We start from the raw sequence: 41,415 nt of genomic DNA, 5'->3' as shown, positions 1-41,415 counted from the left end.
CTAATCTATCTAAAGCTTTCTTTTCTGTAAGAGCAGTCCTAAATCTGCTTAATACACTATGATCTGGTACGGAATTATCCATCGATATACCACAAAACCTGCTAAAAGTAATACGATCATTTACTTCCTCTTCGACTTGGTAATCGCTCAACCCATACCACTGCTCAAGCAATAGCATTTTAAACAAAAGAAGGGGACTATAAGCAGGCTTGCCTGATAAACGTAAACCTTTAGGATAATAAATACGCAGTTCTTTTTCTACTAATGACCAGTTAATCAGATTATTGATTTGATCAAAAAAGTATGCTTGCATTTACGACGACTAGCTGATATATCTGATAAACTTAACTGACCGCTCACTTTGATTGACATAATAATATCATAAAATTTTTATTACAAAACCTAAACAATAATTACAAGTTAAACTTTTAATAAAATTAACAATTACTTTTTTATACTAAAATCTAAAAACCTATTGCAACGGTCTCACATTATTAATCAATAGAAAATAATTAAATAAGCAAATATTTTCTGGTGCGGAATGTGAGTTACCCCACTTCGTTGGACAGCATTAAAGGATCATGTGGAAATGATTAAGCTTTTATTGGAAAAGAATAGGAATGCTCCTCAATGAAAAAATAAAATAATTAGTACATCGCTTGATTTAGCCAGAAAGCATAAACATGCAGCATGCATTTGTGTATTAGAAAAAGTGTTAGAAGAATAACAGACATCTGAAATTGAGTTTAAACATATACACGTCAGTTTTGGATTAGAAATTAAGAAAAGAGTATAAAAAGCTCCTTTGTGTTTTAAATTTGTGGGATTGAAAAATAATCATAAAAACCAAAGGAGCCGGATATGAATGTATCAAAATTAGTTGAAATATATTACGCTGTTGATGAATTTCTTATAAAATTTATGCCTTATATGGAATCACATTTGTTACCTACTTCAGATAGAAAACCTACTAGAACATGTTCACTGACTTTGAGCGAAATAATGACAATATTAATTGCTTTTCATGTAATTGGCTTTAGAAATTTTAAGTTGTATTATATTCATTTACAACAATTTCATTCTAATGACTTTTGCAAGTTAGTAAGCTATAGTAGATTTATATCCCTAGTTCAAAGAACAGTAGTTCCATTTTACTTTTTTTCTTTAAGTCTTTCTAAAACGAGAACAGGCTGTTATTTTATGGATTCAACCGCTATAAAGGTTTGTAATATAAAAAGAGCTTATGCTCATAAAGTATTTAAGACAATTGCTAGTAAAGGTAAAACTACTACTGGATGGTTTTACGGAATCAAATTAAACTTGATTGTCAATGATTTAGGAGAAATTATGAATTTTTCTCTTACTACAGGTAAGTCCAATGATAGATGGCCAGTAGAAAACTTATGTAAAAATTTGATCGGAAAAGTATTTGCTGATAAAGGCTACTTGAGTAAAGAATTATTTGAAAAACTTATGGGAAAAGGCATAGAACTGATTACTCAAATCAGAAAAAATATGAAAAATGCTTTCATGCCTATCTGGGATAGGCTAATGCTTCGAAAGAGATCTATCATTGAAACCATTATCGATCAGCTTAAAAATATTAGTCAGATAGAACACTCCAGGCATAGAAGTATACCTAATTTTATTGTCAATTTAATAGCTGGTATTACAGCTTATTCACTAAAAGAGAAAAAACCGGCTATAGCTAATATATATACAACTGGTTTACAATAAGTCTAATCCGAAACTCACGTTATACAGTTTTATATAGGGACAAGGAAAACCCTTTTTTCCCAAATCCTCAAAATGGGATAATAAAATAAATGGATATTTTAGATTCTTTATGATATTTTTTAAAGTTTTTACACAAAAATTTAACATATTGATCTTCTTATGAATTACTTAAGCAAGACAAATCATATAAAAATAAGACCATCAATAGTTATACACTTGATATAACTAAAACTATTAAGAAAAAAGTTATGCACTTTTTATTCATAGTCCCCCTCGCGTACCGGTCAAGTAGACTTGAAATCATAAAATATCTTTTTAACGAATTTATAATCGTAATTTTATAGGAAAATATTTTTAAATACGTTTATAATCATATCATATATTTATTTTTTAAGTCACAAAAGTCACAAGAGATACATAAAAAATAGTTTCTATGTTAAACTTTATAAATTGATTATCAACGTTAATTATGAATTAGCTAAACTTTTTGTATTAATAACTTTATTATAAAAAATATAGTAAAATGCATTTATACTTATTTATTGATTAAAGAAATAAAAGTTTGATAATCAGTATTTTAAAAATACTTTTTAATTCGAGAATCACGCTATCAATACAAAAGTATATAAGCCAAAGCTTAGGTAAAACAAACATAAAAAGTTGTTTATAATGGATTTATATTTTAATATAGTGTCTAAAATAGATCTATTTACTTGGTATCCAATTAATTATATACTAAATACGGAACATATGCCAATTGATAAAAATTGAGTTATTGACATTGATTTTAAAAACTTTTCAAGTTACCACCTAGAGTAAACGCACAGATCCGTCTTAAGACCAAATAGAAAGTGGATAAGTCGATCGTTTTAATAAAAAATTATACACAATCTTCCTTTTAAGATATGTTCTCCACATATCCACTAGATAGTAAAGACTTATATTCTTTTTTTAAATCAAATTATTTATAATGCTCCTGGGGTGGATGGGGATAAATATGAAAGTGTAAGGGGTAGGTGCTACTGTGCGCTGAATAGCAGTATAATGGTTTAATCGATTAAGACAATCTAGAAAATAGGGGTACCCATGGATAATTTTTTCTCAAGAGATATAACTTTACTTAGTCGGCCCTGAAATACCATATAATTATTTGTTAATCAGCAAATAAATGGTTAAATTTATATATGGTTAATAACCAGTTTTTAGGTTGTTTTGTATAAAAAGCTTGCAAAATAAGGATGAAATCTAAGAAAATAAATAATAGCCTTGAGCGTTTGTTTGAGCAACGCTTATCTAGTTTTCTCAACCCGAAACATCCATTATTCCAGTTATCTGATTCGATTCCTTTTCACTCCTTAGCATCAGATTTAGACCGCGGTTTTAGCTATGGACCTGGTCAACCTCCTTTGCCTATTCGTTTAATTATAGGTCTTCTCATTATCAGTCATATGTATAATATTTCTGATGAACAAGTAGTGGTTAGATGGGTAGAAAACCCTTATTGGCAATACTTTTGTGGATATGATTATTTTCAGTTTAAGATGCCTTGTAACCCCAGTTCATTGACCCGTTGGCGCCATAGATTAGGTCAAGAAGGTCTCAATTAAGATTTTATCTATGACTATAGACTTAGCGCTAAAAAAAAAGTAGTGACCCGAAAAGAACTTGAAAAAGTTATAGCTGATACTACTGTAATGGAGAAAAATATCCGTTACCCAACTGACTCTTCTTTGCTTAATAAATCCAGAGAAAAATTGGTCAGTATAGCCAAGAAAACAGGTATTAAACTGCGTCAAACTTATCAGCGTTTAGGTCTATCTATCAAACGTAAAGTTGATTGCTATGCTCATGCTAAACAGTATAAACGTTTATCTAAAGGCATTAAAACATTAAAAACCTATCTTGGTAGAGTAGTCAGAGATGTAGAACGTTCTATACAATCCTCTGATGATCTAATACGGAATCAATTTACCAATCTACTATCTATAAGTAAAAAACTTATAAACCAATACAAAAAAAAGTAAAGATAAAATTTATAGCATCCATGAACCATCCGTCTACTGTGTAAGTAAAGGTAAGTCTAAACATCCTTATGTAGTTTGGTTGCAAGGTACAATTTACAGTAACGCAATTAAAAAAGGTTTAATTGTTTCAACAGAAGCAATACATCCTAATGCTTACGATGGCCATACTTTGCAGAAGTAGTTTATTACAAGCCGAGCAATTATCTGGTAACCAAAGTAAAGTATGTCTTTTGTAGATAAAGCCGTACCGGGGTAATAATATACCTGTTAGTGAATGTAATATATTTATAAGTGGTTCTAAAAGGGGAATAACGCCTGCTACTAAAAAAAGCTATAAAAAGAAGATCTTCTATTGAACCGCATATTGGTCATATGAAATCCGATGGTAAATTATCTGTTAACTATTTGAAAGGTATTCTAGGAGATAAACTTAACGTTATTTTATGTGCTATTGCTCATAACCTACGACTGATTACAAGAAAGTTATTCTTAACACACTCACAATCACATAAATTAAAACCTATATAATTAAAATTCTTAATCCAAAACCAGTTATACCTATATCTTGGGTAGGAAAAATAGAGCGCCTGCTAAACCATAAATATTGTAAAAAAAGATCCATTCAATAAATTTATTCAAAAAAAATATTTCAGGGCCGACTACTTACAGGACTAGATAAAGCCCGTCTCCTTAAAGATGAACTGAATATACATACCTATGAAGATCTTTTAAAACACTATCCATTTCGATACGAAGATAGAAGCCGTCTTGTTACAATTATATCCTTAACGCCTACTACTTCCAGTGTACAACTGCAGGGATACGTTACCAAATTGGAAAAGATTGATAAAGGAAAAAAGAAACTGGTGGCACAGTTTAAAGACCAAACTGGACAACTACAATTGGTGTGGTTCCATAACTTTTCTTGGATTATAAAAAAAATTAGACCAAATGTATTGTACCGTATCTGGGGTAAACCTATTTTTCTACCACAAGGTCCCATACAAATAATGCATCCAGAAGTTTGTTTTATAGAGGCTTATCAAAAAAAAAAGATAACTTATTGCCTTTGTATCATGCTACAGAAAAAACTAAAGCGGCATCAGCTAGATACAAAGGGAATTGCGTGTTTGCAAAAAAAGCTGTTGGGCCAGCTCTGTACAACGATAGAAGAAACCTTACCGAACTATTTATTAAGACGCTATCAACTATTTTCTTTAAAAGAAGCCTTTCAAAATATTCATTTCCCTAATGACGAATCGGTGCTAAGACAGGCGCGAAGGCGGCTTAAGTTTGAGGAATTATTCTATATTCAATTAAAGTTGCTCAAGCAAAAACAGATTTATTCTACCAAACAAAATGGTAAAGTTTTTAATGACTTGTCACTGTTCAACGCGTTTTACCACCACCATTTACCCTTTCATTTGACCGATGGCCAAAAGCAGGCCATTAAGGAGATTTATCGCGACATACGTTCTGGAAAGCAGATGAACAGACTTTTACAGGGTGATGTGGGAAGCGGCAAAACGATAGTTGCTTTTTTGGCCATGTTAATGGTGGTGAGCAGCAAAGTACAGGTGGCGGTTATGGCGCCTACTGAGATCTTAGCTCATCAGCATTTTGAACGTTTTCGTGTTTTTGCGCAACATTTAAATTTGAATATTGCCTTACTGACAGGAAGTACCAAAAAAAAAGAAAGAGAACATACTTTATACCGGCTGAAGGTAGGTTTACTTCCTATTGTGGTAGGTACCCATGCGTTACTTAGTGATGCAGTTGTTTTTAATGAACTGGGCTTTTTTATAATAGATGAACAACACCGTTTTGGTGTCGCACAACGTGCTGGCCTTTTAATTAAAAATCAAGTTTATGCGCCGCATATACTGATTATGACAGCTACGCCTATTCCAAGGACTTTGGCCATGACCTTTTATGGTGATTTGGATCTTTCCACTATTTATGAATTGCCTTCAGGGAGGAAACCTATTAAGACGCAACACTACTATGAAAACTTTCGGTTAAAAGTTTTTCAACTTATAAAAGAGCAACTTCTATTAGGTAGACAGGTATATATTGTTTACCCTCTTGTAGAAGCTTCTGCTGTATTGGATTACCACAACCTGATGGATGGTTATACTTCTGTTTCTAAGGCTTTTCCAGGTACGCCTATTGGCATAATACATGGAAAGATGGACGGTTCTGCCAAAGAAATAGAAATGAAGCGTTTTGAAAAGAATGAAACACGTATTCTAGTAGCGACAACGGTTATAGAGGTCGGCATTAATGTACCCAATGCTACAGTAATCCTTATTGAAAGCGCAGAGCGATTTGGATTGTCCCAATTGCATCAGCTACGTGGCAGAGTAGGGCGTGGTAGTGGGCAATCTTATTGTATATTGATGACCGATTATCGTTTAAATAAAATAGGAAAAAAACGAATGGAAGTAATGGTTAAAACCAATAATGGATTTGAAATAGCTGAGTTGGACCTCAAACTCCGTGGCCCAGGAGATCTAATGGGGGTGCAACAAAGTGGCCTACTAAATTTAAAAATAGCCGATTTGTCTAAGGACGCTGGTATTTTAGAAGTAGCACGTGGGATTGCTAAAGATATTATTCAACAAGACCCAAATTTTCAGCAGCCTGATCATTTGGTAATTCATAAGGAATATACTAGATTACTGGCCTCAGGTGGAGATTGGAATAGAGTAGGATAAAAGTGCTTTTGTAAATAATAAAGGATTGAGCAAATACCATTCGTTCTAGCTTAATTTTTAATGAAAAGATCATGTTACTATACAAAAGCTTTGTAGAAAGGTTTAGCCATATTCAGTTGCTTCGTCAGATAAAAGGACTTTTATCATGGGATCAGCAAACCTATATGCCCGCTGGTTCGGTTGATATACGTGCCAAGCAACTTGCTTATGTTGCCAGCTTAGCGCATGGGGAGGCAACCAGTAGTAAATACCGAGATGCCTTGGCAGAAATGATTGATATAGAAACAGAAGAAATTAAGTTAGAAGGCTTATCTAAAATAGCAGTATCCAATCTCAAGCAGTGGTGTAAGGATTTTAAGCGGACCACTAAGCTGCCACAATCTTTTGTTCAGGCATACTATACTACAACTGCTACCGCAACAGAAGTATGGAAAAAGGCTAGGGCAACTTCTGATTTTTCCTTATTTCGTCCTTGGTTGCAGAAGGTGGTGGATCTTAATCGAGAAAAGGCCAATCTACTGGGCTATGTAGATAGTCCCTATGATGCATTAATTGATTTGTATGAACCTGGTGTAACCGCCTCTACTTTATCCACCCTTTTTGCGGACATATCTTCTTTTTTATCTGGTATCGTAAAAAATACCAATGGTAAAGATAGTCCTTATAAGGTATATTTTGACCATTCTTTTCCACAAGAAGCACAAATGCGATTCAACCATTTGCTCTTAAAGACCATGGGCATTAGTGGTGAAAATAGCAGATTAGATTGTTCTGCACATCCTTTTTGCTCCGGCATACATCCTTCTGATGTAAAGATAACTACAAACCTAGAGGGTGGGTTGTTGCAGAATATTTTTGCTGTTTTACACGAGGGTGGCCATGCACTTTATGAATTGGGCCTTTCTAAAGAAGACTGGGCTACACCTTATGGTCAAGCTATTTCGATGGGGGTGCATGAAAGTCAATCCAGGTGGTGGGAAGTGATGGTGGGTCAGTCTCTTCCTTTTTGGTCTTATATGTACCCTATCTTTCAAAAACATTTTCCCCATTTTAATGGGCTATCACTTGCCAATTTTTACCAGCACATCAACCATGTGCAAGCTTCTTTTATTCGTATTTATGCGGATGAAGTAACCTATCCGTTGCATATTATCCTTAGGTTTGAGTTAGAAAAAGCATTGATAGAGGGGACTATGGATGTGTCAGATGTACCAGAGATGTGGAATGTGAAGATGCAAACGCTTTTGGGCATTACACCTAAAAATGATGCGGAAGGATGTTTACAAGATATTCATTGGTCTTCAGGTCATTTTGGTTATTTTCCCACCTATGCATTGGGTAATATTTATGCGGTTCAATACTTTGCTGCGTTTGTTCAATCTTTTCCAGACTGGGATGTAAAAGTAGCGAAAGGATCAATTGCATTTATGAAAGATTGGTTACATAACCATATTCATCAGTTTGGTAGAATGTATAATGCTCCGGAAAGTATGCAACGTGTTACCGGTCATCCTATATCTACTCAACCCTACAAAGATTATATTAGGAGGAAATATCAAAATTTGTCTAAATAATCCTAATAATCCCATCAAAATTTTAATTGAGTTCCTATGCCAACTAATTTTTTGTATTAGCGGTGATAAAAAAGTAAGTTTTTAAAAAAATTATGGCTTCTAGTGGTAGAAATGAAGGAAAATAGTTATAAACCTATTAAAAGATTCACTTTATTTGGTCGATTGGAGAAAAAGTTGGGTTTAAAAGGTATCTCTTTAGATACCCCTTACTATGTATTTCGTCTGTTGTACCTTTTCTTTTTAGGGTTGCTTTATATTTGGAATGCGCATTACCATGAAAAAATTTTGCATAAAATCCATCAGCTCCAGCCTATGGTAGATGGGCTTCGTGTCAAACATATGCGGCTACAATCTAGTTATATGTTTGATAGCAAACAATCTGAAGTAGCTAGAAAGGTTGCACGATTGGCTATTTATGAAAGTAAAACCCCTCCTTATACCATTAAAGCCAATAAAAAAAGTGACGCATACTAAGGCAATTTTATTGCGTGCCAGAATAGTCTTTCTTTCTGTTGTATTTTTTTTCGGGGTCGTTATATGGAAGATAGTCCATTTACAGTTTATAGAAGCAGATAAGTGGCGCCATCTTGCCAAAGTGGCACAATTAGAATATAGACCTATTCTAGCCACCAGAGGTAATATTTATGCCGATGATGGCGCTTTATTGGCCACTTCTCTTCCCTTTTACAGAGTTGCTTTAGATCCTGTTCTGGCTTCAGATCTCTGTTTTAAAACAGGAATAGATCCACTTAGCCAAGCATTGTCTGATTTTTATAAAACCTATCCGTCTGATTATTATAAAAAGTTAATTATAGATGCCCGTGCCAGAAAACGGAGGTACCTACTCTTGGATCAAAGATGCATCACCTATGAAGAAAAGAAGATGATGAGCCGTTGGCCTATTTTTAATCAGGGTAGGTTTAAGGGAGGGGTCATTTTTGAAGCGCAATACGAACGGTACAATCCCTTTAAGGAATTGGCCAGGCGTACCATTGGCATGCACAGGGAAGCACATGGGTATGGTCTAGAATATTCCTTTAACCAAGCATTAAAAGGAGTAGATGGCAAAGCACTGTATCAAAAAGTAGTGGGTGGTAAGAAAGGGGTAGATGAAAAAACATTTTACCAGAAAGTGGTAGGTGGCAATTGGAAAAAAGTTCCGGAAGGTACCGTGATACCCCCTATACATGGATGTGATTTGGTCACTACGCTAGATATCAATTTACAAGATGTAGCCCAAAGCAGTTTGTTAACCGTTCTTGAGCAAACAGATGCGCAAAATGGTTGCGCAATTGTAATGGAGGTTGCTACTGGGGCTATTAAAGCAATGGCTAATTTGTCTCGTACAGAATCTGGAAAATATATAGAAGCCTATAACTATGCCATAGGCCATCAAGGTAGCGTAGAACCGGGTTCAATTTTTAAGTTGGCATCTATGTTGGCTTTGTTAGAGGAAACAAGATGGCCGCTTACCAAGCCAATAGATACTGGCCAAGGCATGATACGATTTTATAACAGATGGATGAAAGATGTTAAAAAAGGAGGATATGGATTGCTTACTTTGCAAGAGGTATTTGAAAAATCATCTAATGTGGGTATCTCTATGGCCATTCATGAAACGTTTGGTGCAGCCCCTCAAAAATTTATCCATTATATGGAGCAGTTGGGTATCCACCAACCATTGGGGATTGAACTAGTTGGAGAAGGGAAACCCTATATGGTTACCCCTAAAAGCAAAATGTGGAGTGGCGTAGCACTTCCATGGCTTTCTATTGGTTACAACTTACAGGTAACCCCACTTCAGATGTTGGTACTGTATAACGCAGTAGCCAATAATGGTAAAATGGTCAAACCTATGTTCGTGCAACATGTACAATCATCCCATGGCATCATCAAAAGTTTTCCAACTACAGTCTTAAAAGAAAAGATCTGTTCAGATGAAACGTTGCATAAACTAAAAGTTATGTTAGAAGGAACCGTAGAAAAGGGGCTTGCACAACGCATTAAGCATGGATTTTATAAAATAGCTGGTAAGACGGGTACTGCTCAAAAATTGGTGAATAGAAGGTACACGGACCACCACCTCACCTCATTTGCTGGTTATTTTCCAGCAGATCGTCCCTATTACAGTTGCATTATTGTAGTAGATGATCCGCAAGGTGCAACCTTCCGCTTTGGTTCAGAAGTACCTGCGCCTATATTTAAAGATATTGTGGATAGAATAGCTGGGAAAGATTTGCAGGCAAGAAAACCCATTAATGGGTCTGTAGGACCCTATCCAACCTTACTTTCTAATGTAGGTAATACCCATGAACTCCGTTTTTTATACCAATGTTTACACCTCCCTCTACCTAAACCTATAGATGATCTAGCCCCAAATTGGGGCACCATGCAGATCAGTCCTACAGGCGTAACCTTTCAACCATGCCACAACCCCTCTCCAAAAGAAGTACCCTATGTATTGCATATGAAGCTACGTGATGCACTTTTTTTGTTAGAAGAACATGGTCTTAAAGTTACAGTAGTGGGCAATATACATGGTGCAGTATCCAAACAATCTAAAGTAATCGATAACCATATTACTATTTTATTAAAGTAATGATGCACCATCTTCAACAGCTTTTAGTAGGCATTTCTGTAAAAAAAATGTGCGGTTCAACCGACCTATCTGTAGAAAGTATTTGTTTTGATAGCCGTAAAGCAGTACGCCGTTCTTGTTTTATTGCCATAAATGGCAGCCAATTGGATGGACATAGCTATATATCAATGGCCATAGCAGCAGGTAGTAGCGTTATTGTATGCGAATCGCTGCCTGAGTCCATTCACGAAAATGTAACCTATATAGTGGTCTATTCTACCGCTAAAGCACTGGGGATTATGGCTGCTAATTTTTACGGACAGCCCAGTAAAAAACTAAAACTAGTAACAGTGACTGGTACAAATGGTAAAACCACTATTGTACACTTACTATATCATATGGTCTGCAAAATGGGCTATAAAGCTGGTATGTTTTCTACCATATACAATAAGGTTTTAGACCAAACCTATCCCGCTAGCCATACCACACCAGATCCTTTGCAATTACAGTCATTCTTACATTTTATGGTCGCGTCGGGTTGCCAATATTGTTTTATGGAAGCCAGTTCACATGCCATAGTGCAAGAAAGGTTGGCAGGCCTCCATTTTACAGGTGCTATATTTACCAATATTACCCATGAACATTTGGACTATCACCTTAACTTTTCCCAATATATTCAGGCTAAAAAAAAACTATTTGACCATTTGCCTCCTACTGCTTTTGCCCTTATGAACCAGCAAGACAAACACAGTCGGATACTGCTTCAGAATTCTAAAGCTAAAAAATTTACTTTTTCACTTCAAGACGTTGCTGATTTTAGAGCAAAAATAGTGACCAATAGTTTGCATGGGTTAGAATTAGCCCTAGACCATCAGTTGATATGGTTTCAACTACTGGGTGCATTCAATGCCAGTAATCTCTTGGCTGCTTATGGTACCGCTCAGTTATTAGGGTTAAATGGGCAAGAAAGTTTGGTCGCACTTTCAGCCATTCCCCCTATTTTAGGAAGAATGAATCGGGTGCACCATGGAAAATCACAACAAGTTATCATAGACTATGCCCATACGCCAGATGCCCTTCAAAAAGTAATGGATACCTTGCATGCCATCCGTCCTGCTGGCAGCAGGCTTATTGCCATTATGGGGTGTGGAGGCAACCGTGACCAAGGAAAACGGGCGATGGTTGGAAAGATTTTATCTCAAAATAGTGATATCGCTATATTTACCAGTGATAATCCAAGAGAAGAAGATCCACAACAAATTATACATGCGATGCAACAAGGTGTATCTGAAACAGACCTGCCAAAGGTACTGCATATCATAGATAGAGCAATGGCCATTAAAACAGCTTGCTTAGTTGCGCACGCAAACGATCTAATTTTAATAGCAGGGAAGGGCCATCAATATTATGAAGAGATCAAAGGCGTAAAATATCCTTTTTTTGAAGCAAAAATAGTTCAGGAAGTTTTAGGCGCTGCAAAAGTAGTTTAGGTGTAACCCAACCATATTGTTTTGCTCTAATTAGTCGGCCCTGAAATATTATTTTTGAATAAATTTATTGAATGGATCTTTTTTTACAATATTTATGGTTTAGCAGGCGCTCTATTTTTCCTACCCAAGATATAGGTATAACTGGTTTTGGATTAAGAATTTTAATTATATAGGTTTTAATTTATGTGATTGTGAGTGTGTTAAGAATAACTTTCTTGTAATCAGTCGTAGGTTATGAGCAATAGCACATAAAATAACGTTAAGTTTATCTCCTAGAATACCTTTCAAATAGTTAACAGATAATTTACCATCGGATTTCATATGACCAATATGCGGTTCAATAGAAGATCTTCTTTTTATAGCTTTTTTTAGAGCAGGCGTTATTCCCCTTTTAGAACCACTTATAAATATATTACATTCACTAACAGGTATATTATTACCCCGGTAGGCTTTATCTACAAAAGCATACTTTACTTTGGTACCAGATAATTGCTCGGCTTGTAATAAACTCTTCTGCAAAGTATGGCCATCGTAAGCATTAGGATGTATTGCTTCTGTTGAAACAATTAAACCTTTTTTATGCGTTACTGTAAATTGTACCTTGCAACCAAACTCATAAGGATGTTTAGACTTACCTTTACTTACACAGTAGACGGATGGTTCATGGATGCTATAAATTTTATCTTTACTTTTTTTTGATTGGTTTATAAGTTTTTTACTTATAGATAGTAGATTGGTAAATTGATTCCGTATTAGATCATCAGAGGATTGTATAGAACGTTCTACATCTCTGACTACTCTACCAAGATAGGTTTTTAATGTTTTAATGCCTTTAGATAAACGTTTATACTGTTTAGCATGAGCATAGCAATCAACTTTACGTTTGATAGATAGACCTAAACGCTGATAAGTTTGACGCAGTTTAATACCTGTTTTCTTGGCTATACTGACCAATTTTTCTCTGGATTTATTAAGCAAAGAAGAGTCAGTTGGGTAACGGATATTTTTCTCCATTACAGTAGTATCAGCTATAACTTTTTCAAGTTCTTTTCGGGTCAGTACTTTTTTTTTTAGCGCTAAGTCTATAGTCATAAGATAAAATCTTATTGAGACCTTCTTGACCTAATCTATGGCGCCAACGGGTCAATGAACTGGGGTTACAAGGCTATCTTAAACTGAAAATAATCATATCCACAAAAGTATTGCCAATAAGGGTTTTTCTACCCATCTAACCACTACTTGTTCATCAGAAATATTATACATATGACTGATAATGAGAAGACCTATAATTAAACGAATAGGCAAAGGAGGTTGACCAGGTCCATAGCTAAAACCGCGGTCTAAATCTGATGCTAAGGAGTGAAAAGGAATCGAATCAGATAACTGGAATAATGGATGTTTCGGGTTGAGAAAACTAGATAAGCGTTGCTCAAACAAACGCTCAAGGCTATTATTTATTTTCTTAGATTTCATCCTTATTTTGCAAGCTTTTTATACAAAACAACCTAAAAACTGGTTATTAACCATATATAAATTTAACCATTTATTTGCTGATTAACAAATAATTATATGGTATTTCAGGGCCGACTAATTATGTTGGTCATTTTCGGAAAGGGTACAGAGCTTCAATGCTTCTTTGGCAGCCTTTTCTAATGCTTGCCCTATTGCTGGGTCCAGGTATGTATGGGCTATTTGTACATCTATATTGAGTGTTTCTTGTGCCATATGCTTTACCTCTGTTAAATGGATATAGCCAGCTGCATGGCGTAGGTCATAAAGCCGTTCGGCTAGTTTGATAAATAGTACAGAAAGCTGTACGTGTTCTTCTTTAATGGCTTGTGCCAGTCTATTTTGGACATAAAGCAAAGAAGGATGGTCTAACTCCTCCCGTTTGTCTATTTTTATTACATTGGATACAAAAACGTAAACGCCTAAGTTATAATGTTCCTTGATATAAGAAAGGGGCAAACAGGTACAGCGTACCAATCCATAAAGCAAAGCAGCGTACACCACCTTAGGAGAGTGGAAAACCCAATCTATTACCAGTTGGGCAATCCCTACTGCCCGTACATAAAACAATTGTCCAGAAATATGGCGCTTAAAGCCAAAGTGCTTCCTGAGCAATAAAAGTATACCTGAAATAATCTTTACATCAATAGGATCCGCTTCAGACGAAGCTTTGCAGACATAGTCATGGAATTGCATGAGCTTCATCATCGAATCAGCTTGTTCTTTAGGCGTAATAGGGGCTTCTCTAGTTAAGGAATCTATAGGCAATCTAGCAGTCATTTTATCTAGAATATCGGTAACATCTATAGGGAATACCATTAGGGTATAAATTTTCTTTTCATCAAGAGAAGCGTCTAGATAGCCATAATGGGCACGGACTACACTGGATAGGGTATCTTGCTCCAGATCTATAGATGGTGGCGCCTGTTTTTCTTCTTTAAGATCCACACAATCTATTGGATCATAGCACCCTTTTACCTTAGGTAGGTCAGTATGATGCACAGTAGACGGGCTGATGACTAGCGCAATAGCTTGAAAATCGATACAGACCGGACCACTGCTTCCAATACCATCAGCTTGTTTAAATTGCAAAGCAGTAGGATGGAGTGCTACTTTAACAATAGGTGGAATGGTTTGAGTGAGCTTACCCATTCGTAAGATAATTTTAACCAATGCATAGGTTACCTGATGGATATCACATACTACATCGGTAGCTAATGGATTACTAGGCGATTTTATTTTTTTTACCAGTAGTTTAGGTGGATGTTCTATCTCCTGGGATAAACTAACCTCTACTGTACGAATCAGCTTATCTAAAGTAATATTGTTAGGCTGCAATAGTGCATGGGCTTTGGCAGCTTCTCTGCTGTTAAAATAGGCTATCCAATCGTAAAGTTTATGGATAATGGTTTGGAAATCTTCTTTATAAAGGGGTGTATGGTTGTCTAAAAAGGAAATAGATTCTTCTACTTTACGCACTACTTGTGCTAAAATGGATCCATATCCTCTAGGAGAGGTAGCACGCGTGGAGGGAACCAGAGCCGCCTCATAGAGAGAGGCTTTTAGTTGTTGGGAGGCAGTAATCTTTTTTTGATCTTTCAGGTAAATATTTTGTCGGGTAAGCTTATTTATTTTGGTTTTAAAATAGACTATAATCGAAAACATACATAGGCCCGCTAGCAATAGCGGCCATAGGGAAGCGAATAGGGCAAAAGACCAGCCAAATGCAAAAAGGCCCCCTAAAAATGTAGTGGTTACCGCCCCTATAGCAAGATAGAGGGGCAATATCCATAAGATTACCGCAGAATGGGTCAAAGATAAAGCTAGACTAAAGATGGGATCTACCATGTCCCACCAGTTCGCAATCAATTTTAAAGGTAGATAAATGGCTAAGGTTATCAGCGAAACTAGGTTAATAAACCAGTTGGGAAGTATTCTGCCCAAGAAAGCTTTAGAAACTATAAAAAAAGCCCCTACAACCACTTGACATAGGGCAGCATGGATGCAATCTGGTCTAATAAACCAATAACTTAGAATGGCAGTAGTGATTGCATAAAGTCCTATTAAATATAGGGTAAGGTCACTGGTTATCAGATTGGCTAAGGTGTTTTTTCTATTGGCCCAAGCGTTTTTAATGGCTTCTTTTCGCTCTGTGCGCTTGCGGGCATTCTCTTGTTGGAGTTGTTTAAATACGTTGTCGGGTTTGACCCAACCGGAACCATCTGGCTGTTTGAGTAAATAGTGGGCCGCTAGCATAGCAAAGCCATTGGCAAGCATAGCTACGAAAGCTCCATCTATTTCTATTATAGGTTCAAGCCACTTGTTCCAGGCCAAAATAGTAAGTAGGCCGGTGGTCATACCGATCAAAGCTATCGAGGAGCTACTTCGAAAACCTAAAATAGCTAAAATAAAGGGAGCAGTTAATATAGGTACACTGCAATCAAGGGACCAATACACTAATTTCAACAGATCGTTACACTTAAAAGCTACCATCATAGATAGTAGACCAATTATGAGTGTCGTAGTTTTAGCTATTGTAAGCTTACGGGTATCAGGAATTTCTTTTTGTAAGCTCTGTACGATATCATGTCCGACCATAACAGAACAAGTATTTAAAGCAGAATCGGCTGTAGACATTGCCATAGCGAGCAAACTAATCGTAATAAAACCCTTAAAAAGAGGAGGGATATGGGTTACTATATAACTCCATATCTCTTCTTTGGGTAAATCTGGTGCTCCCACAAAAGTAAATAGACCGATTAAAATTATAAAAACCTGAATTATACAGCCAAAAACAGAAGCATACCAAAAAACCTTTTGTGCCTGAGTAGGACTAGAAGCCATGTAAACACGCTGCATAAGAGCGGGTTCTACTATATTACTTGGCATATCAGCTAGCAAAAGTAGCAACATACCTATTAGTTTTGTGTTAAGTAATTCGTTAAACTGAAATTTAGTGTAATTCTGTAGTATGGGAATAATTGTTGCAACTGGTTTTTCTACATTTACAAACATAAACCAAGAAAGAAGTGGAATAATAATTGCAAAGGTTATAAATTGAAACACATCTGTAAAAGTAACAACGCGAACTCCTCCAAACATAGAATAGAAAATAAGAATTAATGTAGAAAATATCGGTATTATATAGGGGTTAGATGAGATTACGCACATACTAATAGCATGGGACATTATGATGATTTGAGAAGTAATTAGAACGATGTTTCGACAAATACTCACCAACACAGTTATAAACCTTGGATATCTACCATAGATACTACCCATTGTCTCTGCTGTCGAGAAGTGTTGCATGAATGGCCCCATACGTAAGGATAATTTGCTAATAGTACACATACCAAAAGGTACTATAAGCAAAACGACTATGAACCACAAACCAAGGTCATGAATACACTCTACATTACGAACTAACCCACCTCCTTCAAAAAAAGTAGCCAACACCGTAGCTACCAAGGTAGCCGTAGTAAATTGTTTATTCCCTACCGCATATTCTCGAAAAGTGGGTTTTTTTTTACTAAAGTAAATACCTACCACTAAGGTTGATAATAAAAAAGTTGCTACTATTACAATAGCCATATTGAAGTAAATCATAAAGCAACAAATTAATAAAGTAAGGTATAGAAAATATTATAGAGATAAATATTGAGTTTATATAATACAAATTTTGGTTTAAAAAACAAATCCGTAAAAGACGGGGTATGCTAAAAAATTTTTCCAATCCGGTTTGGTCTCGTTTGAGACCGATGATACTTCTAGCGCTGTGATGAGGTAATTTTATAGATTTTATCCCATACTAAGTAGGGTAAAAAGAGCTACACGAGAGAAGCTATTTTGTTCCTCCTGTTAAATTTTATATCATTGTAACAACGTTTTGCTGTCCTGTTTGGCATAAGGCGTTATGCAAGCGGTCTATTCTGTATTTAAAAACAGCTCCTATGGCTATGGTAAAAAACCAAAACAATTTTCTACAACGTTTTTTTTCAATTGTCTTTTTTACACCTGTTATTGTTTTTGCGATTTTTTGGTCCGCATGGACCTATTTTTTTCTTTTTTTTTATGTAGTTATGCTGGCGATGCTAGAGTTTTATAAGCTGCTTAAACAAGCAAATGTTGCGCCTATGCGTGGCTACGGCATTTGGCTAGGCTTGCTTTTATATACGCTAGTCTTCTCCTATTATCTTCAAGATAACTTTTCACCCCTATTGAGCTATGGGGCTATCTTGTTCACTATTTTGGTATATATCGTTGCACTGTATAGCCGTAAGCCCTCTAACCCTTTTTTAGATATTGCGGTTACCTTTTTGGGTATTTTGTATATTGCGGTTCCTTGTGGCATGCTACATTATTTGGCCTTTTTTAAAGGTATCTATTCGCACCAATTGATACTGGGCTTACTGATCATTGTTTGGAGCCAGGATACAGGGGCCTATCTAGTAGGCTCTACCATAGGAAAATCTAAACTGTTTAAGCGGATTTCTCCTCAAAAAACATGGGAAGGTTTTTTTGGGGGGGCATTCTTTGCCCTTGTAACAGGTCATGTTATAGCCTGTTTTTTTACTATTTTACTTCCATGGCAGTGGCTTGCCATCTCGGCAATTACCATACTTACAGGGACCTATGGAGATTTGGTTGCCTCATTACTTAAAAGAAGTGTAGATGTAAAAAACGCTAGCGAAATGATTCCAGGCCATGGAGGACTTTTGGATAGGGTGGATAGCCTATTGCTAACCATTCCTACCGTAGTTGCATTTTTGAAAATAACTTTACTATATGGATAAGAAAGATCAAATTCAGTTTACTTATAGACCAGTGGGTGAGTTATAAAACCCCACTATAGCTATAGATTATAAGGCTTCTAATAATGAAAATACATAAAGAAGGAAAAGGAATTTTATTATGGACACCCGTTTTGCTGCTGCTCATTTATTATGGCATGCATAAAAAAGTGGTGTTTAGTTACCGCCAATCCATAGGATTTGCAGTAGTAAGTAGTGCTTTGTATTTTTGGTTGATCTATTTTTTTAGGGATCCATACCGGATCATTCATACCCAAGATCAATATATATTAGGGCCAGCAGATGGTAAAATTTTGAGTATTCAAAAGGTCTATGAAGAAGAGTACTTACGGGAAGATCGCATCAAAGTTAGTATATTTATGTCTCCTTTTAATGTACATGTCAATCGATTTCCCATGTCTGGAAGAATTGTCTTTTTTAAGTATCACCCAGGTAAGTACCTAGTTGCTTTTCATCCCAAAGCTAGTACACATAACGAAAGGACCTCTATTGTAATTGAAAATGACAATGGTCAGCAAATTCTTTTTAGACAAATAGCTGGTTTTATGGCACGTCGCATCAAGTTTTATTTTAAAGAAGGTGAAGCAGTCCAGCAAGGTGAAAAATGTGGCTTTATTAAGTTTGGGTCAAGAGCAGAAGTCTATTTGCCGCTAGATGCCCATATTCAAGTATCTGTAGGGGATAAAGTGAAAGGGGGCATTACCGTTTTGGCCAAAATATAAATTCTACCTACTAAATGCCCATCTGGGCAAATTTTTCTAACCATTGTATTTGTATTATTTTTCACATTGATATATGGCAGTACGTGTACGGTTTGCACCTAGTCCAACAGGCGCACTACATATTGGTAGTGTTAGAACCATTCTTTATAATTACTTTTTAGCCCAAAAAGAAGGAGGTAGTTTTATACTCCGTATTGAAGATACGGATCAAAAACGTTGGGTGGCTGATGCAGAGGCTTACATTCTAGAAAGCTTGAATTGGTTAGGGATTGTACCAGATGAAGGTCCTCAAGTAGGGGGGCCATTTGGTCCTTATAAACAATCTGAACGGATCGGGATCTATCAAAAGTATATCCAACCCTTATTGGATAGTGGACATGCCTATTATGCATTTGACACACCGGTAGAAATTGAGGCGATGCGCGAACGACTTAAAGCGGCAAGGGTGGCCAACCCACAATATAATGCTACTAGCCGTGAATGGATGCGCAATGGGCTAACCATGCCTATGGAACAGGTTAACGAATGGATCGCTGCAGGAAAACCCTATGTGATTCGACTAAAAATACCCCATAAAACCCTTATACGTTTTCATGATGGCATCCGTGGCTGGGTAAAAGTAGATACTACGGTCTTGGACGATAAGGTTTTGATGAAATCAGATGGGTTGCCTACTTATCACTTTGCCAGTGTTATAGATGATCATCTGATGCAAATCAGCCATGTCATCCGTGGTGAAGAGTGGCTACCCTCCACCCCTATTCATATATGTTTATACCGTTGCCTAGGCTGGGCAGATAAAATGCCCCAATTTATACATCTACCACTGTTGTTGGCCCCCGATGGTCATGGCAAATTAAGTAAGCGTCATGCGGATCAATATGGCTTTCCTGCTTTCCCTATTGCTTGGAACAGCTCAGATCTGACCGTTGAAAACGCATTTAGAGAAGCAGGTTATTTGCCAGAAGCATTGTTGAATTTCTTGGCTTTATTGGGATGGAACCCAGGTACCCATCAAGAAATATTTACCAAAAAAGGCTTAATAGAGGCTTTTTCTTTGGAGCGATTAGGCAAATCAGGTGTGAAGTTTGATGTGGCAAAAGCCAAATGGTTTAACCAACAACATATTAAAAAACAAGGTCCAACTGTTTGGGCGAACTACTTTATAACAGAAGCTGCGCAAGAAAACATAGTTTGTAGCCAACAAGATGCGGTAGCCATTTGTAACTTGGTAAAAGATAGAATTACTTTTCCAAAGGATTTCTGGCAAGAAGGTAGATTTTTTTTCTTTGATCCTGTAGATTATAACGCTGAACTAATCCAGCAAAGATGGCATCACCAAACCAAAGAGGGGATCATGGCTTTTCATAAAGGGCTTTCTACCCTCGTAGAGTGGAATTCGAGTGAAATTAAACAGTTGTTAGAAACAACGCGTATTGCTGGTATGATGCCTCTATTGCGTATGGCCCTTACAGGAAAAATGGCTGGCCCAGACCTTATAGAAATTATAGTTCTACTGGGTAATAAGAAGACCCATATGAGAATTGCTACATTTTTAGAGAAAATAGGGTAAACTAGCTTTATTATAGTGGACCGAAATATTCTGACAATTTTTTGTTGATTTTATTTTCTTATCTCTTTTTCGCGATACACAAACTTATCTTTATATTGTATAGATTTGATAGAATCAATAATTGGATCTAAAAAACAGGTGTCTACTTTTTGAGAACCTTCCTAACCTTATAGCTGCATAATAGTCAAATTTTAAGACAATTCAGAAACTTATACAAAATCAACGACAGACTCGACAACCCATTAAATAGTTGTTATGGATAAAAAAATTAATATTTATGGTTTGAATATAGAAGAAGAAGCCTTAACACAATTCAACAATTGTTGTAGTAAGAACTTTGTGGTCGAGGCTGCACTGATGCCAGATGCCCATTCTGGATATGTTGCACCTATAGGTAGTGTGATCAAAACATCAAAAGTCATTGTACCTGCTTGGGTGGGCTATGATATAGGATGTGGCATGATTGCTGTTAAGGTATCAAACCATATAAATGAACAAAAAATTATACAAGACAAGGCGAAACAATTGTTTAATCAAGTGAATAGAGATATACCTATGGGTGCAGGTCGTTACAATAAACAAAATGACCGAGTTTATTTAGTTGATGAAATGGAAATAGAACTTAAAAAATTAAAAGATGCTACATCTTATCAAACTTTATGGAGTCAGGTATATCATAAATCAAAACCAAATTTAGGTACTTTAGGTTCGGGTAATCATTTTATTGAAATATTGATCAGTAATGATGAAACATGGTTAGTGATTCACAGTGGGTCAAGAGGGGTTGGCCATCATATAGCTACTCATTTTATGAAAGCTGTTTCTGGATTGGAAGAAGGGTTTGAAGAGACGTTTCCTATTGAGGATCTAAGTGTACGTAACGAATATATGCTTTTTCAAAAATATTGTTTGGAATTTGCTTTGTTAAATAGAATGTCTATGGCCATAAAAGTTGAAAAAGCTATCAGTAAAGTAGTAGGTATTACATACAACACTATGGAAAATTTGTGGACAAATAAAAATCATAATCATTGTATTGAATTAGCCGATGATCTATTCTTACACAGGAAAGGTGCAACCTCTTCGGATAAAGATGAGCGTGGTGTAATACCTGCCAATATGAAAGATGGTTGTTTGTTAGTTCAAGGGTTAGGTAATGCTGACTTTTTAAATAGCTCTTCGCATGGAGCGGGTAGAATGATGTCCCGTAAAAAAGCACGAAAGCATATCATGCTAAGTGCGTTCAAAGAAGCCATGCAAGGAATCATTGCACCTGTATACACAAAAACACTTGATGAAAGCCCATTTGCTTATAAAAATATAACAGAAGTCATGGCATTACAGAAAGATAGTGTTAAAGTACTCAAACATTTAAAACCAATTGTTAACTGGAAAGGGTTTTAGAGGGGGCTGTCATCTTGTTTTTAAAAATGAATTATCGGGAGTCTATTTAAGAGTGAAAAAGATTTAGCTCTTCTAAGCAAGCAACTATTAAAACTCACCGTAGAACGTGCCGTAGATGCAGAATTAGACGATCATCTTAGCTATGAAAAGCATTCTATAGAAGGTAGGAATATGGGAAATAGCCGTAATGGTTACCCTCCTAAGTGATTAAAAGGTGATTTTCCTGAAATTGAAATTAATACGCCACTAATTGTTAATGATTTAGGTGGAATAATGAGTTTTACACTTACCCCAGATAGGGTCAATGATAGATTCTCTGTAAAAAGTTTACAAAAATTTAATGCGTAAAATATTTTCGGATAAAGGCTTGCCTTAGCAAAGAATTATTTGAAAAACTTATGGAAAAAAGTATAGAACTGATTACACGAATCAGAAAAAATATGAAAAACGCTTTTATGCCACTATGGGATAAACTAATGCTTCGAAAGTGATCTATCATTGAAACCATTATCGATCAGCTTAAAAATATTAGTCAGATAGAATACTCCAGGCATAGAAGCATACCTGATTTCTTTGTCAATTTCATTGCTGGAATTGCGGCTTATGGGCTAAAAGAAAAAAACCTTCTATATTTAATTTATATATAACTGGCTTACACTAAGAATAATTCAGAATTGACGTTAATACACTAACACTAACGTTGCTTTAACTGTAAGTGGGACACTGCCTTTTCTTATTTTTTTATAAAAGATTTGATAAAGCCATAGAGGTAGCTTATAGATTCCTTTAGAATCTAACGTGTGGTTACACTAGATTTAGCATAGACCAAAGCATCATACTCATTTTTAGAACTTACAACCAATCGTTCATAGGCACGCATACCTGTTCCAGCAGGAATCAGATGACCTACAATAATATTCTCTTTCAGTCCTTTTAATGTATCATACTTGGCACTAATACCCGCATCGCTCAATACTTTAGCTGTTTCTTGGAAAGAAGCTGCAGATAAGAAACTTTCGGTAGCCAAGGAGATTTGTGTAATACCTTGCAACTTTGGCTGGGCAACAGCCAATTCTGCTGGCCTAGCTTCAATAGGCACCAGCCCTTGTTGAGTAAGTTTATTGTTCTCTTGTAACAATCTGCTAGCGGAAACAAATTGTCCCTGCTTGAATAATTTAGAATCACCAGGTGTGAGCACAATAACTTTATCACGGATTCTATCATTCTCTTGAAAGAATTTAACTTTATCAATAATTTGTCCGTGTAAGAGCATAGTATCTCCTGGATCCAATACCTCTACCTTACGCATCATCTGTTTAATGATGATTTCAATATGCTTATTGTTAATTTTTTCACCTTGTAAACGGTATACGCTTTGCAACTCATTCATGATATATTCCTGGGTAACCAGTGGCCCTTTTGTAACCAAAAGATCAGCAGCGGCTACCGCGCCATCTGTGATTACCTCTCCTACTTTAACGTAATCGTTATCTTGGACCAATATGTGCTTAGACAATGGTATCATATACTTAACCTGTATACCTTCTTTCGATTCAATAAAAACTTCCCTATTGCCTCTTTTAATGCCTCCATAGGTTACAACACCACTTAATTCACTAATAAAAGCAGTATTGGCAGGTTTTCTAGCTTCAAAAAGCTCTACCACACGAGGCAACCCACCTGTAATGTCTCTAGATTGATTAATAATACGGGGGACTCTAGCCAATACTGCTCCCTTACGTATCTTATCACCTGCTTCTACTACCAACTGTGCTTTAACAGGAAGGGTATAGGAGGCAATGGTTACACCAGCATCATCAGATAAGATGATACTTGGATGTTTGGTCTTATCCCTGGACTCAATCATTACCTTTGCTTTACGACCAGTTTGCTCATCGAATTCTTCTTGATAGGTAACGCCTTCTTTAAGACCTAGGAAACTGACTGCCCCGTCCTGAGTAGCCAATAATACAACATTGTAAGGATCCCAATGGTAAAGTTCTTGATCGTAACTTACCGTTTGATTGCTTGCTACCTTAAGATGGGCACCATATGGCAAATGGGTACTGGTTAATACTTTTCTTGTATCTGTATCTAAAATTTGTAGCTCAGCAGAACGGCTCATAACAACTTCTACTGCCTGTCCATTTGCATCTACATAATTTGTAACGATCAAGTCTTCAAAATTTACTACACCTGCATATTTTGCTTTAACCTTAGCATCAACAGTAACATTAGAGGCAGTACCTCCAACATGGAAGGTTCTCATAGTAAGCTGTGTACCAGGTTGCCCAATAGATTGGGCAGCGATGACCCCCACTGCCTCGCCAACAGATACCATATTACCTGTGGCTAAGTTTCGGCCATAACATTTTACACAAACGCCTTGAGACAAATCACATGTTAAAACAGAACGTACAAATACTTCTTCTAGACCCGTCTGTTCTATACGGGCAGCAATCTGCTCATCAATTCCATTGCTACGTGCAACTAATAGGACACCTGTTTGTGGATCCAAGACGTCTTCTACTACCACACGACCTAGAATACGTTCTGCAAGCGATTCAACTACTTTATTTTCAACTTTTACAGCAGTTACAGTAATACCCTTAAGGGAACCACAATCTTCTTCAACAACCGTTAAATCTTGTGCTACATCTACCAACCTTCTAGTGAGATATCCAGCATCTGCTGTTTTTAAAGCTGTATCAGCCAACCCTTTTCTAGCACCATGGGTAGCAATAAAATACTCAATCACATTCAACCCTTCTTGGAAATTAGAAATAATAGGATGTTCAATAATTTCCCCTACTGATCCTTGTGTACTTTTTTGAGGTCTACCAATTAATCCTTTCATACCACCTAACTGACGTACCTGTTCACGCGATCCCCTTGCACCAGAAATCATCATCATGTAAACAGAGTTAAAGGTATCCTGGTCGGACTCCAACTGTTCCATGAGTTGATTGGTAATACGGGTATTGGCTCTGGTCCAAACGTCAATGACCTGGTTGTATCTTTCATTATCGGTTATCAAACCCAACATATAATTACCCCAAATCGACTCCACCTCTGAAGTAGCTTGGTCAATTAATTCATGTTTGTTAGCTGGTATCTTTACATCATCTAACCCAATTGTCATGCCTGCCTGAAATGCGCTATTAAAGCCTAAAGCTTTAATGTTATCTAAAAATTCAACGGTAATGACCGTACCAAACTTACGGTACATATCTGTTACAATACGCTGCATGTTTCTTACGTTCAACGTTTCATTAACAAATGCCATTCCATCTGGACAATACTCATTGAATACTACCCTACCAACAGTAGTCTCTATCAGGGTATAAACTTGTGATCCATCTGACTGGATTACAGGCAAACGAAGCTTGATATAAGCATGCTTAGACACTTTTTCATGGGCCAATCCAATTAATACTTCTTCAGGTGCATAAAAAGACATGCCCTCTCCTAATACTACATTTTTTGGAGTACTACGCCTTCCTTTGGTTAGATAATGCAATCCCAAAATCATATCACGGGATGGAATAGTAATAGGAATACCGTTTGAGGGATTTAATACATTATACGATGCCAACATAAGCAATGAAGCTTCTGCAATGGCTTCTTGACCAAGGGGAACGTGAACGGCCATTTGATCTCCATCAAAGTCAGCATTGAACGCAGTACATACCAAAGGATGCAATTGAATAGCTTTGCCTTCAATTAATTTAGGTTGAAAGGCTTGTATACCCAATCGGTGCAAGGTTGGTGCTCGGTTGAGTAATACAGGATGCCCCTTCAATACATTCTCCAATACATCCCAGATAACAGGGGCTTTTTCTTCTATTAATCTTTTAGCTACTTTTACAGTCTCTGCTACCCCACGCTCTATGAGCCTACGTATGATAAAAGGCATAAATAGTTCAACTGCCATTTCTTTAGGTAACCCGCACTCATGCAACTGCAACTCAGGCCCTACCACAATAACAGATCTGCCAGAATAATCTACACGTTTGCCAAGCAAATTCTGCCTAAAACGGCCCTGCTTACCTTTTAACATATCTGAAAGAGATTTTAATGGTCGAATCCCCTCTGAAGCAACAGAATTTACTTTACGAGAATTATCAAATAAAGAATCTACAGCCTCTTGCAACATACGCATTTCATTGCGTATGATGATTTGTGGTGCCTTAATATCTAATAATCTCTTAAGCCTATTGTTTCTAATAATAACTCTTCTATAAAGGTCATTTAAATCAGAAGTAGCAAATTTACCACCGCCCAGTGAGAAAAGAGGACGTAATTCAGGCGGAATAACAGGTAATATACGCATCACCATCCATTCTGGTCGGTTTTCTACTTTTTTATGGACATCTCTAAACCCTTCTACAATTTTTAGTCTTTTGACAATCTCCAAACGGCGTTGTTGAGAACCATCAGTAAGTAACTGCTCGCGTAAGTCAACTGAAAGTTTTTCTAAATCAAGATTTTTTAGGATAGACTCAATAGCTTCTGAACCAATAAGGGCAATAAATTTATTAGGATCTGAATGGCTTAATAATGGATTATCTGGAGGCAATTCATCTAAAATGGCCAAATACTCATCCTCAGATAGCAGATCCATAGCGGCTATACCATCTTCTTTCTTGATACCAGGTTGAATGACTACATAACGCTCATAGTATACAATCTGTTCAACTTTTTTAGTAGGTATACCGAGCAAGTAACTAATTTTACTAGGTAACACCCTAAAGTACCAAATATGGGTTACCGGCACAACCAGCTCGATGTGGCCAACGCGTTCTCTACGTTGTTTTTTTTCTGTAATCTCAACACCACATCTATCACATACAATACCTTTATAACGAATGCCTTTGTATTTACCACAATGACATTCCCAATCTTTTACAGGACCGAATATGCGTTCACAAAATAATCCTTTCGTTTCAGGCTTATGGGTTCTATAATTAATGGTCTCTGGCAAGGTGACTTCTCCTGAAGAACGAGATAAAATAACTTCTGGAGAAGAAAGACTGGCAATGATACCAGAAAATTGAATGGATTGTGGCCTATTTCTTTTAAACTTCATACGGTTAAACTTGGTAAGCGATGTGAGATATGGAATGTCAAACTGGCTATTTGCTATACAAGCGTAATTTCAAGACCTAGCCCCCTTAATTCATGCATTAATACATTAAATGATTCTGACAAATTGGGCTTTGGAATGTTATTGCCTTTAACGATTGCTTCATAGGCTTTAGATCTACCCACTACATCATCTGACTTTGTATTGAGCATTTCTTGTAATGTATAAGCAGCTCCATAGGCTTCTAATGCCCATACTTCCATTTCACCAAATCGTTGGCCTCCAAATTGGGCTTTACCACCTAATGGTTGCTGCGTAATCAAAGAATAAGGACCTGTAGAACGGGCGTGCATTTTATCATCTACCAAATGGGCAAGTTTGAGGAGATAGACTACCCCAACTGTAACGCTTTGATTAAATGGCATACCTGTTCCTCCATCATAAACGGTTGTTTTACCAAAAGCAGGTAAGCCGGCTTGATCCAACTCATTGGAAATCTGCTCTAAGGTCATACCCTCAAAAATAGGGTTGAGATACCGTTTACCTAATTGCTCACCAGCCCACCCTAACACAGTTTCATACAACTGACCTAAGTTCATACGAGAAGGCAATCCGAGTGGACTCAATACAACGTCTACTGGTGTACCATCTGCTAAGAATGGCATATCTTCTTGGGGTACAATCTTACAAACAATACCTTTGTTACCATGCCTTCCAGACATTTTATCACCCACCTTGAGCTTCCTTTTTTCTGCAATATAGACTTTAGCTACTTTTACAACTCCTTTGGGTAACCCATCTCCTGCTTCTAGTGTAAATCTTTCACGCTTAAAACGTACAATAGAAGCGGTACATTTTTTAATATAGTTGCCTAAAATACGTTGGACTAGATGGTTTTTAGATGGATCAGGAGTCCAATTACTGAGTACAAGGTCTCCAACTAGATTGGCTTCTGCTGGAATATTATAAAGTGACTCATCACGGTAAATATTTTTAGGAGGGAAGAGTTTTTCACCGATTAGTGAAGTAGTAAGTTTGGTACCCTCTGGAATAATTTCATCACCAAATTGGTGATAAATACCATTGGTAACCACTCCATCTAAAACTACTGATAATTTTTGAATAGCTATATCGCGCAATTTTAATAAATTTCTAGCATGTGCCTTTTTTAATAGCTCCAGTTCTTTTTTAACTTTTTGCTTACTTTCCTTATTTCTTTCAGGACTAGAGAATATTTTAGTATCGATTACAATACCTTCCATACCAGATGGCACTTTTAAAGAGGTATTCTTTACATCGCCTGCTTTGTCACCAAAAATAGCCTTCAAAAGCCTTGCTTCTGGTGTAACATCTATCTCTCCCTTTGGGGTAATTTTACCAATTAAGATATCACCTTCTTTAACTTCTGTACCTACTTTAACAATGCCATCAATACCTAATTTGGCAATAGCTTCTTCACTAACATTTGGAATTTCATTGGTCAACTCTTCTGCACCAAATTTTGTATCCTTTACTTCCAGAATAAATTCCTTAATATGAATAGAGGTAAAAACGCCATCCCGCACAATGCGTTCAGAAATTACAATACCATCTTCAAAGGTATAGCCTTTCCAAGATAAGAAAGCTACTTTTAAATTTTTACCCAGGGCTAACTCGCCATTTTTAGTGGCATATCCTTCACAAAGCACTTGGCCTTTTTCTACACGACTGCCTTTAGAAACAATTGGCGATAGGTTAATACAGGTACTCCTGTTGGTACCTCTAAATTTATCCATAGAATAGGTTACAGAGGCTTCATCAAAGGAAACAAGTGCTTCTTCTTCAGAACGATCATACTGAACCACAATTTTTCTACCATCCACATAAGTAACCAAACCACTACCTTCTGCAGTAGGTAACCCCCTAAACTCTTTAGCGACTCTTTTTTCTACACCTGTACAAACAATAGGCACATCTGGCCTTACCAAAGGAACGGCTTGACGCTGCATATTAGATCCCATCAAGGCACGACTGGCATCATTGTGTTCCAAAAACGGAATCAAAGAAGCAGCAACTGATGCAATCTGACTGCTCGAAACATCCATATAATTAACCTGTTCTGGTTTTACCAGAGGATACTCATCGCCATTTCGGACTTTGACTCGATTATCTAATATGACACCATTTGCATCTAACTGTACATTAGCTGGAGCAAAATTAGCATGCTCTTCTTCTGCAGCACTGAGGTAACAAATGGCACCACTAAGGTCAACTTTACCATGCTCTACCCGCCTATAAGGTGTTTCAATAAAGCCCATATTATTTACACGTGCATACATACAGAGGGAAGAAATCAAACCAATGTTCATACCTTCCGGTGTTTCAATGGTACATAACCTTCCATAATGGGAGTAGTGCACGTCCCGGACTTCAAAACCAGCACGATCCCTAGAAAGTCCGCCAGGTCCTAATGCGGATACGCGACGCTTATGGGTAATTTCTGCCAATGGGTTGACTTGGTCAATCAACTGAGACAGTGGATTAATACCAAAAAAAGAATTAATAACTGAGGAAAGGGTACGTGCATTAATCAAGTCTGCAGGCTTAAATAGCTCATTGTCTCTAATGTTGATGCGCTCACGAATCGTTCTGGCCAAACGAGAAAACCCTATACCAAATTGAGTAAAAAGCTGCTCCCCAACACAACGTACCCGGCGATTGCTTAAATGATCAATATCATCTACTTCTGCTTTACCATTGACTACCTTAATAAGATAATGAATGATTTGTATGATATCTTCTTGGGTCAAAACAGAAGCCTCTACTGAAATATCCAGATTTAATTTTTTATTGATTCGATAACGACCTACTTCACCCAACGTATAACGCTTACTACTAAAAAAAAGGCTTTCTACCGTTTCACGGGCCGTTTGTTCATCAGGTGCTTCTGCATTGCGGAGTTGGCGGTAAATTTGCTCTGTTGCTTCTTTGGTATCATTGGTACTATCTTTCCCAAAAGTATTATATATAAGGTGGTAGTCTGCAGGAGCTTCTTCTGAATGATGTAAAATAACAGAGGGAACACCAGAAGATAAAATGACTTCTATACCTGCTTCATCTAATACTGTATTGCGCTCTATAAGGACTTCATGTCTGGTAGAAACATGTTCTTCGCCAGTTTCTTCATCTACAAAATGCTCTACCGTACTTTTTAAAACCCGAGCGGCTAATCTACGGCCTATACATTTTTCCAATACTGCACCACTTGCCTCTACCTCATCGGCAAGACCAAATATACCTAAAATATCTTTGTCACTACTATATCCAATGGCACGCAACATAGTAGTAATGGGTATTTTCTTTTTCCTATCTAAATAGATATACATCACTGAATTAATATCAACCGAAAATTCAATCCAAACACCTTTGGCAGGGACTACTTTAGCAGCGTAAACATTCGAACCACTAATGTGCTTATTTTGAAAAAAGAAAATACCAGAAGACTTATGTACTTGAGAAACCACTACACGTTCTACACCACTTAAAATAAAAGAACCTTGATCGGTCATATAAGGTATATTCCCTAAAAAAACCTCTTGTTCAACGCCTTCATATTTCCCAGTATGTTCGTCATTTTGTAACAAGCGTAACTTTGCCTTCAAAGGAACATCATAGGTTAAGCCTCGTTCAATACACTCCCGAGGCGTATATTGGGGAAGCTCTAAATTGTAGTCAATAAACTCTAGAATATAGTTTCGCTTAGAATCTTCAATGGGAAAATGCTCCATAAAAACCTTATAAAGCCCTTCATTTATTCTATTTTCTGGACTAATACCGAGTTGAAAAAAGTCTCTAAAAGATTGCAACTGGATTTCAAGCAAATCAGTGTAGTTTGCGGCGGCATCAACAGAAGGCATATGACAATTTTGTTTACTAGATTGTGTTTTCTTTACGTAGGTGCTACATGTTTATAACTTATAGAAAGCAAAACTAGAATGCGGGTTTAGCTACATTGACATGAAGCAAGGCAAGCGCTAAAGGGAGTACATTACAAATAGATATGCACTCAGACCTAAATAGGTAACCTTTAACGCAGCAAAAATTATATTATATACGCCTATTGACTATTTCAACTCAACCTCTGCACCAGCCTCTTCTAATTTTCTTTTAATAGTCTCTGCTTCTTCTTTAGTGAGTCTTTGTTTCATCGTATCTGGTACACCATCTACAAATTCCTTGGCTTCTTTTAATGTTAAACCTGTTATTTCTTTTACCAGTTTTACAACTGCTAACTTAGCCGCACCACCTGATTTTAAAATAACATCAAATGTAGTTTTTTCTGGTACGTTTTCAACAGAAACTGGAGGTGCAGCAGCCATCATCATAGGAGCTGAGGCAACTGGTTCAATGCCATGTTCATTCTTCAAAATATCAGCCAGATCACTTACCTGCTTAACCGTTAAGTTAACAAGCGTTTTTGCTAAATCTTTTAAGTCGATCATAATTTGTAAAAGTTTATAAAATTTAGATAAATATAAAAAGTGACTTTTTTATTAAGTTGATGCTTTCAAAAAAGTTTCTATCACTCCCATCAAACGTTTCTCGCCAGATTGCATTGTAGCTAGTACATTTAAAATAGGAGATTTCAAAAGCGTGATAATATCGGCCAAAATCTCTTCTTTTGATTTTAAGTTTGTTAACCGATCCAAGTGCTCTGCGCCAATAAATAAATCACCATAAATCGAAGCAGCTTTTAAAACAGGCAAGTTTAACTTTTCGGCTTCTAAAAAAGCTTTTAACATTTTTCCAGGAGCACGGCCACTATCACGGCTAAATAAAATACCTGAAAATCCTTTTAATACGCTTGAAAAAGCAGGCGCATGGGCGGTACATTTTTCAGATCGTTCTAGGGCCTTTTGTATCAGGGTATTTTTAGCTACCTGATAGACTATATTTTGTTCTGCACAACTTTTTCTAAATTTATTTACCTGTTCTACAGTAAGCCCCATAGCGTCTACTACATAAAAGCAGTCGAAAGCAGAAAATTTTTCTACTAGACTTTCTATAACCTGTAATTTTTCTTCTCGTTTCATTTTTCTAAAGCCCAACGGCAATACTCCTATCTACAAAAACGCCTCTACTCATCGTGCTAGAAAGACTAATACTATTTACGTAAAGCCCTTTTGAGGAGGCAGGCTTTAATTTAACAATCGCTTTTAACAGCTCCATCACATTTTCTACTATTTTTTCCTGTGGAAAAGATGCACGACCTACACTACTATGTACAATGCCATATTTATCTACCTTAAAACTTAACTTCCCACCCTTTACCTCTTTAACCATTTTAGCTACATCCATTGTTACAGTACCTACCCTAGGATTAGGCATAAGGCCACGAGGGCCTAATATTTTACCCAATCTACCCAGTTTAACCATAACGGTTGGCATCGTTATAATCACATCTATATCTGTCCACCCAGCTGCTATCTTTTCAATAAAGTCGTCTAACCCTACATAATCTGCACCAGCCTGCTTGGCTTCTTGTTCTTTATCAGCTGTACAGAGCACTAAGATCCTACAAGATTTACCTGTTCCATGTGGCAAAGAAACTGTTCCCCTTACCATTTGGTCAGACCTTTTAGGGTCTACACCCAAGCGAACTGCAACATCCATCGAAGCATCAAACTTTGTAGAAGTACTTTTTTGCACCAGCTGAACAGCCTCGGTTAAAGTATAGGCTTCTTTAGCATTATCTGTTGCACTATGCTTATTCTTTTTTTGAATTGCCATTTTCATCTCTTTTATTTAACCCAAGGGGCAGTACCTTGTACCGTAACACCCATACTTCTTGCTGTTCCAGCTACCATACGCATCGCGGCATGTATATCTAAGGTGTTTAAATCTCGAAGCTTTTCTACTGCAATTTGTTGAATCTGTTCCCAACTAATACTGGCCACTTTACGCCTATTGGACTCAGGAGAGCCTTTTGCAATTTCTGAAAGCTTCATAATGGCAATAACAGTAGGAGATGTTTTAACGATGAAGTCAAAAGACTTGTCTTGATAAACTGTAATGATTACAGGTACAATTTCTCCTTGCTGATCTTTTGTTCTGGCATTAAACTGCTTACAGAACTCCATAATATTGATACCCTTACTACCTAATGCGGGACCTACTGGTGGAGAAGGATTGGCTGAACCACCCTTAACCCTTAACTTTACATAACCTAAAACTGGCTTAGACATATTATATAAATTTTACAAATGCTTTACAGGCATATTTACAAAGCATTAGAAAAGCTTTTTAACCTGCGTATAACTTAGCTCTACAGGTGTACTCCGCTCATCAAAAATTTTAACCACTACATTAAGTGTTTTCTTTTCTTCAAAAATTTCTTGAACTTTTCCAGAAAAACCTGCAAAAGGTCCATCTATAATCTCAACTACTTCTCCTAGGGCAAAAATAGCGTTTAACTTTAAATCACTAGATTCAAGGCTATTGGTTTTACCTATAATTCTATTTACTTCTGTTTGACTCAATGGAACAGGAGTCCCACGCCACCCTTTCACACCTAAGAACCCCAAGGCACCTGTTATACCTTTTAATAACTGTACCAATAAGCCGTTTGCAAGATCTGCCTGCAAAAATATATAGCCAGGAAATAAATTTCTATTTTTTACATACTTTTTCCCAGAACGGACTTCATATACCTTTTCGTAAGGTATCAATATCTCGCCAACAATTTGCTGTAAATTATTTTTTACAAGCTCTACTTGTAGATTGGCTTTTACTTTTTCTTCTTGCTTAGTGACTACTTTAAGCACATACCACTGTAATGCATCCATTCAATATGTCCTTTTTTTAAAAAGCATTATAAAACCAAACAAAAATTTTTTTCAAAGACCAATCCATAAGCCCAATAAGAAGCGCAAATATAAAAGAGGCTACTAGTACAAGCAGGGAACTACTTTGTAACCCATGATAGGGAGGCCAAGTAATCTTATACCTTACTTCTTGTATTAGATTCTGTATAAATAGCTTTGCTTTTGACATATTGTTTTATGCACGGGTGGAGAGACTCGAACTCCCAGCCTATGGTTTTGGAGACCATCGCTCTACCAGTTGAGCTACACCCGTATTTATGTATTTACACTTAACAATTAGGTAAAAATTATACTGCTTAGAATAAGGTCTGTTTGATAAGCGAAATGATTAGACGTAAACTTATGTTTTACAAACAATTGCAGAATAGAGACGGACTGTACATACATTTTTACCCTAACTTAAGATAAAAATATAGTCTAGTAGCTACTTTATTATATTTAAGCAGCCCCTTAATACTATGTAAGCCACCTCTATAAAGCTTATAATTAACAATCAAGAATTTCAGTAACCCTCCCAGCACCAACTGTTCTTCCTCCTTCACGAATAGCAAAACGCAATCCTACTTCCATAGCAATACTATGGATAAGGGTAATTTCTAAATTGACGTTATCACCTGGCATAACCATTTCTACGCCTTCCGGTAGTTTTACTTCACCTGTAACATCTGTTGTTCTAAAGTAGCACTGTGGCCTGTACTTGTTAAAAAATGAAGTATGGCGCCCTCCTTCTTGTTTGGTTAAAACATAAACTTCAGCTTTAAACTTACTATGTGGCTTAACACTTCCCGGTTTACAGATCACCATACCACGTTGAATAGAAGCCTTATCAATACCACGCAGCAAGAGACCTACATTGTCACCTGCCTCGCCCCTATCTAAGTTTTTTCGGAACATTTCGACACCTGTAACCGTAGAAGTCAATTTTTCAGCGCCCATACCAATAATATCAACCGTACTACCGGTGGTGATCACACCTTTTTCAATTCTACCAGTTACAACTGTTCCGCGACCTGTAATCGTACATACCCCTTCTACAGGCATTAAAAAATCTTTATCTACTAACCGTACAGGAAGCGGAATATAACTATCTACTGCAGCCATAAGCTCTTCAACTTTTGCTTCCCATTCTGGCTCGCCATTCAAAGCACCTAAAGCAGAACCACGAATAATAGGTGCATTGTCCCCATCAAAATTATAGGCATTCAAAAGCTCCCTAATTTCAAGTTCTACCAACTCGATCATTTCAGGATCATCTACTAGATCTACTTTATTTAAGAAAACTACGATACCAGGTACGCCAATTTGGCTAGCCAAGAGAATATGCTCCCTAGTTTGAGGCATCGCACCATCTGTGGCCGCTACGAGAAGAATCGCACCATCCATCTGAGCGGCCCCAGTAATCATGTTTTTAACATAATCCCGGTGACCTGGACAATCTACATGGGCATAATGTCTGTTTTGGGTTTGGTATTCGACGTGCGCAGTATTAATGGTAATACCCCGTTCTTTTTCTTCTGGAGCAGCATCAATAGCTGAAAACTCTTTTTTTTCTGCCAACCCCGCTTTAGCTAAAACAGTAGTAATTGCAGCTGTTAATGTCGTTTTGCCATGGTCAACGTGGCCAATTGTACCAATATTGACATGTGGCTTTGATCGATTAAATGTTTCTTTTGCCATAGCTTATAATTCTTTAAGATTTTCAATAAAATAAATAACTTATCCAATATAAATTCTTGGATCTACGCTAAAATCAACTTCCTCAGATCTATGCTAACATGGAGCCAATGACGGGATTTGAACCCGTGACCTCTTCCTTACCAAGGAAGCACTCTACCACTGAGCTACACCGGCCCTATATAATTAAGAGCGGGAGACGAGAATCGAACTCGCGACCTGAAGCTTGGAAGGCTGCCGCTCTACCAACTGAGCTACTCCCGCTTTACATATCTTTACTAACTAGTGGGGAGAGAAGGATTCGAACCTTCGAAGCTTACGCAACGGATTTACAGTCCGCCCCAATTGGCCGCTCTGGCATCTCCCCAAAAAATAAGCACAAAATCAGTACATACTATGCCAAATAATATAGCTTAACCAAAGCTACAAAAAATATTTTTTCTTACAAAAAGGAGATAAAGTTTTTAACAGTAAACACAAGTAATTTATACGCAGTGCGGATCTATCCGTTACATTAGATCTACATAAATACCAAAAGAAAAAGGGCTATTAGAATCAGAACCATCAGGACCTTTATTTTTCTCAAAGAGAGGAGTCAAATGAATTCCTCCTGTAAAACCAAAACGATGATACCCCATTCCAGTTTGGAATACACAAGCAAACGACTTAAGGTTAAAACTACCATTTGTAACTAAAGAAGCACCTGAATCATTGTATTCCTTATAATAATACTTCATAGCAGGAAGCTTACGCAGACCAAGCTTGAGGCCAAACCAACTATGAAACCCTTCTTTAGGTGCTTCCAAAACACTATTGAATCGAATCCTAACCAAGAAATCAAAGAAGGGGATATTAAGAGTGGAACGGTAGACTTGTTTACCTGGGGTATTATCTATATCCTGAAAACTTACATCAGACTCTGAAACTCTTTTAAGCTCTTTATAGATTGTATCTTTACCACGTTTTTCACCAACAAAAGAATAATACAAACTACTCCAACCAACCCCTACACACAAAGCAAAACGAGATTGATTGAGACGAATATCATACAGAAATGCACCATTGTTAGGGAATAAAGCAGCCCAATCTATTTTTTTTGTACTGGGAAATTTTGGCGAGTTTTTAGAGTTTGAATCATATAAGTAATCCATTTTTAGGGGCTCGTATATAAAGCTAAAGTAATTTTGTACTACCGGCAGATAGGTATCTGGCTGATCGACTTCAGTATCTATAGGAGTAGCAGCTGCGTTATCTGCAGAGGCATCTGGCTGACCGACTTCAGTATCTATGGGAGTAGAAGCTGTGTTACCTGCAGAAGCTGCATAAGGAAGATGTAAGGCCACAGAAAGAAATAACGAACGAAGAATTTTTTTTTTCATGTAAATTAATGACATTATAGCGTATAAATATTACCTAACAAAGGTACTTTTTTTTTTAAATATGTCAAAACATTACTTTGAAATAAATTTTTGTTTATTAAATTTGCATAGCAGCCACTAAGATGGACTTGTAGCTCAACTGGATAGAGCACTGTACTACGGATGCAGCGGTTAGGGGTTCGAATCCCTTCAAGTCCACGTAAAAGTTCAAAATATATGCTCATAACCTTGGATGGATCAAAGGCTAAGAAGCCATTTTACAAAAATTGACGCCCCCAATTTTAGAGCGTTTTAACCGTTACGCCATATTTGCACGATAACTGGATGTGAAATCTTCTTTTAGTATATCTAATACTATTTTAGTCATCTTTTCATGAACTAAAATTTCCAATTTGCTTTTTCCCTATTTTATAACCTCAATTTTAAAACAATAAAATTGAAACTATAGGCAACAATTTTCTTATTTTTTTTCTCCGATTTCTTCAGGCCACTATGCTTGACGGATAAAAAATGCAACAGAACATAATCTTAATAATTTTTCACAATTTTATTTAAGTTGTTTTTGGAATTGATGTTTATAGATTTGTAAATAAATTTAAATATGGCCATTATGCATAAGTGCTTTATTCCCACTATGTTCTTTTTATTAGCTAATTTTTCAATTGTAAAATTTGAAAATCAGAATATAAATTTTATTAGTCTCTTAAAAGATATACCCATTACAATCGTTGCACCTGCTTCAGGTATCAATAAAAACGAGTTAACTACTTTGAAAACCATCATTTCATTGCAATTAAATATACCAAATGGATGCTTTGATCAAAGCCGATCTGTTTTTCATTCTAATAGTGATGAATTAAGATTTAAATACTTAAAGGATGCATTGTTTGATAAGACCAATCATGTAGTATGGACATTGCGTGGAGGATATGGTGCTGCTAAGTTGATACCTGCTTTACAGAAATTAACGATACCTACCCAAGAGAAATTTTTTATAGGATATAGTGATATAACTGCACTCCATATTTTCTTTACACAAACATGGGACTGGAAAACCATTCATGGAAGTGGAATAGTTGAAATACTTAAAAGTGATAAAAAACGTGCTAATTTTACAAAGATAGCTGAGATCATTTGCGGAAAAGTTAAACACGCTACAGTTGATCAACTATTTCCGATTAATGCAGCAGCGCAATCTATCGATACTGTAGATGGTAAGCTTACAGGTGGTAATATAACTGTGCTGCAAACAGGTATTGGTACAACCTGGGAAGTAAAAACAGAAGGGAAGATTCTTTTTCTGGAAGACACGCAAATAAAAGCTTATCAACTAGATCGTACCTTACTGCATTTTAAACAAGCTGGTCTACTAAAAAATGTAAAAGCCATACTATTTGGCCATTGTGGTAGCGATAATAAAGACATTATAACAACACTGAATCAATTTGCATCTGTTTTACCTATCCCAGTCTTTAAAACAAATAGGTTTGGACATGGAAGCACAAATGATCCCATTATTTATAATACCATTAGTCAAATTGTTCTTGTCCATGACGGTAGCTTTAAGCTAATCATGAAAGTATAAATTTCCCCAATACCTAAAAGGAAATTAAGATTTAATACAAAATATATCGTTATACAGAAACCACTGCTTTAATAGCTGGATGATGCAGATAGTGTAACAATGTAAAATCTTCATAAACAAAACTAAATAAATCTGTTACGTTTTGGTTAAGTTGCATAGTAGGCAATGGATAAGGAGAACGTTTCAGTTGTAGACTTGCTTGTTCCAGGTGATTATAGTATAAATGTGCATCACCAAGCGTATGAATCAACGTACCAGGTTTTAATTGGCACACTTGCGCCATCATCATCGTGAGGAGTCCATAAGAGGCAATATTGAAAGGAACCCCTAGGAAAACATCCGCACTACGTTGGTAGAGTTGACAAGATAGTTTCCCATTTGCTACGTAAAATTGAAAAAAAGCATGACAAGGTGGCAATGCCATTTTAGAAATTTCACCCACGTTCCATGCACTTACCAATAGCCTACGTGAATCAGGATTAGTTTTAATTTCTTTTATCGTTTGGCTTATTTGATCAATTTTTACACCTGTTTCTGTAGACCAGCTTCGCCATTGGTGGCCGTAAATGGGGCCTAGTCTTCCCTCTTTGGAGGCCCATTCATCCCATATGGTAACGCCATGTTCTTGTAAATAACGTACATTTGTATCACCACTTAAAAACCACAGTAATTCATAGATAATAGAGCGTAGATGCACTTTTTTAGTAGTAATCAGTGGAAATCCTTCTTCTAGGTTGAACCGCATTTGGTAGCCAAAAAGACTTTTTGTCCCCGTTCCAGTTCTATCTTTTTTATCAACTCCTTCTGCTAAAATATGTTGTAGTAATGTTAAATATGGTTTCATGATATGAGGCCGTTGCTATAGATGGTTATTATTATGTGAATGCTGTAAAATGTCGTTATAGTAAAAGACCTATATAAAAGGCTACGATTTTTATTGTCTGTAAGATCAAATATTAACTTCTACACCCAACCTAGCATAGGTTAAACCAACGTTTTGACAGCCAATGCATTGGTAAGTTCTATAAATTCAGTCACACTTAGTTCTTCTGCACGTTTATGCAATAAACCGGCATAACATCTGTTTGATAGGTTCAACCCACCTAGTGCATTTTGTAATTTTTTTCGACGGTGCTGAAATCCCCTTTTTACTATTTGAAAAAACAACAGTTCATCACATGGGAGTTTTTGTACATTATTGCGGTGCATCGTAATAACCGCAGAATCCACCTTAGGTGGGGGAAAAAAACGATCAGGTGGCACTGTAAAATGGTATGTGATAGTATAGAACGCTTGTAAAAGCACACTAAGCATACCATAGACCTTACTACCTGGTTTAGCAGTGATGCGTTGTGCTACTTCTTTTTGAAACATGCCTACGATTTCACCTACTACATTTCGGTTATCCAAAATTTTAAAGAAGATTTCAGAAGAAATATTATAAGGAAAATTGCCAATAATCGTTAAGTGTTTGTTTTGAAAATGTTCTCTTAGCGGCAGCTTTAAAAAGTCTGCTTCTATGATGCCATCACTTAAAGAGGGATATTTCTTTTTTAGATAGGGTATAAGGTCACGATCCACTTCTACAAGGTATAAACGAGCAATAGCCTTATGATGCAATACATCTGTCAAGTTTCCCTTACCCGGTCCAACTTCAATTACCGTACCTCCTAAACTTTCGTCTGTTAATAGATTGGCTATTTGACTGGCTAAATCTGAATCTCTTAAAAAATGTTGACCCAATGATTTTTTAATTCTTATAGAGGTTGACATACTGCTGTACTAGATAGTGTCGTCATGAAATATTTTGTATATTAGGTTTGTAGTTCGTATTAACGTCAGTTTTGGATTAGAAATTAAGAAAAGAGTATAAAAAGCTCCTTTGTGTTTTAAATTTGTGGGATTGAAAAATAATCATAAAAACCAAAGGAGCCGGATATGAATGTATCAAAATTAGTTGAAATATATTACGCTGTTGATGAATTTCTTATAAAATTTATGCCTTATATGGAATCACATTTGTTACCTACTTCAGATAGAAAACCTACTAGAACATGTTCACTGACTTTGAGCGAAATAATGACAATATTAATTGCTTTTCATGTAATTGGCTTTAGAAATTTTAAGTTGTATTATATTCATTTACAACAATTTCATTCTAATGACTTTTGCAAGTTAGTAAGCTATAGTAGATTTATATCCCTAGTTTAAAGAACAGTAGTTCCATTTTACTTTTTTTCTCAAAGTCTTTCTAAAACGAGAACAGGCTGTTATTTTATGGATTCAACCGCTATAAAGGTTTGTAATATAAAAAGAGCTTATGCTCATAAAGTATTTAAGACAATTGCTAGTAAAGGTAAAACTACTACTGGATGGTTTTACGGAATCAAATTAAACTTGATTGTCAATGATTTAGGAGAAATTATGAATTTTTCTCTTACTACAGGTAAGTCCAATGATAGATGGCCAGTAGAAAACTTATGTAAAAATTTGATCGGAAAAGTATTTGCTGATAAAGGCTACTTGAGTAAAGAATTATTTGAAAAACTTATGGGAAAAGGCATAGAACTGATTACTCAAATCAGAAAAAATATGAAAAATGCTTTCATGCCTATCTGGGATAGGCTAATGCTTCGAAAGAGATCTATCATTGAAACCATTATCGATCAGCTTAAAAATATTAGTCAGA

General features: G+C 36.5%; 25 protein-coding genes, 5 tRNA genes and 4 pseudogenes. 15 read left to right on the top strand and 19 right to left on the bottom strand.

Annotation, left to right across the window (positions count from 1 at the left end):
* The coding region (locus CHV_RS04255; RefSeq protein ID WP_191321629.1) for a transposase at positions 1–313 on the bottom strand (313 nt) is incomplete at its 3' end.
* 548 nt (positions 314–861) lie between these two features.
* Between CHV_RS04255 and CHV_RS04250 the strand changes: the two genes are divergently transcribed.
* The 7 genes and pseudogenes from CHV_RS04250 (at position 862) to CHV_RS04220 (ending at position 12,120) form a co-directional block, all read left to right on the top strand.
* Positions 862–1,737: an IS982-like element ISCca4 family transposase gene (locus CHV_RS04250; protein WP_034577584.1), complete on the top strand. Its 876-nt coding sequence runs from the start codon at positions 862–864 to the stop codon at positions 1,735–1,737.
* Between the two features lie 1,238 nt (positions 1,738–2,975).
* A pseudogene (locus CHV_RS05430) lies at positions 2,976–4,390 on the top strand (IS5 family transposase).
* On the top strand, positions 4,391–6,478 hold the full coding sequence (gene recG, locus CHV_RS04240) for an ATP-dependent DNA helicase RecG (RefSeq protein WP_034577583.1): 2,088 nt from the start codon (positions 4,391–4,393) through the stop codon (positions 6,476–6,478).
* Between the two features lie 71 nt (positions 6,479–6,549).
* Positions 6,550–8,052, top strand: coding sequence for a carboxypeptidase M32 (locus tag CHV_RS04235; RefSeq protein WP_034577581.1), 1,503 nt, complete (start codon positions 6,550–6,552; stop codon positions 8,050–8,052).
* 111 nt (positions 8,053–8,163) lie between these two features.
* Positions 8,164–8,526: an FtsL-like putative cell division protein gene (locus tag CHV_RS04230; RefSeq protein ID WP_034577579.1), complete on the top strand. Its 363-nt coding sequence runs from the start codon at positions 8,164–8,166 to the stop codon at positions 8,524–8,526.
* Positions 8,468–10,651 carry a penicillin-binding transpeptidase domain-containing protein gene (locus tag CHV_RS04225; RefSeq protein WP_051602247.1) on the top strand — a complete coding sequence of 728 codons (2,184 nt, stop codon included), beginning with the start codon at positions 8,468–8,470 and terminating at the stop codon, positions 10,649–10,651. Before CHV_RS04230 ends, CHV_RS04225 begins: the two co-directional genes overlap by 59 nt.
* A complete protein-coding gene (locus CHV_RS04220) occupies positions 10,651–12,120 on the top strand; it encodes a UDP-N-acetylmuramoyl-L-alanyl-D-glutamate--2,6-diaminopimelate ligase (protein WP_320408512.1) in 1,470 nt (489 codons plus the stop codon). The genes CHV_RS04225 and CHV_RS04220 overlap by 1 nt, the downstream gene beginning before the upstream one ends.
* Positions 12,121–12,184: 64 nt before the next feature.
* Here CHV_RS04220 and CHV_RS04215 read toward each other — a convergent pair.
* Positions 12,185–13,593: pseudogene (locus CHV_RS04215) on the bottom strand (IS5-like element ISCca5 family transposase).
* A 114-nt stretch (positions 13,594–13,707) separates the two neighbouring features.
* Positions 13,708–17,235, bottom strand: coding sequence for a sodium:solute symporter family transporter (locus CHV_RS04205; protein ID WP_084303117.1), 3,528 nt, complete (start codon positions 17,233–17,235; stop codon positions 13,708–13,710).
* Between the two features lie 344 nt (positions 17,236–17,579).
* Between CHV_RS04205 and CHV_RS04200 the strand changes: the two genes are divergently transcribed.
* From CHV_RS04200 to CHV_RS05425, 5 genes and pseudogenes are all read left to right on the top strand, one after another.
* Positions 17,580–18,422: a phosphatidate cytidylyltransferase gene (locus CHV_RS04200; protein ID WP_034577577.1), complete on the top strand. Its 843-nt coding sequence runs from the start codon at positions 17,580–17,582 to the stop codon at positions 18,420–18,422.
* An 83-nt stretch (positions 18,423–18,505) separates the two neighbouring features.
* Complete coding sequence (locus CHV_RS04195; protein WP_034577576.1) at positions 18,506–19,162, top strand: phosphatidylserine decarboxylase family protein; 657 nt, start codon at positions 18,506–18,508, stop codon at positions 19,160–19,162.
* 73 nt (positions 19,163–19,235) lie between these two features.
* Positions 19,236–20,735, top strand: a complete 1,500-nt coding sequence (gltX, locus tag CHV_RS04190; RefSeq protein WP_034577575.1) for a glutamate--tRNA ligase — start codon at positions 19,236–19,238, stop codon at positions 20,733–20,735.
* A gap of 255 nt (positions 20,736–20,990) precedes the next feature.
* Positions 20,991–22,139 (top strand): RtcB family protein, encoded by a 1,149-nt coding sequence (locus CHV_RS04185; RefSeq protein ID WP_034577574.1) that lies wholly within the window; start codon positions 20,991–20,993, stop codon positions 22,137–22,139.
* Positions 22,140–22,385: 246 nt separating this feature from the next.
* Positions 22,386–22,800 (top strand): annotated as a pseudogene (locus tag CHV_RS05425) (transposase); the annotation flags it as partial.
* A 132-nt stretch (positions 22,801–22,932) separates the two neighbouring features.
* Here CHV_RS05425 and rpoC read toward each other — a convergent pair.
* From rpoC to CHV_RS04110, 14 genes are all read right to left on the bottom strand, one after another.
* Positions 22,933–27,228 (bottom strand): DNA-directed RNA polymerase subunit beta', encoded by a 4,296-nt coding sequence (gene rpoC, locus CHV_RS04175; protein ID WP_034577572.1) that lies wholly within the window; start codon positions 27,226–27,228, stop codon positions 22,933–22,935.
* Between the two features lie 53 nt (positions 27,229–27,281).
* The gene (gene rpoB / locus CHV_RS04170; RefSeq protein WP_034577570.1) at positions 27,282–31,121 is read right to left on the bottom strand and encodes a DNA-directed RNA polymerase subunit beta; all 3,840 of its coding nucleotides are present in this window, start codon (positions 31,119–31,121) and stop codon (positions 27,282–27,284) included.
* Between the two features lie 207 nt (positions 31,122–31,328).
* Entirely contained in the window at positions 31,329–31,706 is a 378-nt protein-coding gene (gene rplL / locus CHV_RS04165) for a 50S ribosomal protein L7/L12 (RefSeq protein WP_034577569.1), read from the bottom strand.
* Positions 31,707–31,757: 51 nt separating this feature from the next.
* On the bottom strand, positions 31,758–32,297 hold the full coding sequence (rplJ, locus tag CHV_RS04160; protein ID WP_034577568.1) for a 50S ribosomal protein L10: 540 nt from the start codon (positions 32,295–32,297) through the stop codon (positions 31,758–31,760).
* 4 nt (positions 32,298–32,301) lie between these two features.
* Positions 32,302–32,994, bottom strand: a complete 693-nt coding sequence (gene rplA, locus CHV_RS04155) for a 50S ribosomal protein L1 (RefSeq protein WP_034577586.1) — start codon at positions 32,992–32,994, stop codon at positions 32,302–32,304.
* An 11-nt stretch (positions 32,995–33,005) separates the two neighbouring features.
* Positions 33,006–33,449, bottom strand: coding sequence for a 50S ribosomal protein L11 (gene rplK / locus CHV_RS04150; protein WP_034577567.1), 444 nt, complete (start codon positions 33,447–33,449; stop codon positions 33,006–33,008).
* Between the two features lie 45 nt (positions 33,450–33,494).
* Entirely contained in the window at positions 33,495–34,049 is a 555-nt protein-coding gene (nusG, locus tag CHV_RS04145) for a transcription termination/antitermination protein NusG (protein ID WP_034577566.1), read from the bottom strand.
* 16 nt (positions 34,050–34,065) lie between these two features.
* Complete coding sequence (gene secE / locus CHV_RS04140) at positions 34,066–34,257, bottom strand: preprotein translocase subunit SecE (RefSeq protein WP_034577564.1); 192 nt, start codon at positions 34,255–34,257, stop codon at positions 34,066–34,068.
* Between the two features lie 11 nt (positions 34,258–34,268).
* A tRNA-Trp gene (locus CHV_RS04135) sits at positions 34,269–34,341 on the bottom strand.
* Positions 34,342–34,574: 233 nt separating this feature from the next.
* Positions 34,575–35,765: an elongation factor Tu gene (gene tuf, locus CHV_RS04130; protein ID WP_034577562.1), complete on the bottom strand. Its 1,191-nt coding sequence runs from the start codon at positions 35,763–35,765 to the stop codon at positions 34,575–34,577.
* A gap of 99 nt (positions 35,766–35,864) precedes the next feature.
* A tRNA-Thr gene (locus CHV_RS04125) sits at positions 35,865–35,939 on the bottom strand.
* Positions 35,940–35,953: 14 nt separating this feature from the next.
* A tRNA-Gly gene (locus CHV_RS04120) sits at positions 35,954–36,026 on the bottom strand.
* Between the two features lie 22 nt (positions 36,027–36,048).
* Positions 36,049–36,129: transfer RNA gene (locus tag CHV_RS04115), tRNA-Tyr, on the bottom strand.
* Positions 36,130–36,271: 142 nt separating this feature from the next.
* Complete coding sequence (locus CHV_RS04110; protein WP_034577560.1) at positions 36,272–37,141, bottom strand: hypothetical protein; 870 nt, start codon at positions 37,139–37,141, stop codon at positions 36,272–36,274.
* A 124-nt stretch (positions 37,142–37,265) separates the two neighbouring features.
* Between CHV_RS04110 and CHV_RS04105 the strand changes: the two genes are divergently transcribed.
* Both CHV_RS04105 and CHV_RS04100 read left to right on the top strand, forming a co-directional pair.
* Positions 37,266–37,339 (top strand) — tRNA-Arg (locus CHV_RS04105).
* A gap of 412 nt (positions 37,340–37,751) precedes the next feature.
* A complete protein-coding gene (locus tag CHV_RS04100; RefSeq protein ID WP_130721399.1) occupies positions 37,752–38,726 on the top strand; it encodes an LD-carboxypeptidase in 975 nt (324 codons plus the stop codon).
* Between the two features lie 49 nt (positions 38,727–38,775).
* Here the strand turns inward: CHV_RS04100 and CHV_RS04095 are convergent, their stop codons facing one another.
* On the bottom strand, positions 38,776–39,570 hold the full coding sequence (locus tag CHV_RS04095) for a thymidylate synthase (protein WP_034577557.1): 795 nt from the start codon (positions 39,568–39,570) through the stop codon (positions 38,776–38,778).
* A gap of 140 nt (positions 39,571–39,710) precedes the next feature.
* Positions 39,711–40,499 (bottom strand): 16S rRNA (adenine(1518)-N(6)/adenine(1519)-N(6))-dimethyltransferase RsmA, encoded by a 789-nt coding sequence (gene rsmA, locus CHV_RS04090; protein WP_034577555.1) that lies wholly within the window; start codon positions 40,497–40,499, stop codon positions 39,711–39,713.
* 165 nt (positions 40,500–40,664) lie between these two features.
* Between rsmA and CHV_RS05420 the strand changes: the two are divergent.
* A pseudogene (locus CHV_RS05420) lies at positions 40,665–41,415 on the top strand (IS982-like element ISCca4 family transposase); the annotation flags it as partial.

Origin of the sequence: Cardinium endosymbiont cBtQ1 of Bemisia tabaci, assembly GCF_000689375.1 — a bacterium.
Lineage (GTDB): Bacteria > Bacteroidota > Bacteroidia > Cytophagales > Amoebophilaceae > Cardinium.
Note: the sequence above shows the minus strand (reverse complement) of the source record. Positions and strands in the feature narration are given on the sequence as shown.

Bases quoted from the DNA above. Each gene is read 5' to 3' on its own strand.
- rpoC (WP_034577572.1), bottom strand. From the start codon at position 27,228: ATGAAGTTTAAAAGAAATAGGCCACAATCCATTCAATTTTCTGGTATC.
- CHV_RS04110 (WP_034577560.1), bottom strand. From the start codon at position 37,141: ATGAAAAAAAAAATTCTTCGTTCGTTATTTCTTTCTGTGGCCTTACAT.
- CHV_RS04230 (WP_034577579.1), top strand. From the start codon at position 8,164: ATGAAGGAAAATAGTTATAAACCTATTAAAAGATTCACTTTATTTGGT.
- nusG (WP_034577566.1), bottom strand. From the start codon at position 34,049: ATGGATGCATTACAGTGGTATGTGCTTAAAGTAGTCACTAAGCAAGAA.
- CHV_RS04195 (WP_034577576.1), top strand. From the start codon at position 18,506: ATGAAAATACATAAAGAAGGAAAAGGAATTTTATTATGGACACCCGTT.
- tuf (WP_034577562.1), bottom strand. From the start codon at position 35,765: ATGGCAAAAGAAACATTTAATCGATCAAAGCCACATGTCAATATTGGT.
- rplK (WP_034577567.1), bottom strand. From the start codon at position 33,449: ATGTCTAAGCCAGTTTTAGGTTATGTAAAGTTAAGGGTTAAGGGTGGT.
- rpoB (WP_034577570.1), bottom strand. From the start codon at position 31,121: ATGCCTTCTGTTGATGCCGCCGCAAACTACACTGATTTGCTTGAAATC.
- CHV_RS04220 (WP_320408512.1), top strand. From the start codon at position 10,651: ATGATGCACCATCTTCAACAGCTTTTAGTAGGCATTTCTGTAAAAAAA.
- CHV_RS04225 (WP_051602247.1), top strand. From the start codon at position 8,468: ATGAAAGTAAAACCCCTCCTTATACCATTAAAGCCAATAAAAAAAGTG.
- CHV_RS04205 (WP_084303117.1), bottom strand. From the start codon at position 17,235: ATGATTTACTTCAATATGGCTATTGTAATAGTAGCAACTTTTTTATTA.
- CHV_RS04095 (WP_034577557.1), bottom strand. From the start codon at position 39,570: ATGAAACCATATTTAACATTACTACAACATATTTTAGCAGAAGGAGTT.
- rplA (WP_034577586.1), bottom strand. From the start codon at position 32,994: ATGGCAATTCAAAAAAAGAATAAGCATAGTGCAACAGATAATGCTAAA.
- CHV_RS04235 (WP_034577581.1), top strand. From the start codon at position 6,550: ATGTTACTATACAAAAGCTTTGTAGAAAGGTTTAGCCATATTCAGTTG.
- CHV_RS04200 (WP_034577577.1), top strand. From the start codon at position 17,580: ATGGCTATGGTAAAAAACCAAAACAATTTTCTACAACGTTTTTTTTCA.
- secE (WP_034577564.1), bottom strand. From the start codon at position 34,257: ATGTCAAAAGCAAAGCTATTTATACAGAATCTAATACAAGAAGTAAGG.
- CHV_RS04250 (WP_034577584.1), top strand. From the start codon at position 862: ATGAATGTATCAAAATTAGTTGAAATATATTACGCTGTTGATGAATTT.
- rsmA (WP_034577555.1), bottom strand. From the start codon at position 40,499: ATGTCAACCTCTATAAGAATTAAAAAATCATTGGGTCAACATTTTTTA.
- CHV_RS04185 (WP_034577574.1), top strand. From the start codon at position 20,991: ATGGATAAAAAAATTAATATTTATGGTTTGAATATAGAAGAAGAAGCC.
- gltX (WP_034577575.1), top strand. From the start codon at position 19,236: ATGGCAGTACGTGTACGGTTTGCACCTAGTCCAACAGGCGCACTACAT.
- CHV_RS04100 (WP_130721399.1), top strand. From the start codon at position 37,752: ATGCATAAGTGCTTTATTCCCACTATGTTCTTTTTATTAGCTAATTTT.
- rplJ (WP_034577568.1), bottom strand. From the start codon at position 32,297: ATGAAACGAGAAGAAAAATTACAGGTTATAGAAAGTCTAGTAGAAAAA.
- rplL (WP_034577569.1), bottom strand. From the start codon at position 31,706: ATGATCGACTTAAAAGATTTAGCAAAAACGCTTGTTAACTTAACGGTT.